This window comes from Acetobacter ascendens, from assembly GCF_001766235.1.
GTDB lineage: Bacteria > Pseudomonadota > Alphaproteobacteria > Acetobacterales > Acetobacteraceae > Acetobacter > Acetobacter ascendens.
Map to the genome: position 1 here is coordinate 171,108 of NZ_CP015164.1, position 57,671 is coordinate 228,778.

Here is a 57,671-nt window from a genome sequence, read left to right on the forward strand (position 1 = left end):
CCATGCTGTTTGCGGCGCGGGGCTGGGGCCTCGTTAAAGGACATATCCATGGGGTGGTCCAGCGGGGAAGGCTTGTGGTGGCTGGGCCGGGGCGTAGGCTTGGCATGCGGTGTGGGGCGCGCAGGCTGCGGCGTTTTGGGCTTATGCTCCGTAACCGGGTGCGATGGCTTGGTTTCTGTCTTGTTTTCTACCGGCTTAGGCAGCCCATCATCAGATGGCGGCAGAATGGGGGCGGAGGGTGCCTCCTCTGTCGGGGGTGTGGGCGTGGGTTCGGCATCTGCCGGGGTTGGTGGCTCACTGCTGGTTTGGGCGGCGTGTTTGGCCTCATTCCCGCCACCTGCATCGGGGGATTGTGCGCCCACCATGCCGCTGGAAGCCTGCGGTTGGGAGAACACCATTTCCACCCCGGCGGATTGCTGGGCAGCATCGGGGGAGCCTTGGGGCTGATGGTGCGTGGCCTTGTACAACAAGGCGGCCAGCAGCAGCACATGGGCTAAAAAGGAGGCGGTAAGTACAGGCCCTAGCGTGGGATCTGCGTATATTTCCTTGCGGATAAGCGGGGTGGAGGTGCCCCGTACGTTAACGCCACGTGTGCGCGGCACAGGCGCCGCAGGAAAAAGGCGTGCGCGCACATCTTCCGTATCGGGCTGGGATGTGCGGGGGCTGGCGGTGTTTTCCGCAGCGTTTGAGCCGCTGTTGGGCAGCAGCCGGGGTTCCTGTCTGGCAGGATGGCGGGAGGAACTGAACCTGTCGATCATGACCCGCCCGTTATTCTCCACCTGTTCCGCAGGGTTTACGCATACCGGCCCCATGCCAGTGTGGTGCGTATTGTGTCATGGCTGCTGCTGTGGTGCCAGAGAGAAGTTTGCAAGAAGTTTGCCACACCGCAGGGCCATGCCGGGGCACGGGCCATACGGTGTGGGGCTGGTGTGGGTGTTACCAGATTTTTACGCGCTGATCTGGCGCAAGGTAAAGCTTATCTGTGGGCTGCACCTTCCATGCATCGTACCATGCATCAATATTGTGCATGGGCATGTTTACACGCGCCTGCGGGGGGGAGTGCGGGTCTGTCACCACCAAGCGGCGGATGGTTTCTTCGCGCAGTTTTTCACGCCACACCTGTGCCCAGCCAAGGAACACGCGCTGGTCTCCCGTTAGGCCATCCAGTTCTGGTGCGGGCTTGCCTTTTAGTGCGGCATGGTACGCATCCAGCGCCAGCGTAAGGCCACCCAGATCGGCAATGTTTTCACCCATTGTCAGCTTGCCATTCACGTGCACGCCGGGCAGCACCTCAAACGCATCAAACTGCGCGCCAAGCCGGTCGGCCAGTTTCTGGAACCGGGCAGCATCTTCCTTTGTCCACCAATCATGCAGGCGGCCGTGTTCATCAAACTGGCGGCCTTCATCATCAAAGGAATGGGTCATTTCATGGCCAATCACGCCGCCAATGGCCCCGTAATTTACGGCCATATCCGCCTTGGGGTTAAAGAACGGCGGTTGCAGAATGGCAGCCGGAAACACAACCTGATCAAACAGCGGGTTGTTGTAGGCGTTCACGGTCTGGGGTGTCATGTCCCATTCATCACGGTCCACGGGCTGGTCCAGCCGTGCCAGCCAGTAGCGCCATTCATATGCCACACCGTTGCGGGCGTTGCCGTACACATCGCCCTTATGCACATCAAGCCTGGCGTAATCGCGCCATTTGTTGGGGTAGCCCACCTGAATTTCAAAGTTTTCAAGCTTGCGCAGCGCGGCCTGCTTGGTGGCGGAGCTCATCCACGTATTGTTGCGCAGGCGCACACGGAAGGCATCTTTTAAGTCCGTGGTCAGCTTTTGCATGGTGGTGCGGTTTTCTGGCGGGAAGTAACGTTGCACATACACCTTGCCCAGCGCCATGCCCATGGCGGAGCTGGTGGCCTGCACGCCGCGCTTCCACCGTGCGGGTAGGGAAGGCTGGCCAGTAAGGGATTTGGTGAGCGCAAAGCGCGCCTGCTCAAACCGGTCTGGCAGGTAGGATGTGGCGTTTTCTACCAGATGCGCGGCCAGCCACGCCCGCAGCGTATCCATATCCGTATCAGCCACCACGCGGGCTTCTTCCGTAATGGCGGAGGGTTCGCCCACAATCAGCACGCGCTTGTCCAGCCCCTGTTCGGGCAGGCCAGCGGCGGAAAGCCAGATAGACCATTCAAACCCCGGCGCGTTTTTGGCCAGATCAGCCACAGTCATCGGGTTGTAGGTTTTTTGCGGGTCTCGCAGCGTTTCACGCGCCCAGTGGGCTTTGGCAAGGCGTGTTTCAAACGTAACAATAGCTGTGGCGGCTTTTGCGGGTTCTGGCCAGTCTGCCAGCGTGAGCGCCTTTTCCACATAGGCCTGGTAGGCCTTTTTCTTGCTGGCGAATTCCGGCTTTAAATAATAATCGCGGTCCGGCAGGCCCAGCCCGGCCTGATCCAGATTAAGCGCATAGCGCGTGGGGTCCTTCGCATCCGGGTTGATACCCAAAGAAAACGGCGAGAACTGGAAGTTACCGGGGCAGGACCCCGTAAGGGCGGCCAGATCAGAAGGCGTTTTAATGGCGCGAATGGCGTCCAGATCTTCCTTAAGCGGGCGGGTGCCAAGGCTTTCTACCGCAGCCTCATCCATGTAGGAGGCGTAAAACGTGCCCAGCTTTTCTTCAATACTGCGCGGGTTTTCTACCGGATGGGCGGAAAGATCGTTCAAAATACCCTGTACCCGTGTGCGGGAAAGTTCGGCCAGCGCGTTGAACGGGCCATAGCTTGTCATATCTGCGGGAATTTGCAGGTGGTCCAGATAGGTGCCGTTGGCGTAGCGGAAAAAGTCATTCCCCGGTTTTACGCTCAGATCCCGGCCTTCCAGATCTACACCCCAGGGGCCAAAGCTGGCGGGGGCTGGCTGCGCTGTGGGGGCAGATGGTGCGGCAGCATGTGCCGGTGCAGTAGCGCCTGCGGTGGCACCAACAAGAGCGGCAGAAAGCAACAATGCGCCACGCAGGGAGGAACGGGAGAGGAGTTTGGACAAATGGAGTCTCCGCTTTCTTTCTTCTGGAGCAGATGTGCGGGGCAGGCCCACCCACCTGAGTGTTCGGAAACAAAAGAATATTCCGCCCCACCTTACCTCTGGCATGGAAGGCTGCCTACCCCGTGTGGTGCGGGCAAGTATGGGTTGGCCGTAAGGGAATGAATTTTTCTGCCAGCCCGCATGTGTGCTTGCATCTTGCAGGCATCCCCCGCATTAGGGGCTGAAACACACATATATGTTATGCGTTGCACGTTATGCGGCGGCCCGCAGGTGCACAAAAGCAAGGGGTATGGCGTTATTTCTGGCCGGGTAAAATACAGGCAGCGTGTTGCCTTAGGGCGGGGGCCACAACAGTGCAGGCGTGTTGCGGCGCATCAGGCGCGCCGTGTTTTGCGCTGCGCCGGGCTTATGGCGCTGGGCCTGTGGCCTATTATGGTGCAGGCCGCCCAACCCGAGGCTACAGAGCCAGCGCATACACCCCCCCATACACATGGGCGGCATTATACAGGTGCGCATATAGGGCACCATGCAGGCCCCCCCGCGGCGGTGGAAGCCCGCAGCAGCACATCTGTGCAGGTGAACGCCCACCGGTATGATTACATGTTTCAACCCGCCCAGCATGAGCCAGATGCCACCACGCATCTTACGGCGGAACTGCTGCGCAACCGCGATATCACTACTCTGCGCGGGCTGGAGCACGTAGCCCCTAACTTAACGATGCAGAGCATCAACGGCACGGCCTCCACCAACTTTTACCTGCGTGGGTCCGGGTTTAATGATTTCACCCAGAACAACATGCCCACCGTGCTGACGTATGTGGATGATGTTGCCTACCCCTATGCCGCCATGACAGACGGCATGATGTTTGATCTGGCCAGCGCCAGCGTTACCCCCGGCCCGGTGGGTACGGAGCACGGCCAGTCCACCACGGGTGGGGAAGTGCATTTGCACACGGCAGACCCAACGGATACGTGGCATTTTGGGGCATCGCAGGATATTGCCTCCTACGCTCGTAGCCGGAGCGAGGCCTATGTGTCTGGCCCGCTGGCTAAGGGGCTGGATTTTCGGCTGGCGGGGCAAACACGCCAAGGCGGCGGTTGGCAGCGAGACCCCGAAAATGGAGATCACTTAGGGGATGCCGATTTGTGGGCCCTGCGCGGCAAGCTGCGCTGGCGGCCGGATGATAAAACCACCATCCAGCTTGGTGGCCATTTTGTACAGGATAACAGTCAGGTGGTTACCCCGCAGGCTGTGCACCGCATTATTGGCTCCACCCCGCTGCCCGATTACGGCATGGGAACAGATGCGCAGTGGTCTTCCAATTCCACATTCGACAAGCTGATCGGCCGGCGTGATGGACTAAAACCCAGCGAGCACAACCAGTACTGGGGCGCGGATGTGCATATCATCCACGATTTTGGGCCGGTGACGTTTACATCCGTGAGCGCGTTTGAAACTGAACGGCGCGGGGAATACACGGATCAGGACGGCACATCCCGGCAGGAGGCCGATACCTACCGCACCATAGATGGCAACGTGTTTACGCAGGAAGCGCGGCTGAACGGCTCTGCCCTTGGCGGGCGGCTGAACTGGGTTGTGGGCGGCTATTACCAGCGCAGCCAGATGAACCAGCGCTTCTTCTTTAACTACACAGATTACGCCGCGCGTGGCTACATGATGTCCACCTCATTCGGGCAGAACCAGCAGAGCGTTTCGGAATTCGGGCATGTCAGTTACCGGCTGCCGCATAACGTCACCATCTGGGCGGGGCTTTTGCACGAACTGGATGACCGCAGCATTACGGGCCTGACATCGCAGATATTTGGCGGAGCCACGCATAACTTCCACGCAGAAAGCACGGCCTCCAACCAGTTTGCGGGGCAGGTGGGTGTTTCCTGGCAGTTCGTGCCCAATGCCATGCTGTATTACAAAATGAGCAAGGGCTTTAAGCCCGGCGGTTTTACGACCAACAACACGCAGGTGCAGGCACAGCTAGACCCCTTTCACCCCGAAACGGTGCTGACATACGAGCTGGGCTTTAAATCAGACCCCATACCCAACCGTCTGCGTATTAACGGCGCGGCGTTTTATAATGATTACCATAACCAGCAGGTTGTGGGCACGGTGCTGATTCCCGATTACGGCCCGTTAAGCGAGATTACAAATGCCCCCAAATCTGAAAGCTGGGGTTTTGAGGCCACGTTGGAGGCCAACCCCATAAGCCGTTTGCACATTATGCAAAATATTGGTTGGCAGCGTGGGGATTTTCAGAACTTCCCCAATGTGGACCGCTCCGCCACCAACGCCAATTACGCCAAACACGGCACATGGAACGCGATAGAGCGTAACTTTGCCGGGGTGGATAACGGTTCCCCCAAACTCACGCTGAACGGTGAGGCCATGTGGCGGCAGCCCTTGGGCAAGGGGTATCGGCTGGATTTTGGGCCGGATTGGCAATACCGGGGTAGCCAAGCCATTGTGGTGGGTGGCACGGGGTATCAGCGCCTGCCATCTTACTTTTTGCTGGGCGCACACGTTACGTTTCGCCCGCCTTCCGGCAAGTGGGAAGCTACGCTGTATGCCCGCAATATTCTGGACAAACGCTATGCCGAAAGTGGCGGTATGGCCACCACCACGTATTTCTATATTCCCGGTGAGCCACGCTTTGTTGGGGGCCGTGTTTCCTGCGGGTTTTAGGTATTAAATAAGTATAACAAACGCGTGATTCACGTTATAGATAGAAATAAATAAGAAATGGTCACTAAAAAACTATTTCTTATTTTCTGGTAACGCTGCTTGTATTGCCTCCGTTCTTGTTTTCTTTAAACGGAGGTCCGGTTGTGGCCGGTAAAAACGGTGCGTGCCTGATTGCTTTGGCGTTGCTTTTGGGGGCATGCAGTTCTCGCATCGCCCTTAACGAGGCCTCCTTCCCCATTCAGGATCTGCCGGGGCAGCATTTGGTGCAAACGCCGGTGGCCTATAGTTTTGCACCGGGTTTTGCCAAGCAGAATGCGCAAATAGCATGCAGCCTTGGTGTAAATTACACCACAGACCTTGGGGCCTCTGCCGAGGAGCGGTTGCAGCAGGCCATTCATTCCAGCTTTGCGCATGCGCAGCAGGAAACGCCAGCCCCGCATGGCTATACGCTGGCACTTTCCCTGCAAACGGCGGATGAGCAGGTAAGCGTTAAGGGCGGCATGTGGGATAATAAATACACGGTGGACACTACCCTTAAAGGCACCGTGCAGGTGTTAAACGCACAAGGCCAGCCTGTGCAGGTGGTGCCCATTACCGGGCAGGGCAGCAATACAGTGGCCGGAAGTTGCGGGGCACTTAAACGCGCCATGGTGCAGGCCAGTGAAAAAGCCGTGGCCCAGATTGGAAATGACTTTGTGGCCAAAGTGGCCAATGGCCAACGGCGTGTCGTCAGTTAAGCAGGATGATGATTGAGGCGAACTGCACGGCTGCGAGGAAGGTCGATTTCAGTTTATCGTAGCGGGTTGCGATAGCGCGAAACTGCTTGAGTTTATTGAAGAACCTCTCAACAAGGTTCCGTTCGCGGTAGAGAGAAAAATCGGTTTTCCGTCGTGTCGTTCTGTTGCGTTTTGGCGGGATGACCGGGGTAATCCCGCGCTGTATCAGCCGATCGATCAACCTGTCCGCGTCATACGCCTTGTCAGCAAGGAAAGCATCCGGTTCGATGTTTTCCAGAAGTGGTTCTGCCTGGGTGATATCGGCATCCTGTCCCGGTGTGATGCCGAGTTCCACTGGATTGCCCAGAGCGTCGCAGATGGCATGGATCTTTGTAGTTAGCCCGCCTCGTGATCGTCCGATGGCCTGATCCGTGCCCCTTTTTTGAGAGCTCCGGCACTATGCTGATGCGCTCGGACAATTGTGCTGTCGATCATCATGTATTCGTTGTCGTAATCAGCGGCCAGATAACGAAATATCCGTTCGACGCGGAAATCTCACAGAAGGGTTGTACATCGGGTTAGATTATGAAAAAGTCTGTTTTGTACAAAATAATTTTTCATAAGCAATAAACGAACCCGATGCAGACAGAGTGTAGCGCAGGCGCGTATGAGTTTCCAGCCTCCTATGGACGGCGTGTTGTGGCCCGTTTTGACGGGGGTCGCATGAGTTCGGATGGGGGCGTCATTCTGGTGAAGCAGGCTGATGACATTCTGGGGCTCAGCCGCCGCTTTGCTGCCTGTTTTCGCGATAAGCGGCATCCTGCCTTTGTGGAATACCGGGTTGAAGACCTTGTCCGTCAGCGGATCATGGGCCTGGCACTGGGCTATGAAGACCTTAATGACCATGACGCTTTACGTCATGATCCTGTCATGGGTCTGGTATCGGGACGTCTGTCAGGAAGCCGGGCCAACTGTGCGGCACTGGCAGGAAAATCCACACTGAACCGGCTGGAGCGCAGTGGCCACAAGGCAGACCGTTACTGCCGCATCATTGCTGATCATGAGGCACTGGCGGAGCTGTTCGTCACGCTCTACATGGACCGGCATGATCGGGCTCCTGCCCGGATCGTTCTGGATGTGGATGCCACCGATGATCGTATCCATGGCCATCAGGAAGGCCGGGCCTTTCATGGATATTACGGCCATAACTGCTATCTTCCCCTGTATGTCTTCTGCGGGGACCATCTCCTCAGCGCTACCCTGCGCACGGCAGACAGGGACCCGGGGAAGGAAGCACTGGCAGACATCCGCCGGATCGTGGAGCAGATCAGGAGCCGCTGGCCCCGGGTGCGTATCCTGGTGCGTGGGGACAGCGGTTTCGCCCGGGACAGTCTGATGACATGGTGCGAAGACAACCACGTTGACTTCCTGTTTGGGCTTGCAGGCAACACCCGCCTGTATGACCGGATTGCCTCTTTGTCCGCTGAGGTTCGTGACGAAGCCGCCACGACAGGCAGAGCGGCGCGCGGTTTCGCCTCCTTTGACTGGATCACAAAGGACAGCTGGACGCGCCGCAGGCGGGTCGTGGCCAAGGCCGAATGGCGCCATGGCAACCGCTATCATCGCTTTATTGTCACCACGCTACCGCAGGGAATGTCCGACCCCCGCCATCTCTACGAACAGATTTACTGCGCACGCGGGGATATGGAAAACCGCATCAAGGAATGCCAGATGGATCTGTTCTCAGACAGGACCTCGTCCCACACCATCCGGGCCAACCAGCTCCGGCTGTGGTTCTCGGCCGCTGCCTATGTCCTGCTGACCGCTCTGCAAAGACTGGCCCTTGGCCAGACCAGCCTGGAGACGGCGACCTGTGGCACCATACGCGCACGACTGCTCAAAATCGCGACACGTGTCACGCTCAGCGTCCGTCGGATTGTCCTGTCCATGCCGGACATGTTCCCCTGTCAGCATGAATTCGCCCTCGCTCATGCACGATTGCGAAGGCTCCGGCAGGCCATCTGAAGAAACAGACAGTGCACAGACCACATAGCTTCCACCAACACTGCCTTCTCAGGCCGTGACACCCTCACTGCGTTCAGAACCCGCCGCCAGAAGCAGAATATCGTCAATATTCCAGATCGGGCTCCTGTGGGATGACTGAACTCTACAAAATGACCTGAAATTGCCTCAAGTGTGAGATGGGGTGGTTGCCGTCCTCCCCGCACGGCATCGCAATGTGCCAGAATGGTCGTTGGAAGAAACGACTGCGCGAAAGGACGGCAGATGAAGGATACAGTGATAGGCGTTGATCTGGCAAAGAACATTTTCCAGGTTCATGGAGCTTCGCGTGCGGGCGAGGTGATGTTTCGCAAAAAGCTGCGTCGTCAGCAGTTTATGCAGTTCATGGCCACGCAGCCGCCTGCTCTGGTCGTTCTTGAAGCGTGCGGGAGCGCGCATTACTGGGCTCGCGAACTGGCAGGAGCTGGTCACGAGGTCAGACTGATCGCTCCGCAGTATGTGAAGCCTTTCGTGAAGCGCCAGAAGAACGATGCTGCTGATGCGGAAGCGATCGTCATTGCGGCCCGTCAGCCGGAAATGCGCTTTGTCGAACCACGCACTGAAGCGCAGCAGGCGCGTGGCGTTCTTTTCCGGGCCCGGCAGCGTCTGGTGCACCAGCGCACGGAACTGGTGAATGCCCTGCGTGCCGTTCTGTATGAATTCGGTCTCGTCGTGCCACAGGGGATTGCGCATATCAGACACATTGAAGCCATGCTGGATGAGGCGGTTCTGCCAGAGGCTGTGAAGCAGGAATGCCTTGATCTGCTGCGACAGATTTCGGAGCAGAGTGTGCGGATTGATGTCAGAACAAAGAAGATCAGGATGCTTGCCCAGGAAAGTGAAAACACCTGCAGATTGCAGAGCATGCCTGGAGTGGGTCCTCTGACCGCTCTTGCGATTGAAGCTTTTGCGCCTGACCTGCAGAGCTTCCGGCGCGGGCGCGACTTTGCTGCGTGGCTGGGGCTGGTGCCCCGTCAGTTCTCATCTGGCGGAAAGGAAAGGCTGGGGAAGATATCAAAAGCCGGGCAGGCTGATATCCGCAGGCTTCTCATCATGGGCGCCATGACCCAGGTGAACTGGGCCAGCCGTAAGGCCCCTGCACCGGGAAGCTGGCTGGCACGGATGCTGGCCCGCAAGCCCCGTATGCTGGTAGCCATTGCGCTGGCCAACAGGATGGCACGAGCCATCTGGGCCATGGCAACAAAACAGGAGGATTATCGGGATCCGGCCCTGTCCGTGGCAGCCTGAGCGATGGCTCGGCTCCCGCGGATGGAACCGGTAGGGGTGTGAGAGGGCGATGACCTGAATGGGCGCATGATCGTCTGATCCGGATCGGAAAAACCAGTGGATTTCTCTGTGCTTTAAAGCACGCCTGTGAGATTTGGATCTGATCCGCTGATCACCATACTGGCCAGTGGCTTCTGAAAGGCCACATCAACAGGCCTTACAGAAGACCGCACACGATCACACGTCAATATGGGTCAGAAAACTCTTGCATAACGGACGGCAACCATATGTGGACGGCTCCCCCGGTAATCCCCCCATAAAAAGAGTGACTTTTGAATGAGAATTTTCTCAGCGTAAGAATTGAGGAGATTCTGATGAAGAGTGATCGCTTTACTGACGCCCAGATCATGGGTGTGATCCGCCAGGCTGAGGGCGGTGTCCCGGTTCCTGACCTGTGCCGGGAGCATGGGATTAGCAACGCCACGTTTTACCGGTGGCGCGCGAAATATGGCGGTATGGATGCTTCGATGATCAGTCAGATGAAGGCTCTGGAAGAGGAGAACCGTCGGCTGAAGCGCATGTATGCGGATTTGAGCATGCAGACGGATATCCTGAAGGAAGCCCTTGGAAAAAAATGAAGCGGCCAGCCCAGCGCCGGGAACTGGCCGCACAGGCTGTGGCGCATCATGGGGTCAGCATTGCGCTGGCCTGTCGGATTTTTGGGATATCCGAGGCCTGCTTTCGCTATCGTCCGCGACTGGCAGCGGAGAACGACAGGATTGCCGCTCTTCTGGTGGGACTGACCCAGGCTCACAGGAGATGGGGATTTGGTCTGTGTTTCCTGTATCTGCGCAATGTGCAGGGACAGCTCTGGAATCATAAGCGGGTTTATCGGATCTATCGGGAACAGGAACTCAACCTGCGGATTAAACCCCGCAAGCGTCTGGTTCGCGAAAAGCCAGAAAAGCTGTCGGTTCCGGCCCTTCCCAACAGGGTCTGGTCCATGGATTTTATGGCGGACAGGCTGATGGATGGACGTGCTTTTCGGCTCCTGAACATTCTGGATGACTTCAATCGTGAAGGACTGGCGATCGAGGTTGATTTTTCCCTGCCAGCCTGTCGGGTTGTCCGCTGTCTGGAACAGGTTATGGAGTGGCGTGGCAGGCCAGAAGCCATCCGAATGGATAATGGCCCTGAATATGTCAGTCATACGTTGGTTTCATGGGCCGAAAAACAGGGGATTACCCTGATCTATACGCAACCGGGTAATCCGCAGCAGAACGCCTATATTGAACGCTACAACAGAACTGTCCGGCAGGAATGGCTGGAGCAGTATTTGTTTGAAAGCATTCAGGACGTGCAGGAGGTCGCAACACAATGGCTCTGGACATATAACCATGACAGACCCAACATGGGGAACAGCGGGCTAACCCCCGCCCAGAAACTAAAAACAGCTGCCTGAATTCTCATTCAATGCCCCACTAAAAATGGGGGGATTACCAAAGCCGCAAACGGGGGAAAACAGCAGGGCGGAAAACACCTTGCGCACCTGAGACCAGTCTACCCCATACAGGGGGCTACCGGCAGGAGACATAAGCTGATTGGCAAACCCAACCCCAAGAATGGACCCCACCAAAGCGTGGGAGGAACTGTTGGGAATACCAAAGGCCCACGTAGCCAAATTCCAGATAATAGCGGAAAGCAGCAGGGCAAAAATCATGGCATGGCCAGCACCACTGCCAACTTGCAGGATAAGCTCTACTGGCAGAAGCGTAACAACACTGTACGCCACTGCCCCGGATGAAACCAGAACGCCCGCAAGGTTCCACATGCCAGACCACACAACCGCCACCAGAGGGGGCAGGCTGTTGGTGTAGATTACGGTGGCCACGGCGTTTGCCGTATCATGAAAGCCGTTTACAAATTCAAAGCCCAGCGCAATTAAAAGCGCCAGAGCCAGCAGTGCAAAGGCCCCAATGGCCATGCCGTTTTCACCAGCAGACCGCAGATCTGCCAGAACACTATACCCTACAAAAACAAGGGCTGCCGTTACCACACCCATAAAGAACATGCGGAAGGCTTGGTTGGTGCCTCCCTTCATGTTGGGGCGTGGTGCGGCAGCCGGACTCAGCAACGTGCCGGACATGGATTTTTCCTGACTGTCAATTTCACTCTATGGGGGAAAAGCAGATCTTTTCCCGTCCTGCTGTCAGGTATCAGACGGCGTGGGCCGGCTTGCCGGCCCCATGGGCCGCTGTAGCAGGGCGTGCACCTGCACACGCTTTGCGGCGTGCGGTATGCGGCAGGGCGGCATACGGGTGCGGGGTGCCGTTACGTTCCCACACATATAGCAAAGTGGTGCGCCAGCGCTCACGCACGGCTTCGCGCCACTTTGGCTTATGTGCATCGGGCTGCATTGCAGTAACTGGTTCAGCACACATTGTCTGCTTCTCCTCCAAACAGGATGAGCAGTCCTTTAGCCCCTTGCTGGCCCATTGTGCGTGACGCTTTCATGACAACCGCTAAGAATGGTTCGCAAGACCGCAGCGCTAACTCTCTGAAAACATGTTATTATATTGAAATAGTAATATCACATATGCGTTAAGAACATATATTACTTCCTATAGGCCGGAACGCCGCCTTTCCTCCCTACGTTGGCACCCGTGTAACGCTGTGCAGATGTATGGAAAGGTCAGGCAGAACATGTCGGTTCAGATTTCAAGAGAAGCCCTGCTGCGTGCGTATCGGAGCATGCGTACCATTCGCGTTTTTGAAGAGCGCCTGCACGGTTATAGACCCACGCACCACATCCCCATTGGATGAGGAAACCATTTTGGAATCCGTATCCGAAACAGGCCGTCTTGTGGTGGTGGATGAAGCCAGCCCACGCTGCAATATGGCGTGCGATATTTCTGCCCTTGTGGCGGAAAAAGCGTTTTTCAGCCTTAAAGCGCCTATCCGCCGTGTGGTGCCACCGCATACGCCGGTGCCGTTTTCCACCCCGCTGGAAAAGCTGTACATGCCGGATGCCAACAAAATTGCCGCCGCAGTGCGCTCCATTACCTCCAGCCAGAAACAGAAGGTTGCATAAGTTATGTCCAACACCATTACAGCACTCACCATGCCCAAGTTCGGTTTGGCCATGACAGAAGGCAAGCTGGCATCATGGACAGTATCTGTTGGCCAGAGCGTGCAGCAGGGTGATGAATTGGCGGATATTGAAACCACCAAAATTACCAGCAGTTATGAAAGCCCCGCCGCAGGTGTGCTGCGCAAACAGGTGGCAGAGGCGGGGGAAACCCTGCCCGTGGGCGCATTGATTGGCGTTCTGGCTGATGCTGAAACGCCAGATGTGGATATTGAAGCCTTTATTAAAAACTTTCATGCAGAAAACCCGCAGGATGCCGCAGCAACGGAGGATACCACTGCCGGAGAACCCAAGCCGATTACGGTGGGCGAACATACGTTGAATGTGCGTGATGTGGGCACGCATACGGGCACGCCCATTGTGCTGGTGCACGGGTTTGGTGGAGATATCAGCAACTGGCTGCTCACGCAGGATGCCTTGGCCGCAGACAGGCGCGTGATTGCGTTTGACCTGCCGGGGCATGGGGCTTCCTCTAAAAACGTGGGCACAGGCACGCTGGCATTTTTGGCCGGTGTGGTAAGTGAACTGCTGCAAACGCTCAAAATAGAAAAAGCCCATGTGGTGGGCCATTCTCTGGGTGGTGGCATTGCGTTGACCCTACTGCGAGACCACCCTGATCAGGTTGCCAGCCTGAACCTTCTGGCCCCTGCCGGGTTGGGCAAGGATGTGAATGCAGATTTCATCAGCGCTTTTGTGGATAGTGAAAGCAGCCGGGATATGAAGGCTGTTTTGCAAATGCTGGTGCATAACAAAGCCCTTGTGGGCCGGAAAATGGTGGATGCCGTGCTGCGTGCTCGCCGGTTGGATGGTGCGCGCGATGCCCTGCACGTTATTGCCAAGGCGTGCTTCCCCAACGGGCATCAGGCGGATGATCTGCGCCCGGTATTAACAGGGGCGGAAACACCCACCCAGATTTTCTGGGGCAAGGAGGATGAAATTCTTTCCGTATCCAATGCCTCTGGCCTGCCAGATATGATCCCCGTGACAGTGTATGAAGAAACAGGACATCTGCCGCAGCTTGAACGTGCAACAGAGGTTAACAAAGCCATTGCCGTGTTTGTAAAAGACCCCGAAGCCGCGTTAAGCATGGCCCGGATGGACGCTACAGCCTAACCCCCCAACTCTCCCCCATACGCCCGATCATGCAGGTGCCTTCTATACGTAAAGTGTAGAGGGCATCTGCATATTGTTTGTTAAAAACGCTGCATTGTTCTTTAGATATAGGAAGCGATGTTATGACATGCACGCATTTCCGGCACGCTGAATCCGGGTGCATGAAATTGATCTATATCAAGGGAGAGGCGATCAGAAAGCGGTGATACTCCTAAGCGTGATCACAAGGGCGCCGCGTGCCGGGCCTTTGTGTCAGAACAAGGAGGATAAAATGACCAGTTACGTGAATACAGGCCGCTCCCCAGTTGTGCGTGTTCCTGTTGGCACTGTACGGGTGGCAGATCCGTTTTCTGTTCTGCAGCGGCAGATGAGCCGTTTGTTTGAAGATTTTAAAACACCAGAAGGGGCTGCAGCCGCTACAAGCCGCTTGGGTGCTACCGATATTACAGAAAACGCCAGTGCCTACGTGGTGGCCACGGAAGTGCCGGGTTGTTCTGAAAATGACATCAAGCTGGGCACAGCCAACGGGCTGCTGACCATTAGTGGCGAAAAGAAAAAGCCCGAACTGGAAGAAGGCACAAAGCACCACGTTGCAGGCCGCCAGTTTGCCGCTTTTGAAGATTCCTTTGCCATTCCCGAAGATGTGGACGTGGATAAAATTTCTGCCACCATCAAAAACGGTGTGCTGACAGTGACCATGCCCAAAAAAGCGCAAGCCAAACCGGCAGAACGCCAGATTGCCATTAAGGCAGGCTGAAAACAGGCGAGGTGTTCAACCTTGCTAGGAAAGATAGATTTATGAGCACGAAAAACAAAACGGTACAGATCGGCAGCACCAAATACGAAATGCTGGGCGTTATCAATGATGGTGACAGCAAGGTGCGGCTGAAGGACAGCGCAGGCAATGTGGAGGAAATGACAAGCGATTCCTTCATTACCCAGCTGAATGAAGGCAAGGCCAAGTATCTGGACTAATCAGGTAGCCGGATAAAAGGTTGTTGCAGGCGGGGTGCATAAAGGCCCGCATTGTGGGGTTTACCCAACACACAAAGCGGGCGCTTTAAAAATACAGGGGGCAGGCAGGATGCGGTGAACCTGTCTGGTCTGGCTCTTATACGGGTGGGCCGCCCCTGTGTGGCAGGTTTGCGTTATCAGGTTCCCGCACTGGCTGATGTTTTAAACAGGCCGGTGCGGGAATGCTTTTTTATAAACCGCGTTAAGTCTGGCTTAGTCCATCCGCACGGGGGGGCGCACAAAGCCATCCAGCCAATCTGTAAAGCAGGCAATCATGCCGCGGAATGGCCCATACAGTTCAAACTGATGTTGCCGATACAGCGCCATATGGCCAAGCCGTGCGCTAAGGCCGTGCATAAAGCCACCGCCAAAGGTTTTGCCATCTGCAAAGGCGCCCCAACCATTGTAATCCCCCAAGGCCACAATGGCCCCACGGTTTCTGAACTTAAAGGTAGACACGGGCTTTTTGTTAAAGATAAAGCCCGGCAGATAACGTGCCAGATGGTGCGCTTGTTGGCGGGCCACCTGTGCGGTGGGGGCAAGCGGGCTATCACTAATAAAGGCGCAATCTCCCACAGCAAAAATGCTGTCATCCAGCGTGGTCTGCAAATTGGGGCGTACCAAAAACTGGCCACCGCGCCCACACTCCAAACCATCCATCTGGCGGGTAACATCCGGGGCTTTTACACCAGCCGCCCAAACGCGAAACTGCGCATCCACACGGGTGCCATCTTTTAGCATAAAGCCGTGCTCATCCGCACCGCTGACCATTGTGCTGGTAAGCACCTTGATTTTAAGCGCTTCAAGCTGCTTTTGCGCGGCGGCAGATACATTTTCGGGGAAGGCAGGCAGAATACGCGGCCCGGCTTCCAGCAACGTTACGCGCATTTCCGGCGTAACAGGCGTGAAGTTGTAAAGCGAGCCAATATCCAGTGCTTTGTGCAGTTCTGCTGCAAGCTGCACGCCTGTGGCGCCACCGCCCACAATGGCAATATCCAGCGGAGAACCCCGGCCATAAGCCTGAATAACCGCATGGCGGAAGCGCTCGTTAAAGTTATTGGCTTCTACAATGTTGTCCAGGAAGATGCAGTTTTCTACCACGCCCGGCGTGCCAAAATCATTGGCGCGGCTGCCAATGGCAAAAATCAGCACATCGTAATCCAGATACCGCTCATCCAGCAGTACCTCGTGGTCTTCTTCTTCCAGCGGGGCCAGCTTCAGGCGCTTGGCGGCGCGGTCTATCCCGGCAATTTCACCATAGCAAAAGCGGAACCCATGCGCCGCAGCGTGGGAGATAAAGGTGATGCGGTCATTCTCGTTTCTGGCTGTGCCCGCAGCAAAGCAGTGTAACATAGGCTTCCATACATGGCTGAAGCCCTTGTCCACCAATGTAATATCTAACTTGCCGGAGCGCCCAAGGCTGTTGCCCAGCCGTGTTGCAATAGCCATGCCTGCAACACCGCCGCCAACAATAACCACCCGAAACCGATCACTCATCCCACAATATCCCCCTTGCTCCGCACCATGCGGTGCGGAGGAGTGCCGTGCAATCCACTACTTGTTGATCTCACGCACCCGTTTATTGTGTTCTACCGTGGTACGCGCCGTTTTGATGACCGAAACCGGCGTAATCAGGCAGCGGCTAAATCCACCACACCAATTACACCTTCCTCGGTGCCAAACCCCAGCGTGCAGCCATCCGGGCTATAGGCCAGCGCCGTAATGGCTCCCGCCTTGCCCAGTGATACGGGCAAAACCCGCTGGGTAGATGGTTCCATCATTACAACGGTACCATCCGCAAAGCCAGCGGCCACAACCTCTTGTTCGGGATGAAAAGCCACGCGAGTGCACAGCGCACCGCCTGCGCCCGGCAGTTCCATGGGCGGTTTGCCCATAGGGCCACCCCCAAAAAACGGCCACATCACAACGATGTCAGCCCCACTGGTAGCCAGCCATTTGCCGTTTTTGGAAAAAGAAAGTGAGCGCACCTTGGTGGGGTAGCCGCTCATGCGCATGTTGTGGCCATCTGCCAGCCGCCATCCGTGCAGGTCATTATCCTGCATGGCGGTCACCACGGCATCACCGGCCGGGTGCATGGCAATATCAAGGTGGCTGCCTTTCCATTCCAACTGGCGGGGCTTGCCATCCTTGGATTGGGTGAACCACACAGAAACACCATTGTAGTGCGAAACCGCAATGCGCTTACCTTTGGGGTCAAACACAATGCCGCCTACGGTGGTAGGGTGTTCCAGCGTGCGGGTTACGGTGCGGCCCGTGGCATCGCGCAGTTCCACATTCTTGCCAGCAGCGGCGGCAATCACGGCAGATTTGGCATCTACATAGGTGGTAATATGTTCCACCCAACGGCGGCCTTTGCCCAGTTCCTCAATCTCGCCTGATGGATCAAGGCGGCACAGGCGGCCATCATCACCGCCCGTTAAAAAGCAATCGGGCAGCGTATCGGCAGAAAGGCAAAGGGCAGGGCCATCATGCACGGCATAGGTGTTCCATGCCTCTGGCGTAAGCTGGTCTTCACGGTGCACCACCACCACATCACCTTCACCCGTGGTAAAGGCAAAGCGGCTGTTATCGCGCGTGGCGGCGCAGGCGGTAATTTCACCTTCCACTTTTAGGTGCGCACCGCGTTTTTCAATAAGGCCGCGCAGGGTCTGTGTCTCGGATGTCATGCGGCAATGCAGCTTTCAAGCCCACGGCGCAGTTGGGGCCGGTTGAGGTTGCGACCAATGAACACAAGGCGGCTTTCACGCGGTTCATCTTTCTTCCACGGGCCGATGTTGTCTCCATCCGCCATCATGTGCACGGCCTGAAAGGCAAAGCGGTCGGGCTGGCCAGCAAAATCCAGAATACCCTTGGTGCGCAGAATATCGCCGCCCTTTTCCTGCAATAATGCGCTCACCCACGCCTGAAAGCGTCCGGCATCCAGCGGCTGCTTGACGGTAAGGGATACGCTGGTGATGTCTCCTTCATGGTGATGCTCTGGCGTGTGTTCCAGAAAATCCGGGGCGTTTTCCAAAATGCGTTCCAGATCAAACCCGCCACGGTCCATCACGTCTGTCAGCTTCACGTTGCCTTTTTTGGCAGGGTAGATGGGGGCCGCGGCATTGATCTTGCGGATGGCATCTTCCACCGCCTTAAGCTCGGCGGCATCTACAAGGTCTGTCTTGTTCAGGATAATCACATCCGCAAAAGCAACTTGTTCGTGCGCTTCGGGGCTTTCCTTCAGCGTGGTCAGGAAGTTGCTGGCATCCACCACCGTTACCACGGCATCCAGCTTGGTTTTTGCACGCACGTCTTCATCGGCAAAAAAGGTCTGGGCCACGGGGGCGGGGTCTGCCAGGCCGGTGGTTTCTACAATAATGCCATCAAACTTGCCGCGCCGCTTCATCAGCCCGTTTAAAATACGGATCAGATCTCCGCGCACGGTGCAGCAGATGCAGCCATTGTTCATTTCGAACACTTCTTCATCTGCATCCACAACCAGATCGTTATCCACGCCCAGTTCGCCAAATTCGTTAATCACCACGGCGTATTTGCGGCCGTGTTCAGCAGTTAGGATGTGGTTGAGCAGCGTGGTTTTGCCCGCGCCCAAAAAGCCGGTCAGCACGGTAACCGGTATGCGGGTATCGGCCGCGGCTGCGTTTTCAGGCGCTGAAGATGCGTCGGACATCGGGAATGAACCTTTCCAGTACAAACAACTGTTGCAACATATAGGGTGCAATAGCGCTATAGGCCAGAACCTACGGCGTGTCGTCAGTTAAGCAGGATGATGATTGAGGCGAACTGCACGGCTGCGAGGAAGGTCGATTTCAGTTTATCGTAGCGGGTTGCGATAGCGCGAAACTGCTTGAGTTTATTGAAGAACCTCTCAACAAGGTTCCGTTCGCGGTAGAGAGAAAAATCGGTTTTCCGTCGTGTCGTTCTGTTGCGTTTTGGCGGGATGACCGGGGTAATCCCGCGCTGTATCAGCCGATCGATCAACCTGTCCGCGTCATACGCCTTGTCAGCAAGGAAAGCATCCGGTTCGATGTTTTCCAGAAGTGGTTCTGCCTGGGTGATATCGGCATCCTGTCCCGGTGTGATGCCGAGTTCCACTGGATTGCCCAGAGCGTCGCAGATGGCATGGATCTTTGTAGTTAGCCCGCCTCGTGATCGTCCGATGGCCTGATCCGTGCCCCTTTTTTGAGAGCTCCGGCACTATGCTGATGCGCTCGGACAATTGTGCTGTCGATCATCATGTATTCGTTGTCGTAATCAGCGGCCAGATAACGAAATATCCGTTCGATGACGCCGCTTTCACACCAGCGGCGCAGACGCCGGTGCACGTTTTTCCAGTCACCGAAACGGGCAGGAAGGTCGCGCCATGGAATACCCGCGCGATAGCGATACAACACCGCCTCCACGAACAGACGGTTGTTCACCGCAGTGCCGCCGACATAGCCTTCTCGACCAGGAAGAAGATCCTTTATCCGCTCCCACTGGTCATCGCGTAAACTATAGCGCCGCATCTGTCTGTCTCCCCAAAAAAACGGGAAAACAGTCAGCACACGCAGACACAAAGTACAACCCTCACGTGCCACTCTCAGGGCTTAACTGACGACACGCCGTAGGCCCAGCGGCGGATCAGCCCTGCTTTGATGAGGAGGAGTGGCGTGCAGTATCTGTGGCCGTTACCACGGATGCGCTGCTCTGCTTGGGGGCAGTGGTACGTACAAAACGCACGGCCAGCGCGCCATACAGGGCATGGCTGCACAAGGTGCGGGAAACACCAAAAGCCAAAAAGGCGCTGGCCAGCAGGGCAAGGGTGATCTGCTGGTTATCGCACATTTCCATCACAATAACCGTGGCGGTGAGGGGAGATTGCGTAACCGCGGCAAAATAGGCCACGGTGCCCAGCAGCACCACAGCCCCCGGTGCGGTATGGGGCAAAAACTGCGCCACCCAGCCACCCATGCCAGCACCTACAGAAAGCGAGGGCGCAAACAACCCGCCGGGAATGCCCGAACAGTAGGACACAATGGTGGCCAGCAGCTTCAGCACAAAAAACGAGGCTGGATATTGGTCTGACCCCATAATAATGTCACGCGCCTGCACATAGCCTGTGCCGTATGTCATGCCGCCAGAAATCAGCCCGATAAAGGCCAGCACCAGCCCGCACAGGGCTGCAAACGCAACCGGATGACGCGTAATGAATGTGCCAAAAGCCCCCGAAATACCGCGAGACATGCGCACTAGCAGGGCAGAAAACCCACCCCCACACAGCCCGCCGATAATACCGCAGGCCAGCACGGCCAGCCAGCTTGTACCCACCGGCACGGAGGAATAGGTGTGCCCGAAATAGGTATAGTTGCCCACAAGGGCGATAGCCGTAACACCGGAAATGACCACACAGGTCAGCATGGTGCCGCTGGTACGTTGCTCGAAGGAATGGGCCAGTTCCTCAATGCCAAACACAATGCCCGCCAGTGGGGTGTTAAAGGCGGCGGCCACACCTGCGGCCCCTCCGGCTTTAATAAGCGCGCGTTGGCGGGTGAGGTCTGTAATGCCCATGTAATGGCCCACCGTGTGCATGATGGAAGCCCCCACCTGCACGGTTGGTCCTTCTCGGCCAATAGAGGCCCCAGAAAGCAGGCCAAGGCATGTAAGCAGGATTTTGGCAAAGGCAATGCGCAGGGACAGCACTTTATCAACAATGGTTATGTTGTTGAAGTGCATACACGCAATGGCCTGCGGAATACCGCTGCCCTGCGCGCCCCTAAACCAGGTGCGCGTTAACCATGTAGAAAGTGCCAGCCCACCGGGGGTAACCAGCAACATCAACAATGGGCTTATTTTTAAAATGTGGTCTCGCACATGGGCGGCGGCATCGGCCAGCGTGGCAAAGCCTACGGCCACCACACCCACCATAATGGCGCCAGACCAGTAAATAAATTTTCTGCGCCAGTTTACGGTGCCCGCTTTGGCATGTTCTCGCAAATGACGAAGGGATTCAGTCGTGGGGAACACGCTGGCAGACATGGGCGGCATCCGTAAAGGCATAAAGGGCGGGAAAAAGGATGCAGCCGATTGTAGCATTTCATGCACAACATGAAAGAGGCGATGTTCTTTATTGCCGAATATTTATGGCAAGCACCACTTTTATTATGCGTTGGCCCCAGTATCGGGCAGGGCATCGGGCGCTGGGCAGGTTTCTGCCGGGCCTTTCCAGAACACAATGCCCTCGCGCTTGGCGTGCGTGTCTGGCTCAACATGAATATGCACCAGCGTGCTGCCCATACTGGCGCGCAGGGCGGCCTCTATGCGGTCACAAATATCATGCGCGGTGTTCACGCTCATGGTGCCGGGCACAACCAGATGGAACTCTAAAAACGTTACCGCTCCCACAATGCGGGTGCGGATATCGTGCGCCTCAATCGCCCCTTTGCCGTTGGCGGCAATAATGCTGCGAATTTCTGCCATTGTTTCAGGCTCGGGGGCTTCATCCATCAGCCCGGAAACAGACTCGCGCATCACTTCCCAGCCTACACGCAGCACGTTTACGGCCAAAAGCCCTGCCAAAATGGCATCCAGCCGCACCCAGCCGGTAAGCGGAATAAGCGTAACACCCACCACAAGGGCAACGCCTGTCCATACATCGGAAAGCACATGCTGCCCGCCTGCCATCAGTGCGGGGGAGCGGCGTTTTTGCCCCACGCGCAGCATAATAAGCCCCCATGCCAGGTTAACCACGGTGGCAAGGGCGTTCAGCCCCAGCCCAAGCCACGGGGCCTTTGGCGGGTTGGGGTGTAGCCAGCCTTCCACTGCTTCATGCCCAATAACAAAAGCGGTAATGACAACCAGCGCGCCCTCTGCCACGGCAGAAAGATATTCCGCCTTGTGGTGGCCGTAGGGGTGGTTGGTATCTGCTGGCAGTTCGGCCACGCTAAGCGCCCACAGCCCTCCGGCGGCGGCCACCACGTTAATAATGGTTTCAAGCGCATCGGCATACAGGGCAATGCTGCCGCTGGTGGCATAGGCGGCGTATTTCAGCCCCAGTGCAACAAAGCTGACACCAAGGCTAACAACAGCAATGCCACGATTGCTGGAGGGAAGGGGAAGTTCTGGCACGTAAACAACAATTCTGGCTGGCGTGGCGGCGTAAAATGCGCGGGATAAGATAAAGGCGTGTCAGACGGTGCGGGGGTCTGTTAAGGCGCAGGAGGGGGCGTAATCTGCGGCTTCTATCTGCACGGTGGGGTGCACAATGCCAAAGCGCTCCCGCAGGGCGGCGGCGGCTTTTTCCAGCAGGGCGGTATCATTTTCCTGCACCGGGGCAGAGGCGCGCACCAAATGCACTGTCAGCGCTGTTTCCGTAGTGCTGATGGGCCAGATGTGCAGATCATGCAAATCCGCCACACCGGGCAGCGTGCGCAAAAAGCCTTCCACAGCCCCAGCATCCACCGTGCGGGGTACGGCATCCAGCGCCATATCCAAGGAATCTCGCAGCAAAGACCATGTGCTGGCCACCACCACAATAGAAATAGCCAAGCTTATAGCCGGGTCTATCCAGTTCAGGCCCGTCAGTAACACCAGCCCACCCGCTATTACCACGGCAAGGGAGGTAACGGCATCTGCCATAAGGTGCATGAAGGCCGCGCGAATGTTGAGGTCTCCCTTCTGCCCGGATGCAAAAAGCAGGGCGGTGGCGCCGTTCACCACAATGCCAAGGGCGGCCACAATCATCATAGTTTTGCCAGCCACAGGGGCGGGGTCAAACAGGCGGGTCATGGCCTCCCACGCAACGCCGCCCGTTACCAGCATAAGCACCAGCGCGTTGGCCAGTGCTGCCAGAATGGAGGACCGGCGCAACCCATACGTAAACCGCAGCGAGGGCGAGCGTTGGGAAAGGTACTGCGCCATCCATGCCGCCGCCAGTGCCAGCACATCAGAAAGATTGTGCCCCGCATCGGCCAGCAGTGCCAGAGAGTGTGAGAAAAAGCCCCACAGCGCCTCTGCCACCAGATAAAGGCTGTTGGCTACAATACCAATGGCAAATGCTTTGCCAAAGGAGGAAGGGGTATGCACATGGGCGTGCCCAAAACCGTGGCTATGCCCGCAGCTTCCGCCTGCTGCATGATCGTGCCCGGTGTGATCATCATGTGCTTCATGCGCGTGGTCATGCTCTTCTGCGCCGCACCCATGCGTATGCGTATCTGCTGCGTGATCATGCTCTGCTGTGCAGGGTTGTGCACGGCTGTGCCCATCTGGCTGGCCCGGCGTGTGGTGCGTATGACCACAGACTGAACCCGCAGGCTGGGAAGGGGGCATATGATCGTGCGGCGAAGGCATGGGAACGAGCATTCCTGAACGAAAAGAGCGATAAGAACAAAGGCCGGTATAGGCCAAGAGTACCAATCTGGTCTGTCTTATCTATGTCTGCTGAGGATGGCATGGAAGGGCAACATCTTTTTTGTGACCCACGACAGAATATTGCGCCACACGGCGGAGCGGCCTAGGGAAAGGGCAGATTTTTTTCACGGCTGCTTGAAAGGTAAGGGCACAGCGCATGCTCCGACTGACCGAATTACGGCTTCCGCTCGACCATTCGCCACAGGCGTTGGCGCATGCCATTTGCGAGCGGCTGAACATCAGCGCGGATGCGCTGGAACATTACAGCGTGTTCAAACGCGGGCATGATGCCCGCAAGCGCGTCGCTATTAAGCTGGTTTATGCCGTGGATTGCACCGTGAAGGATGAGGCCGCCGTTCTGGCCCGTTACCGTGCCGCCCATCCCAAGGATAACCACGTGCAGCTCTCCCCCAACATGGAATGGGTGCCCCCCATTACCAGTGGGGCGGAACTGGCTGCCCAGCCCGGATACAAACGCCCCATTATTATAGGTGCCGGGCCGTGTGGGTTTATGGCGGCTCTTGTGCTGGCGCGCATGGGTTTGCGCCCGCTGCTGCTGGAACGCGGCAAGGTGGTGCGTGAACGCACGGTGGATACGTTTGCCCTATGGCGGCGCTCTGAACTGACACCAGAAAGCAACGTGCAGTTTGGTGAAGGCGGGGCCGGAACCTTTTCTGATGGCAAGCTGTATAGCCAAGTCAAGGATCCGCGCTTTTTAGGCCGTAAGGTGCTGGAGGAGTTTGTAAAGGCTGGCGCGCCGGAAGATATTCTGTATCTGGCCCACCCGCATATTGGCACGTTCCGCCTTGTTTCCATGGTGGAGCATATCCGGCGCGAGGTAGAGAACGCAGGCGGGGAATATCGTTTTCAAACCCGCGTGGATGGGTTGGTGCTTAACCCGCAAACCCGCGCGGTAGAAGGTGTGCGCACCGCCGAGGGTGAAACCATAGAGTCTGATCACGTTATTCTGGCCGTAGGCCATAGTGCGCGTGATACGTTTGCCATGTTACAGGCCCAAGATGTGGCCATGCAGGCCAAACCGTTTTCCATAGGCGTGCGGATAGAGCACCCGCAATCTGTTATAGACGTGGCGCAGTTTGGCCCCAGTGCGGGGAATGAACTGCTGGGTGCGGCGGAATATCGGCTGGTACACCATGCCAGCAATGGGCGGGGTGTATATTCCTTTTGCATGTGCCCCGGCGGCACCGTGGTGGCGGCAACCTCGGAAGAAGGGCAGGTGGTGACCAACGGCATGAGCCAGTATTCCCGCGCCGAGCGTAACGCCAATTCCGGCATTGTGGTGGAACTGCGCCCCGGTGTGGATTACCCCGATGACCCGCTGGCAGGCATGGCCTTTCAACGCCAATGGGAGCGCAAGGCGTTTGAGGCAGGCGGAGGGAATTACCGCGCCCCCGCCCAGCGTGTGGGAGATTTTCTGGCGGGCCGTCCCTCCACCACATTGGGGGATGTTGTGCCATCTTACAAACCGGGCGTAACCCCAACCGATCTTTCAAAATGCCTGCCGGATTTTGTGGTGGAAGCATTGCGTGAGGCCCTGCCAAAGTTTGACCGCAAGCTTAGAGGCTTTGCCATGGAAGATGCGGTAATGACGGGGGTTGAAACCCGCACATCTTCCCCACTGCGTATTCCTCGCAATGAGGCCGGGCAGTCCATCAACACACCGGGCTTGTATCCGGCGGGGGAAGGGGCTGGTTATGCGGGCGGTATTCTTTCCGCCTCTATGGATGGTATTCGCATGGCCGAGGCCGTAGCGCTGGATATGGCAGGCAGGCCCGTAACACTGCCGCCACGCTAATTAAAGTGGCGGCAGGGCGTGCTGTGTGCCTTTAGGCCGGTGTGGCGTTTTCTGTCTGGGTGGCAAATTCTTCCACCAGTTCCATAAACCGGCGCGGGGCATCTGCATGCACCCAATGGCCTGCGCCGTTAATTGTTTCCAGCCGATAATGCGGGAACAGGTGACGCATCTGCGAGTAATTGGTGGGCTGAATATAGGGTGATGTTTCCCCCCTAATAAACAGCGTGGGGCCGCTATATTGCGCGCTGGCGGGCAGTGTGGGCCAACCCATCATGGCGGGCATACCGGCCAGAATATCGTGCATGCCAATGGCCCAGCCGGGGTTATCCCCCATGCGGATGTTCTGGATCATCAACTGCCGCACGGCATCATTGGTAATAAGCGGGCGCAACAGTTCATCCGCGCTGCGCAGGTCCAGATGCGGGGGGAAGGCCAGCTTATCCAGCCCCGGTGGCAGGTCCATGCGTGCAAAGCCGCCTTGGCCGGGCGCAATATCCACTACCAGCAGGCTTTGCACGGCCTGTGAGTGAATGAGTGAGAGCATCATGGCGGTTTTGCCGCCCATGGAATGGCCCAGCACCATGGCTTTTTTCATGCCATAATGGCGCATGGTTTCCAGCACATCTTCCGCCATGGCGGGGTAGCTCATGGGGCCGTGGGGGCTATTGCCGTGGTTGCGTAAATCCATTGCCAGCGTTTGGCGGGTGGCGGCCAGCTTACGTTGCACAAACCCCAGATTGCGTGCGCGGCCAAACAGCCCGTGCAACAGCACAACCGGCGGCAGGGTAGAGGGGACATCGGGGCCGCGTTCAATCACGTTTAGCAACACGGTGGCCGTATCCTTTTCTGCGTAAGGGCTGGTGTAATCCCTTGCGGTTGTGCCGCGCTTTGCCCCGAAATGCGAGAGGGGGCGGCATGTTTTTTCTTCACCTTCCAGAGAGAGGGCAGGCGTGGCACAGTTGGGGGGATGGGCAACCCTTCAGCCGGCAGGCACGTTTTTGGTGCGGATGCTTTCTGGCGCTGGCCCACCATAGGTGTGCGTGGTGACACGCCACAGATAAGAAAGGGAGAGCGCAGGCAATGCAGAGATGTCTTGTTATTCTCAGCCAGCAGGATCAGGCAGAAGTGCTGCTAAATATGGCCGCACAGTTTTTGGCCCGCGTAAATGGCAACCGTATGGATGTTCTGGCCGCGCGGGAGCCCCCCACGCAGGTGCTGGGCAATATGGGCTTAACAGATGAAAGTGCCGCCGTACTGCGTGAAAACCAGCGTGAATGGGCAGATAGCCTACACACAATTTTCCATCGCTGGTTGGCGGAGGAATATGGTTCTGGCGCAGAACGGCTGAGCAAGGTGGAAGTCAACTGGCTGGACCCCGAAATTACGGTGGACAGAATTATTAGCGGTTATGGCAAGGATGCCGACTTGCTGATTATGAACTTTCCCGATAGCCGGGATAGTGACCAGAAAAAACTGGCCACCCGTTCAGCCATTTTTCAAACAGGCCGCCCCGTTCTGTTTGTGCCCCCCTTCTGGGACCGCCCAAGTGGGGATCATATTCTGATGGCATGGAAGGATACAGATGGCTGCCGCAAGGCATTTGCCTCTGCGCGGGTGCTGCTGGCACAGGCCAAACAGGTGGATGTGCTGCAAACGCCAGCTTCCCCCATGCCCATGGATATATTGCCCGGCATTACGCCCCAACGGGTGGAGCTAAAACCAAGTGATGATGCCAGCAAGGCCGCACAATCCATTCTGGATGAGGTAGATGCGCTGCGGGCTGATTTGCTGGTGATAGGTGGGTATCAGCACAACATGCTGTATAATCGGCTTATGGGCAGTGCTACGGATTACATTCTGGCCCACCCGGATGTGCCGGTCTTTTTGCAGCACTAACGTGCATATAAAGGGGCGTATTGTGTAGGAATACCGCGCCCCCTTTGCTAAGGCGGGCATATGCCCGCTTTTTCTTTTTTTGCCCGCCATCGGTTTTGTGCACATTGGCCCGTATGGCACGTGGTTGTGCTGGTGTTGCTGCCTGTGCTGGTGCATCTGCCAGAACTGCTGGGCCCGGCCCTGTGGGGTGGCACAACGTCAGACCCCATTTCCGTGCTTTCGGCAGGCACGCAAACGCGGCGCAACTGGCTGGAAGGTGGCCTGCTGCCCGGCCTGCCGGGTTGGGTGGATGGCTGCGCGGGTGTGATTGTGCAAGCGCTGGGGCACTTGGCCGCAGCAGATTGGCGGCATGGTATTCTACCGTGGTGGAACCCGTATAGCGGTGTGGGTATGCCGCTTGCGGGGGAGTATCAGCCCGGCGCGTTCTTTTTGCCTTTTGTGCTGCTTTTAGGGCTGCCCGGTGGGCTGCTTTTTCTTAAAATTGCGCTGCAAGTTCTGGCAGGTTTTTGCATGTACGCCCTGTTGCGCAGGCTGGGGATGGATGCGCGCGTGGTGCTGGTGGGCGCGGTGCTGTGGGCATTTAACGGTACATTTGCATGGGCATCGGATGGGCCAAGCCAACCACTGGCCTTTTTGCCTCTGGCCCTGCTGGGGGTGGAGGTATTGCGCGGCACAGCACGCGGCTGGGCCGGTGTGCGTAACTGGAGTGTTTTGGCCCTTGGCTTGGGCGGCATGGTGCTTTCCAGCTTTCCCGAAACCGCGTTTTTACAAGGCACATTGGTATTGTGCTGGGCGCTTTTGCGTCTGGCGCAACAGCCTGCGGGGGCACGCGCACCGTTTGTTGCCGCCATTGCGGTTGGGGGCAGCACGGCCCTGCTTTTGGCCGCCCCGCAGCTTGTGGCCTTTGCCACCTATCTGCCCCATGCGTGGGTGGGAGACCACACAGCGGGTATTTCCATCACCCAACCTATTACGTGTTGGGCTATGGCGCTGTTTCCCTACATCAACGGCCCCATCTTTTACGGCCCGGCTTCTCGGTACGAGGCATGGTGGAGCGTTGGTGGATATTGGGGGGCTGTGCTGCCATTTTTGGCCGTTCTGGGCCTATGGGGGCGAAGGGATCGGGCCGCGCGTATCATGCTGGCGGCCTATTTTGTGGCGTGTGTGGGCAAGCAGGCCAATCTGCCCGGCATAGCCCCGTTTATGGATATGATACCCGGCATAGCCCGCACGTTTTTCCATCGGTTTTGCTATCCGATGGAGGAAATGGCGCTCATTCTTCTGGCCGCCTTTGGGCTGGATGATGTGTGCCGTAATACCGCCGTTCGGGCGGGTGCGGAGGGTGCAAAACAACACGCCAAAAACTGGCTGGCAACAGCATGGCCCGCACTGTGCGCCGGTGGTGTTTTGCTGCTGGCCACCTCTGCCGTATGGCACTGGAACGCCCCCGCACGGGCGGATTTATGGGCCTTTACGCAGGGGCCGGTATCTTCCTGCTTTTATGCTTTTGGCTCGGTGTTGGCTGGTGGTGCGTTGGTGGCGTTGTGCCTTGGCGCATTGTTGTTGCCGGTTTTGGCCCGGTGGCGCGGTACCGTTCTGGTAAGTGCCGTGGTGGCAGAAGCACTTTTTCTGTTTTGCGTGCCGCTATTATCCACCCGCAGCGTGTTGCCGGTAGATACTACGCTGATAAACACCATGAAGGCCCAGATCGGGCTGAACAGGTTTGTCTCTCTCGGCGGGTTGGCCCCCAATTATGGTGCGTATTTTGGGCTGGCTTCCATCAACCACAACGGCGTGCCCATGCCCGCAGCGTGGATTGCCCGTTTGCAGCAGGATTTTGGTGCCAACCTCAACCCCGTTACGTTTGATGGCATTACGCCCAACACCCCGAATGGGCACTTCTTTTTGCAGGATGTTCTGGGCCAAAGGCCGGAGGTGCTGGAACACCTGGGCGTAGCACTGGCCGTAGTACCACACGGTATGGAACTGCCGGGCCAGCAGGAGGCACCGGCCGAAAAACGTCTGCAACTGCTTTACAGCAGTGCGGCGAATGATCTGTACCGTCTGCCACACCCCACTCCGTATTTTGAGGCCCCCGAGACCTGCGAGATCCAACCGCTTTCCCGCACAGAACTCCGCACAAATTGCCGCACACCTGCCACGCTTATTCGGCACGAACTCATGCTGCCCGGCTGGCACGTGCGTATAAACGGGCAGGAAGCTGCCGTTGGGTATGAAGAAGACCTGTTCCAGCGCATAGCTTTGCCAAATGGACAGGCGAATATTCGCTTTTTCTTCACCCCACCCGGCATGGCGTGGGGCTGGGCGGGGTTGGTGTTGGGGCTGGCCCTGCTAGGGTTGGGGCGTGGGCGGAATGCAGAAAAACCTTGGGCCGCACAGGCAAAATAGGCTGCGTTTAACGGCCCAGCGCTTCGGCTTGCAGGGTTTTGCGGGCAAACCACCAACATGCGACCCCAAATGCTACAGTGCCTAACACCGGTGGCAGGCTTGTAGGCACATACTGCGCGATGGAAAGGGCATCGTCCTGCCCTAGCGCGCCAGAAAGCACGGCCAGCGCCACGCCTGTCAGGCTTTCACCCACAATAAAGCCAGAGGCCAACATGGTGCCAATGGCGGCGTTGGAAACGGGAGCTTCCTGCGGGTTCTGCGCTCTGCGGGTTTTGATGTGGTGTTTTAACCCCCAGCCCAGAATAGCCCCCAAAGCCAGCGTAATGCTGACAGAAGCAGGCAGATACAGCCCCACGGCCACACCCAAGGGCGGCAATGCCATGTGGCGGCGGCGCAAAAATTGGTCCACCCCTACCAGAACAGCCCCCAGCACCATGCCAATGGAAAGCATGCTCCAATCTAGCGAGTGCGTGAAAATGCCATTGGCGATCATGGCAATCAGCGCGGGCTGTGGGGCAGAAAGCGCATGTGTGGGGTCCATACCCGGGTGGGGCATGGTGCCCGCAAAACCATAGGCCTGATAAAGCAGGTTCAGCACAGGCGGAATAACCGCAGCGCCCACCACGCACCCCACAATCAGCGCCACCTCCTGCTTCCATGGTGAGGCCCCAACAAGCTGCCCGGTTTTAAGGTCTTGCAAGTTATCGTTGGAAATAGCCACCGTGGCGGTAATGGCGGAAAGCACCAAAATGGTAAAAGCCGTGGCCAGTTTTTGCCCTTCTGCCATCATGCTGGTGGGGGTAAGGCCTAGGGCCTCTAGCGCCAAAATCATCAGGGCGGAAAGTACAGCCCCAATAATGATAATGCCCGATATGGGGGAGGAGGAAGACCCCACAATGCCCGCCATATAGCCGCAGGCTGCCGCCATAATAAAACCGAACACAATGCAAAACAGCACGGCAGCGGCCACAACGGGCCAGAACCCCACCGCAACAGGGGCCAGAAAATACGCAAACAGCCCGGCCAGCATGGCGGCAGAAAGCAGCAGCAACAGCCCCATGCTGCGGCCAGACATATCGCGCTCGGCATCGGGCACCAGCGTTTGGCCGCGGCCTGCAAACATGGCGCGCAGCCCGCGCAGCACGGGCGGCATCAGTTCCACCAATGTCCAGAGCGATGCCACGGCAATAGCACCCGCACCAATAAAGCGCACCTTGTGCAGCCACACATCATCCGCAAAGGCGGCGGGGGCCAGATGTTGCGGGTTGGGCAAATGGGCCGTTAGCCACGGCACACCCATGCCCCACGCCAAAATGCAGCCCAGAAGCATGGCCAGCCCCCCGGCCAGCCCCACCAGATATCCCGCGCCAACAAGGGCTAGGGAAAGCCCGCCAGAAAACTGAAACACCGCCGCCCCGGCTGTGGCCGTAAGGGTGAGTGTATCTGCCAAAAGCCGCAGCCCAGCACTGGCGAAAGAGAAAAGCGTGGCAATAATACCGCCGCCAATAAGGGCGCGCAGCCCTTGGCTGTGGCCTTTTTCTGCCCCGGCGCGCAGAATTTCTGCCGCAGCCACCCCCTCTGGGTAAGGCAGACTGCTTTCTGTTACCAGTGCGCGCCGCAGCGGAATGGTAAACAGCACGCCCAATATGCCCCCGGCCAGAGATAGCCCCGCCGTTTGCCAGAACGGAAAGTTCTGCCAATACCCCGCCATCACCAGCCCCGGAAAAGTGGCAAACACGCAGGAAAGCGTGCCCGCCGCCGAGGCCTGGCTTTGCACCATGTTGTTTTCCAAAATGGAGCCACCGCCCATCATTCGCAGCACAGCCATGGAAATAACCGCTGCGGGAATGGAGGATGCAAACGTAAGCCCAATACGCAGGCCCAGATACACGTTGGAGGCCGTAAAAACGATGGTGATAAGCGCGCCCAGTATAAGCCCGCGCAGGGTGAGTTCTCGGCGGGTGGGGGATGGCGTCATGCTGGGGCCTCGGGCTGCTGCTTGGTCTGGCTGTGGCAGGGCGGCCCGATGGGTGCATGTTCAGGACATGCGTGGCGCGTGGGGCTGCCCCGTCTGGTTTGTATATGCTGCAAGCATTACGATGGACGGGGCAGTTTGTCTGTACCGTAGTGCCCTTATGGGGCACAGAAGGCTGGTATTAGAATGTAAGTTCCAAGTTGCTCTGCACGAACGCGCCGGAGGATGCGCCCGCGTTAATCATGGTTTTAGAGGCAAAAATATATTCGCCATCTATGCTTAACGTAATGTGGCGCGTGGCACGCCACGTAAAGCTGGCCTGCGGCATGGTGGCTGTATAGGCCCCATGTGGGTGCAGATTATAAAAGGCCGTGCCACTGGCATAAATGGCATCCTGTTTGCTGTTGCGCCACACCACGGGCACCTTCATCAGCAAAGTGGTGTTGGGGGTGGGGGAAACCGTGGCAATTGGCCCCACATCAATCATGTTGGATTGCCCAATATAGGTGCTGATATCCAGGTAGTAGGCGCTGGGCACGTAGGGTGAAAGAAAGCTGCCCCAGCTACTGGTCTGGCTTTTGTTCATGTTGCCGCCAGAAACATCATCTATCTGAATACCCACAGCCGGATGCCCCGCCCATTTGGCAAAGCGCCATGAAAGTGTGGCGTTGACGGAATATGCAGAAACAGGCCGAGTGGGGCCGCTTTTGGCCGCACGGAATTCTCCGCCCTGCCACATGCCGCCAACAGAAAATTCAATAGGCCCCGCGTTACCCCATACGCGCATACCCGGGGTATCTCGGTGGGTAGAACCCGCAATGCTGCCACCGGCTGCTGTGGGCAGGGCGCTGCTGGCCAGAATGATGCCGTAGTAAAAGCTATCTACAAACACTTGGCTGCTTTTGCCCAAAAACGAAAACTTGGGCAGCGCGTAGGATGTGTAAGCCCCGAACAGGCGAGACCTCCAGCCCACGGTATCATGGAAGGCAATGGGTGGGCTGTTATCTGTAAGGGTCAGGTAAAAGCCATCTATGCGAAAGTTCTTCCAGAAAGCATAGCCGCGCAGGCCGTTCCATGAATACGGCAGGGTGGGGTACACGCTTCCCGCCGTAAAATACGGGGGTGCATCCAAAAAGGTCATGCGCCCAGCCATACCGCCTACGGTGGCGCCCAGCACCTTGCCGCGTACTTCTACAAATGCCTGCTGGGCATCCAGCTTGCTGCGCCAGCGGCCCCCGGCATAGCCATAGTAGTTTACACCTGCGGCCTGCCCGCTCATCAGTTCACCATACAGGCGGACGTGTTCGCCCAGATGCAGGTCTGCGCCCAAATTCCAGCGGAAGTTGTTGCGGTAGGCGGGGTCTTTTTTGGTGGTGCCAAACCCTGCGCGCTGATCATAAAAATTGTGCTGGCGGAAGTTCCCGCTGAAGGACAGGTAAATATCTCCTTCCTGATTGAAAGGAATGTATTTGAGCGCATCCATGGCATCCAGCCGGTTGCGCTTGTCCCGCAGGCTGGACCAATCCTCCGCCCAGCGTGAAACAGCATAATACCCTACTGTGCCAAACCCTGCGGCGGCACCGGTATTGGCATTAAACACCCCCCACGGCCCTTGGTGCAGCAGGGCAGTAGGCAGGGGCGCAAGCTCCAAAGACTGCGGCTGACCATATGCTTCTGGGCGGCTTCTGGGCGGCTGCTGAGCGGGGGGGAGCAGGCGCGCATTGTCCCAAAATCCCGGTTTGGCGGGAGGTGCGGCAGAGGATGTTACTTCTGCCGGTGCTTCCTTGGCGGGCACAACAGTTGCTGGTGCTGTGCGTACAAGGGCAGGCGTGTGCGGATAATGCAGATGCGCCGCGTTGGGGGCTGTTTCTGCGGCTAAGACGTAAGGGGCAAGCCATACCGCAAATCCGGTGGCAGAGGCTGCAAGCAGAACATGCAGGCCAAAGGCAGGCCAATAAACAGATGTGCAGGCAGGCAAAATAGGAGAAGAAAAAGCCGGACAGTAAACGGCGGCAATGGCCTGTCCGGGACGAGAAAATCCGGGGTGTGCGGTCATGGGCCGGGGTTCGCTTCTTGTTATTTTTTTTGGGAGATATTCTAATAATGAATATCTAATATTTGCATGTTACCACTTCACGCGTTCAGGTCATATCTAAATTGCGTGTGATGCATTTCTAGTCTGCGCAGTGTTTTGAGCTGAAAAGGCACGTATAAACCGGCTGAAACTGGCAGTATTTCTTGGTCTTTTGTGCCAGCTTCAGGGTTTCATAAAAACTGATTTAAGAAATAAACAAAAAAGTGTTCAGCCATCCAGCCTGTTCAGGCACCGCTGCGCGCGGTCAGACAGATGAACATTATGCACATGGGCCACGGCCTGGCGGGCCTGTTGGCGCCATGTGTGGCTCATGCCTGCGGGGGAGCATATGGCCTGCAAGTCTGCCTGTATGGGAGCACCTTGCTTGGTGGCGGCCAGCACAATGGCCGCGTGCTTGGGCAGGGCGGCCTGCATGGTTTTGTAAAGCGTGCGCGTTGTGCGCGAATCTGCTGTGGGCAAAAGTGCTGGCACAAGTCGCGCGGCATCGGGCTGGCCAGAGGTTACGGCGTGCTGCACATCTGCCCAACCTTTTTGGCGAGAGAGGGCTTGAGCCGTCTGGGTTGCGCCATCATGTTCTACCATGTTCAGGATATGGGTGATGCGTTCTGGCTGCCGTGCAGGCAGCGGGGCATGTTGTAGGGCAAAAAGGCACATCCCCACCGGCACACAGGCAGAAACCACCGGCACAAGAGCACGCAAGAAACGCAATGGCAGATCCTCCTCTAACCTGTGGGTTACATGCACTGCAGAAAGTGGCGGCGGCAGGGCAATGCTGCGGAAAGGTTGCGGCAGCGTGGGTGGTTGTCCTATAGCGGGGCCACAGATCGGAAAGGCGGCCGCGCCAGTGCCCGGTCGCTCCACCATTTTTGGGCGGGGTGGCCCATGCCTGCGCGGCTTGTCTTATTTTGGCGCAAAGTTATGCCAGCAGGAAAAGAATGACATGAGCGGTTCCATATCTCCTTCAGAAATCTCCCGGCTCCAGACAGCTCTGCGCAGGCTGCTGGGTTCCGAAAAGCTGACCATCAACCCCGCACCCCGTGCAGGTATGTCTATTGAACTGGCAGCAGATGGTGAAGTGATCGGCACCATTCATCGTGATGATGAAGATGGTGATGTGTCCTACGCCGTAAACATTGTGGTGCTGGAAGAAGACCTGCCCGCAGCCAAATAAATCTGGCGCACAGGCTTGCAAGGCCACTTCATGCGTAGGCTGGCAGTATGTTGCCGCCTGCGGGTGGGTGGCCTTTTTTATTATAAGGGCCACCCACATGCGCTAGGGGGCAGGCGGGTTAGAGTTCAGGCGTTGGACGGCGCCGCAGAAGCCTGAAGCACTGGAGCCCGCGCAGTGGGGAATTCCACATTGGTAATTTTCCAGCGCCAACCCTGTATCCGCATTTCAATGCGCAGGGGTGTTTCACGCTCATGCCCCGGCAGGGGCACTTCCGCCACAAACTGATCAAGCCGTGCAAACCTTACGGACGCATGGGCCGCCAGAGAGGCGAAGGAAATATTGGGCTGGCTGACAGGCACAGCCGCCGGAATGGCCTGATCTACCAGCATGCCCAGATTGTTTTGCGTTACCGTGGTATCCACTGCGTTGGAAACAGCCGTGGCGGCAAAGGATTCACCAAACTCGGGCAGATCGTCCGAGGCCGGCACAAGGTGTAGGCCATTCAGCGTTTGGTGCTTGATGGAGGCATCCAACGCCCCCCAGTTGATGACTTGGCCAAGAGCCATCATATCGTGCGAGCGCAGGGCGGAACCTACGCTCCACAGCGTTACAAAAGGGGAAGCCAGATACACACCCAGCGCGGCTGCGGCTGAGGCAACACATATCCCCCGCGCGGTCTGGCGCGGGGTCAGACTGGCTGCTCGGGCAGGCTGCCCGAACTGAGGAAGGGATATCATGTTTGCATTCCTCTTATGTTGATTTTGCAGGTTACTATAACAGAAGCATACCTCTGATGCACACTAACATGTCATGTTTTGGGTGTTATTACAAAAACGTGATTTTTGCCGTAACACGAACCATGTTGGCTGTTTAACGCCATTCTGACCGATCGGTTCACTGCTTTTTTTACTTTTTTCAGGACGCCCCACCATGATTTCGCAGTTTTCTGAAGACGAGATCCAGCGCTATTCCCGCCACATTCTTTTGCCCGAGGTTGGCGGAATCGGGCAGATGGCGCTGAAAGGGGCTTCCGTGCTGATTATTGGCGCGGGGGGCTTGGGGTCCCCCACGGCGCTGTATCTGGCAGCGGCCGGTGTGGGGCGCATCGGGCTGGTGGATGATGATGTGGTGGAGCTTTCCAACCTTCAGCGGCAAATTCTGCACGCCACGGCAGATGTGGGCCATAAAAAGATAGACTCCGCCCGCGCCACGCTAGAGGCGCTCAACCCCGGTATTGTTGTAGAAACATACCCCCAGCGGCTAGATGCTTCATCCGCAGAAGGGCTGATAAGCCAGTACGATCTGGTGTGTGATGGGTGCGATAACTTTGCCACCCGCTATGTGGTGAACGCAGCGTGTGTAAAAACTCGTAAGGTGTTGGTTTCCGCCGCTGTGCAGCGGTTTGAGGGGCAACTTTCCACCTTTCGCCCGTGGCGCGGTGGCCCGTGTTACCATTGCCTCTACCCACAAACCGATGGTGAAGCCTCTGGCCTAAGCTGTGGTGAGGCCGGGGTATTTGGGGCCGTAACGGGTGTAATGGGTACCTTGCAAGCCACAGAGGCCCTGAAAGAGCTTTTGAACATAGGGGAAAGCATGGCCGGGCGTTTGCTGATGTGGGATGCCCTGCGCACACGCTTTACCACCATCATGCTGGAGGCCGACCCAAACTGCCCCGTATGCGGCGGCATGGGGGCAGAACATGCCCACACGTCCCAACAACAGGCCGCTCCTTCTGCCGGGTAAATCACGCACAAGTACATATGCGCCGCGACTCCTGATGTAATGGCATGAGCAGCCCCTTAATGCGTCGGAGAATACGGGCCTTTATCCCCAAGGGCTGCGCAAGCAGGATGTGTTGGGCATAGGCTACGTGCGCGGGGCATGTCTGGCGGGAAGGCAGGGTTTGGCTTAGATTTGCCTCGGCTTTGGCAGGGCAGGGCATGCACCCTTATCTGCCTCCACGCGCGGGATAAGGTGTGATGCCTCTTGCCCCGGCGCGTCTCTCTTGGCAGGGATGCAGGCATGATGTTCACACGCTCTTCCATTTTCCGACTTCACCTGCTTGCCTGTGCGGCAGGCTGTGCCGTGGCTTTTGCCAGTGTTCCCACGGTTTCTGCCAATGCGGCAGAGCAGAAAAAAACCTCGGCGCACAGCCACCATGCGCATCACGCCGGGGTCACGCATGAAGGTGCTTCTGCCAAGGCCGGAAAAAAGGCTTCCGCCAAGTCAGACACGGCAAAGTCAGACAGCGCAGATACCAAGGCCGAGCACGCCAAAAAGAGCAAGCATCATAAAAAGCGCCATGCCGCAGGGCATGAGGCCACGCACACCGCAGCCGCCAAGCACCACCCCGCAGCCACGGCTGCCGCAGGGGCCGCAGCGGGGGCAGGTGCCGTAGCTGCTGGCACTGCCGCAGCAGATGCCGCAAACCCAGCCACACCTCCGGCAGATGCCACGCCAGAACCGCCAAAAGGCACCGTAACGGGCCTGCCACTGCCACGTTATGCAGCATTGCGGGCAGATGAAGTGAACATGCGTGCGGGGCCGGGGCAGCGCTTCCCCATTATCTGGGTGTATCATCGCCGTGGTATGCCCATGCGGATCGAGCGTGAATTTGATGTGTGGCGTCTGGTAGAAGACCCCACGGGCCAGAAGGGCTGGATGCAGCAGGCCACCCTTGCGGGCGGGCGAGATTTTCTGGTGCCGGGTGAACCACCGGGGGATGATGCCCCCATTCCCCCCAAGCTGGACAAGAATGGTGAAAAAATTCCCGCATCCGGCCACATGGATACGCGCGTTGTAGAAACAGTGCCCACGCTGGATGATGCCAAAAGCATTGCGGGTGCCGTTATGCTCCGTGCAAGTGCCAGTGATGATGCCCCCGTTGTAGCGGTGCTGAAACCGGGTGCTGTAGGTTCTGTTAAGGAATGTGCGGCGGGGTCTGCCTGGTGCAAGGTTTCCGTCAAACAGTATAATGGCTGGGTGCCACGCAAGGCGATCTGGGGTGTGGATGCTGATGAGTCCATCAACCCCTCCTGAAAGACCCCAGCGGACTAGAAGGAGAAACAGATATGGCTGAATCCACACAACAGGGTTCTGGCGCAGAACAGGCGCAAACCTGCCGTACTAAAATTGTGGCCACACTCGGCCCGGCTTCTTCAGATTATACAATCATCCGCGATCTGGCTCTGGCCGGAGCGGATGTGTTCCGCTTCAACTTCTCCCACGGCACACATGAAGATCATGCCGCCCGCCACGCCATTGTGCGGCGGGTGGAAGAAGAATTGGGCACCCCCATTGGTATTCTGGCCGATATGCAGGGGCCAAAGCTGCGTGTGGGCCGCTTTGCCGCAGGCCGCGTAACCTTGCAGCCCGGCACGACCTTTCGGTTTGATCTGTCTGACACACCGGGGGATGAGCACCGCGTAAACCTGCCGCACCCGGAAATTATCAGTGCCGTGCGCCCCGGCAGCCGCCTGCTGATGGATGATGGCAAGCTGGCCGTTGTGGTGGAAAAAGTAGGGCCAGACTGGATAGAAACGCGGGTGGAAGTTGGCGGCCCGCTTTCTGACCATAAAGGCGTGAACGTGCCCGATGTGGCGCTGCCCATTCCCGCCCTGACGGAAAAAGACCGCAAGGATCTGGCCTTTGCGCTGGATTTGGGGGTGGATTACGTGGCCCTCTCCTTTGTGCAACGGGCAGAAGATGTGGCACAGGCCCGTGCGCTGGTGGGTGAACGCGCCGCCGTGCTGACCAAGCTGGAAAAACCGCAGGCGGTTGAAAATCTGGACGCCATTCTGGAACAGTCTGATGCAGTGATGGTGGCACGTGGGGATTTGGGTGTGGAATTGCCGCCCGAAACCGTGCCGCTGATACAAAAGCGTATTATCCGCGCGGCCCGCAGGCTGGGCAAACCCGTTGTGGTGGCCACCCAGATGCTGGAAAGCATGATTTCCGCCCCAACCCCCACACGGGCCGAGGCATCGGATGTGGCTACGGCTGTGTTTGATGGGGCAGATGCCGTGATGCTTTCTGCCGAATCCGCAGCAGGCAAATACCCGCGTGAGGCTGTGCGGATCATGAACCGCATTTTATGGCGGGTGGAGGAAGATGCCGGTTGGCAGGCCCACATGGCCGCAGCCCGTCTGGCCCCGGAAGATTACGTGGCCGATGCCATTGCCAGCGCCGTGCAACAAGTGGCGGCTACGCTTAAGGCCCCGGCCATTGTGGCCTATACGCACCGTGGCCCCACGGCGCTGCGCATTGCGCGCGAACGGCCTACATGCCCCATTTTGGGTATTACCCCCACGCATACATCCGCCCGGCGCATGGCGCTTGTATGGGGTGTGCGGGCTTTTGTAAGCGCCCCGCATAAACCCACAACCACGGTGGAAGATGTGGTGGATGCCGCGCTGGATGTTGTGAACCGTGCAGGCATAGGGGCAGAAGGCGATTCCGTGGTGATAGCCGCCGGTGTACCCTTTGGCGTAAGCGGTTCCACCAACCTTTTGCGTGTGGCGCGTATTGGCTGAGACTGGTGTAGGGCAGAGGGTTTGCAATGGCCCTATGCCCTTGCGCAAAGGGGTTGCCACAGCCAAAGGGGTGACAGTGCAGGGCCAAGGCAGTATGCACCCGCTCCATACGGCAGAAGTTGTCCGGTAAACGCAGGAGGCACAATGGCACCCCCACGTAGCAGGCTGGCAAGACGTGCAATGCTGAAAGGCATAACCGCGCTTTCTGCAACCGTGGCGGCCCCGGTGCTGGCCCGTGGGGCAGATGAGGTTCTGCCCGATACCGTGCGCCCGCCCGATGTTACTACCAATCCGCCACGCCAATGGGGGGTAAACGCCCCCCCCTGTTTATACGCCAGACCCAGATGTGCTGGTGATTGATCGTTCCTTCCGGGACTTGCTGTACGGTAACGCCGCCCTACACCGCGTGTGGGATAAAGGTACATGGCTGGAAGGGCCTGCGTGGTCTGCCCAAGGGCGGTATCTGCTGTTTAGCGATGTGGTGGCAAGTCGGCAGTATCGCTATTTGTGGGAAACGGGGGAAGTTACGGTTTTTCGCCCGGAATCTTACCACGCCAACGGCAACACGTTTGATTATCAGGGCCGCCAAATTACGTGTGAGCACTTCCTGCGCCGCGTGATTAGGTGGGAGCATGATGGTTCAGTTCATGCAGTGGCAGACAAGTTTGAGGGCCACTCGCTCAATTCCCCCAATGATGTGATTGCCCACCCAGATGGCAGCATCTGGTTTACCGATCCGGGATATGGAGACAACGTGGCCGAAGGCCATGCGGACATGCCGGGCGGTGAGGCCAACCCGGATGGGCATATCCGCTGGAAAATTGGGGAAGAACTTATTGGCACGCTGGGGGGCTCTCGGCGGCAGGCAGATCATACCTTCCGTGTAGATGCCACAGGCCATCTTGATGTGGTGCTCACGCAGGAGCAACTCCCCAACCCCAATGGGCTATGCTTCTCACCCGATTTCTCGCGGCTTTATGTTATTTCCTCAGGCAAGCAGCCGGGCGGGCATGGGCATGATGGAGATCAGGCCGTGCATGTGTTTGATTTGCACAAGGAAGAACTGCCGCTTTCCAACCCGCGCCTGTTCACCAATATGCGTTTTGAGGGCGTGCAGATGGGGCCAGATGGCATGAAGGCCGATGTGCACGGCAATATCTGGTGCGGTGTAAGCGGGCCAGTGGGGCTGTGCGGGGTGTTTGTGTTTAACCCCGAAGGGCACCTTATTGGCCGCATTCGCTTGCCGCAAAGCGTTTCCAACCTGACATTTGGCGGCCCCAAGCGCGATTGGCTGTTTATGTGCGCGGGGGATTCGCTCTACCGCTTGCAGGTCAACACCCAAGGCGCAGCCCCGGCCTGAGCAAAGCGCAGGGGCTAAGCGCTTTTCTTCAGCAACAAAGGCAACAGGCCAAACAACGCACAGGTGGCGGCGGCAAACCATGCCAGCCCATCAGGAGCCGCAGTCATGGAACTTGCAGCCAGTGCAGGCCCTGCAAAAGCACCTGCACCCCATGCAAGGGAGCTAAGGGTGTAAATGGCTATCAGATCGCCCCCTTTATAGCGGTCTCCCACAACGGACATGGCCACTGTGTAAATACTGGCAAACACGCCATCCCACGCAAACAGCACCACATGGGCCAAGCCGGGATGATGGATAGCCACCGGCCACAATAATGCGCCCGCCGCCGCCAACCCCGCTAATGAGACAAGAAGCCAGCGGCGGCTTGTGCGGTCTCCTATCCAGCCAATGGGAATCTGAAACGCCGTGGCCCCCAGCAGCATGATGCTGAGCAACAGCGTGGCGGCATGTTCTGACCACCCGGAATGCATGGCATACAGCGCCAGAAAAGAGGTGGCTGCCGAATCCAGCATGGCAATCAGCAATGTGGCGGCAATGGCTATGGGTGCCAAAGGCAGATAGCGCAGCAGGCTGGGGCGTTGCGGGGGTGTAAGCTGCGGGTGCGGCAACCACGGTGCAGCCACAAGCCCGGTAGTAACCAATAGGGCAATACTGGCGCAGGCAAAGGGCAGGGCACTGGTGCGGCCTGTAACGGTAAGTAAAGCGGGGCCTGCGGCAATGCCAATGGAAAGCAGCGTGCTGTACAGCCCCATTACGCGGCCTCTGGCGTGGTCTGGCGTTATCTGGTTCAGCCAGCTTTCAGAAAGCACCAGAATAATCTCGCACGCAGCCCCCAGCACCGCGCGCAGGCCAAACCATACCCAGATGGATGGCAACAGCGGAAAAAGGGCCAGCGTGGCAGCGCCTGTTAGCAAAGCCAGTGTGACGGCCCGTTTGGGGCCCAAGGCCATGCTGATGCGCGGGATAAACGGTGCAATGGCCAAGGAGCCTACAGCGTGCATCATGGTGTTGGCGGCAATCATGCCGGTGCCAAACCCCAGATCCACCATTTCCAGCGTAAACAGGGGCGCACCCAGCCCCATAACCAGCCCAAACATTAGCCCTACAACAGTAAGGGAAAGAGTAGGGGCGGCGCTTACAGCAGAACGCGCAGGAGGGTGAAGCAGCATAGGCTGGCTTGTAGCGGGTTGCGTGCGCCGGAGCCAGCCTTCTCACCCTTAGGCGTGCGCGTATTTAGAACAGTTTATTGATAAGTGTGTTGCCAATGCCAAACCCTGCGCCTGATGCCAGAGAGTGGGCAAAACCGGAGTTTATAACGTCATCCAGCACATTTTCTACTTCCGGCTTAACGGAGCTAAGGGCGGAGGGCTGTGGCGGAGCTACATTCTGTTGCACCTGTGTGGCAAGGGCCGTGTGCAGGGCCTGAAGCAGGTTGATGATCTGAGATTGCTCATCACGCAGGGAAAGGGCCAGTTCCTTCAGGTCCAGCAGCCATTCACGCGCCTGCATATCCCCGCCATCGGCAGCAGTTTGCATTTTGCCGCACAGCGTTTGCAGCGCGGTGGCAGATTGTTGGGCCTGTGTCTGAAACTGGTTGTAAGTTTGATCTATGGCCTGAATATCCATGCTAAAAACCCTTTCAATATAATGTGTTCTACGACCGGAAGCACACCACCATAAAGGGGTAAATGCAAGCCGTACGGCCTGCGTGCGGCCACCCCCGGTGGCAGCCATGATACGTGCTGATGAGGATTTTGCGTGCATTCCTGCGCGCGGGCGGCTATTTGTCTGCCCAAGCAAACATTAGCAAAGCCATCCTCCACCCTTTCAGGCAGAAAGCGGTGGCGTGGCCCGCAGGGAATATCAGGCCTTTACATGGATATCCGCAATATCGCCATCATTGCCCACGTTGACCACGGCAAGACGACTCTGGTTGACGAACTGCTCAAGCAGTCGGGTTCGTTCCGCGAAAACCAGCACGTTGCCGAACGCGCAATGGACAGCAACGATCTGGAACGCGAACGTGGCATTACCATTCTTGCCAAGTGCACTTCCGTTGTCTGGAACAATACCCGTATCAACATTATTGATACACCCGGACACGCCGACTTTGGCGGGGAAGTGGAACGTATTCTGAGCATGGTGGATGGCGCCATTGTGCTGGTGGACTCCGCAGAAGGTGCGCTGCCGCAGACTAAGTTTGTGGTTGGCAAGGCACTGGCCCGCGGCCTGAAGCCAATTGTGGTTGTGAACAAGATTGACCGTGGCGATGCCCGCCCCGATGAAGTGCATAACGAAATTTTCGATCTGTTTGCTGCCCTTGGCGCAAATGATGAACAGCTTGATTTCCCGATGCTGTTTGCTTCTGGCCGTCAGGGCTGGGCAGATGAAACGCTGGACGGTGCCCGCAAGGACCTGAGCCCGATGTTCGAGCTGATCCTGCGCCATGTGCCAGCTCCGAATCTGGACAAAGACAAGCCCTTCGCCATGACAGCCACCATTCTGGAAAGTGACAACTTTCTGGGCCGCGTGCTGACAGGCCGTGTGGAACAGGGCCGCGCTAAGGTGAACATGCCTGTTAAGGTGCTGCGGGCCGATGGCTCCGTGGTGGAAACAGGCCGCCTGACCAAGCTGCTTTCCTTCCGTGGTCTGGACCGCGTGGGTGTGGAAGAAGTGGAAGCTGGTGACATTGTGGCCGTGGCTGGTTTGTCTGAAGCTACTATTCCAGACACCATTGCAGCCCCGGAAGTGGAAGCCCCGCTGGAAGCTATTCCGGTTGATCCGCCAACACTGTCCATGACCTTCCGCCTGAACGATGGCCCGCTGGGTGGCCGTGAAGGCAAGAAGGTAACGTCTCGCCAGATTCGTGACCGTCTGTTCAAGGAAATCGAAAGCAACATTGCTATTCGTGTAACAGACAGCCCGGAAAGCGAAGCGTTTGAAGTGGCAGGCCGTGGCGAACTTCAGCTTGGTGTGCTGATTGAAACCATGCGCCGTGAAGGCTTTGAGCTGACAATCGGCCGCCCGCGCGTGCTGTTCCGCACCAATGAAGAAACCGGTGAGCGCGAAGAGCCTTACGAAGAAGTTACCATTGATGTGGACGAACCCTATTCCGGCGTTGTGGTGGAAAAGATGTCCCTCCGCAAAGGCCAGATGCAGGACATGCGCCCCTCCGGCGGTGACAAGGTGCGCCTGACGTTTATCATCCCGTCTCGCGGGTTGATCGGCTACCACGGTGAATTCCTGACCGACACGCGCGGCACGGGTATCATGAACCGTCTGTTCTCCAACTACGGGCCTTATGCTGGCACCGTAGAAGGCCGCCGCAACGGATCTCTGATCTCTGCAGAAAACGGGGCTACCACTCAGTACTCCCTGTTCTCCTTGCAGGATCGTGGCACGCTGTTCGTGGATGCGGGTGAAACGGTTTATCAGGGCATGATCATCGGTGAGCATTCCCGTGAGAATGATCTGGAAGTAAACCCGATCCGTGAAAAGAAGCTGACCAACATGCGCGCCGCCGGTAAGGACGAAGCCCTGCTGCTGACCCCGCCGCGCCGTATGTCTTTGGAACAGGCTATTGCTTACATTGAAGACGATGAGCTGGTGGAAGTGACCCCATCTGCCATCCGCCTGCGTAAGCGGTATCTGGACCCCAACGAACGTAAAAAGCGCGGCAAGAAAGCAGACTGATTCGATTCTGTAACTTGTGGGCTGCCCAGCGTTTGGGCGGCCTGTAAGTGTGGCGCGTTTGTGGTGTGGGCGTATTTTTTTCGGTTACACCATTTTGTCACATGCAGAGCGTTTAAAGCGTTTTTTCCTATAAAAACCGCCTGTTATTGGGCGGTTTTTTAGGTTTTGCCAATGCCAATATGGCTGGTTTACGGCTGTCAAGTGGCGGGGTGATGATATGTGCAAAGATTGCACAAATTTTAGCTCAAGACGCTGTGCTTTTGCCGTGATAATAAGCAAAACATAAACCGGTCTATGTGCTGGATGCAGGGTTGTCCTGCATGAGGCGGATTGGACCACAGGTTTTTGGAGACATTCTATGATTTCTCGTCGTCTGCTTGCGGCTCTGTCCACCGTTGCCCTGCTGGACGCTGCTGCTCCTTCCTTCGCTCAGGAAGCTGCACCTCCTGCTCCTCCCGCTGCTAGTGGCCCAGAAGCTGGTGCTCAGGTCCCAGAAGGCGCTGGCCCGGCTGCTGAAGAAGCTGGCCGCACGGAAGAAAGCAAAGGTGCTGCTGCGCATAAGGGCAAGCACAAAGGTGGCAAGCACCACGGCAAGAAGAAGTCCGCAGCTCCGGCTTCTGACTCTTCTTCCGAATCTGCTCAGTAATAACCCGGCAGAAAGGGGCACTGCGTTACAGGCGCGGTGCTTCCTGCCTGCTGTGGCGTAAAGCTGCAGAATACAAAAAGGCCGCTGGTAGTATCTGCCACCGCGGCCTTTTTTGTGTCTCATGTATGAAAGGCTGTTTTTTATAAACAGGGTGGATCAGCGGCATAGCGGGCGGGCAATTTTATAGCGGCAAGCCTGTGCGTGTGCAGCTTGCCACCATAGTTTTGCGCCACAGCGGGCATAAACACCGCGCCAGCTTAGTTATACCGGCTGATGGAAAGATCCAGCGCCGGAATATCGGGCTTTTTGTCGTGCACAAGGTCTGCAATCAGGCGGCCGGAACCACAGGCCATTGTCCAGCCCAAGGTGCCGTGGCCGGTGTTTAGCCACAGGTTTTTAAAGGCGGGCACAGGGCCAATAACAGGTGTGCCATCTGGCGTGCAGGGGCGTAGGCCCGTCCAGTATGTTGCGGCGGTAAGGTCTCCCCCACCAAACAGTTCTGAAAAAGAAAGTTCCAGTGTTTCACGCCGGTCTGGGCTGAGCTTCTGGCTGTAGCCCGTCAGTTCCGCTGTGCCACCCACCCGGATGCGGTTGCCAAGCCGCGTAATGGCCAGCTTGTAGGATGTATCATTCACAGTGGATGTGGGGGCGTGGGTTTCATCCGTAAGGGGCAGGGTGAGGGAATAGCCTTTTACGGGGTAAACCGGCAGATGCACGCGCAACGGGCGCAGCAGCAGCGGGCTATAGCTGCCCATGGCCACAATATAGGCATCACCCCGGAAGTGCCCGGCACTGGTGCGCACAGACATAATCTCGTCCGCCGCAGCATCCAGCCTCAGAATGGTGGTGTCATATACAAACTTCACACCTTTGGCCTCTGCCATGCGGGCCAGCCTTTGGGTGAAGATGTGTGCATCGCCCGATTCATCACCGGGTAAATACAGCCCACCCGTAAGCAGGTGTTTGGCATGGGCTAGGCCGGGCTCGTGCTCCAGAACCTGATCCACCGCCAAAAGCTGGTGCGGAATGTTGGCTTCTGCCAGTAGGCGCATATCGTGCTGGGCGGTATCTATCTGCTTATTGGTGCGGAAAAGCTGGATCAGCCCGCGCTGCCTGTCATCATACGTAATGCCGGTTTCAGTACGCAGGGCATCCAGACAATCGCGGCTGTATTCGGCAATGCGCAACATGCGGGATTTGTTGATATCATACGCATGGGCATTACAGTTTTTTAAAAGCTGTTCCATCCAGCGCAGCATGGCCAGATCAAACCGTTTGCGAATAACCAGCGGGCTGGTTTTGGGGTGCAGCATCCACTTTGCAGCCTGAAGCGGCAGGCCGGGAGAAGCCCAAGGCGTGGAATATCCGGGGGAAACCTGCCCCGCATTGGCAAATGATGTTTCAAGCGCTGGGGCGGGCTGGCGGTCTATAACCGTGACTTCATGCCCAAGGCTGGCCAGATACCAGGCCGATGTCACCCCGATAACGCCAGCGCCGAGAATGATGACTTGCACGGTTTTATCCTTATTAAAAAGGTAAATGGATCAGGCAGGCACCATAGCTTGCTGCGCCCAACCGCGCCAGAACCCGTAAGGGAACTGCTATGGTGCACGCTGTATGGAGATATGCGCGAGCAGAGCAAAAACTCCATTATAAAAAATGGCGGCATGTTGTGCCTGCTTTGGGCCATGCCGCCATAAGCGTATTGGTTTTAGGCGGGCACACCTTTGCTGGTGGAATATTCAAAGTGCAGCGCCTGATCCGGGTTCACGATGGGGTAAATAGCGTGGGCTGCCATGGCGGCTTCGCTAAACCCTTGCAAAATCAGCTTCAGCTTGCCGGGGTAGGTGGCCACATCGCCCACGGCAAACACGCCCGGCAGGCTGGTTTCACAGCTTGAAGGTGTTACGGGAATGGTGGCGCGCATGGTATCCATACCCCACCGCGCCACAGGCCCCAGATCTGTTGCCAGCCCAAAGAAAGGCAGCAGCACATCGGCTTCCAGCATACGGGTGGCACCATCCAGATCAGCCACTTCTACACCTTCCAGCGCGCCGTTTTGGCCGCGCAGGGCATGGAGCTGATAGGGCACAACTTTTTCAATCTGCCCGGCGGCTACGGCCTCATCCAACTGGCGCAGGCTTTCTGGCGCACCACGGAACCTGTCGCGCCGATGCACGAGGTACAGCTTTTCGGCATTATCTTTAAGGGAAAGCGCCCAATCCAGCGCAGAATCGCCGCCGCCAGCAATGACGATACGGCGGCCTGCAAAATCGGCTTTGCGGCGCACGTAATATTGCACGGCCCCGGTATCTTCAAACGCTTCCAAACCTTCTAGCGGCGGACGGTTGGGGCCAAATGCACCTGCACCAGCGGCAATAATAATGGCCTTGGCTTTCAGCATCGTGCCTTGGTTGGTGCCCAGCGTAAAGTTGCCCCGGTGGCCTTCAAGGCTTTCCGCCCGGTGCTTGAGCAGGCGCGGGATGTTGAAAGGGGCAATCTGTTCTTCCAGCCGGGCAATAAGCTGCGCGCCTTCTACCGCAGGGCAGGCGGGAATATCGTAAATCGGCTTTTCTGGATACAGGGCTGCACATTGGCCGCCCACTTCTGGCAGCACATCAATCAACACACATTTCAGCCGCAGCATGGCGCACTGAAAAGCGGCAAAAAGCCCGGCTGGGCCAGCGCCAATTATGGCTACGTCTGTTTCTGCTGGCGTATCAGTCATGGCGTGGCGTGATGCTCCCTTATCTGGTTAAATTAAAATACAGTTTCTGTTTTGCGCCAGCACGGGCCGGTGCGCAATGGCCTAGAATAAGCAACACCCCGAAGCAGAAATTTGCTTCGGGGTGTGCATATGTGCTCATGGTAAAAAGACGTGCGGCAGAAAAATCAGCCCTTAGCCAAGGCCTGCTTGAGTTTTTCATCCAGCACATCAAGGAAAGGCTGCGTGTCTAGCCACTTGGTGCCGTTGCCAACCAATAGCGCCAGGTCCTTGGTCATCTGCCCACCTTCAACGGTATCTACGCACACTTTTTCCAGCGTGTTGGCAAAGTGCACAATGTCTGGCGTATCATCAAAGCGGCCGCGATAAGCCAGCCCACGTGTCCATGCAAAAATGGAGGCGATAGGGTTGGTGCTGGTGGGCTTGCCTTTCTGATGCTCACGGTAATGGCGGGTTACGGTGCCATGCGCGGCTTCGGCCTCCACCACATCGCCTTTGGGGCTGAGCAGCACGGATGTCATCAACCCAAGGCTGCCAAAGCCCTGCGCGACAATATCACTTTCTACATCGCCATCGTAGTTTTTGCAGGCCCATACGTAGCCACCCGGCCATTTAAGGGCGCAGGCCACCATGTCATCAATCAGGCGGTGTTCGTAAGTGAGGCCCAGCTTTTCAAACTCGGCTTTAAATTCCTTTTCGTACACGTCCTGAAACACATCCTTGAACATGCCATCATAGGCTTTCAGGATAGTGTTCTTGGTGGACAGATACACCGGCAGCTTGCGATCCCGCCCGTAGGAGAGGGAGGCACGGGCAAAGCCTTCGATAGAGGCACGGGTGTTGTGCATACCCAGAGCCACGCCGGGGCCTTTAAAGTCATGCACATCCAGCGTAATGGGCTCGCCACCATCTTCGGGAATATAGTTAAGTGTTACCTTGCCGGGGCCGGGAATTTTGGTTTCCGCCGCGCGGTAGATATCCCCATAAGCATGGCGGCCGATCACGATGGGCTTTGCCCAGTGCGGCACAAGGCGCGGCACGTTGGAGCAGATGATGGGTTCACGAAAAATGGTGCCATCCAGAATGTTGCGGATGGTGCCGTTGGGTGAACGCCACATTTTTTTCAGCCCAAATTCCTCCACCCGTGCTTCATCTGGGGTGATGGTGGCGCATTTTACGGCCACGCCATAGCGCTTGGTGGCTTCTGCGGCTTCTACGGTTACTTTGTCATCCGTGGCATCGCGGTTTTCTATGCCCAGATCGTAATATTTCAGGTCAATATCCAGATAGGGCAGAATCAGGCGCTCACGAATGAAGTGCCAGATGATACGGGTCATTTCATCCCCGTCCATTTCCACCACCGGGTTCTTGACCTTGATTTTAGCCATAATACTGCATCCGATTCGAAGAGTGTCTTGCATTCGTTGCGCGCAGATGCGGAATACGCATAGGCATCATGCAGTGCGCGAATTGAGACCATAAGCGGGGATGCAACACAGCGCTGTTCACGATCAGGACAGAACCGGCCCCATTTGGCGCAATGGCGCTTACGTGCGGGCAAAAATCTTTGTTTTGTGCGGGATAGACCCTGTTATCACAAACATGTCAGGGCTTTGGGGGTGGCGCATCCCTTACCGGTCAAGAGGTGCCCGCGCGGGAGATGTTATGCTAACTATATGCATCATTAAGAAAAATGGCTGGCCGCCTGTATGCACGTGTCAGCCAAAATCATGATTCCGCATATGGAACGGGCAGCCGGGGTAAGCTGAGGCATGTTTTCTTTTATATCACTTCACGGGCACATTCTGGCACATCGTGATTTCTACCTTACGGGAATTCCGGTTGCGCAAGCCGTTTCTCCGCAGTGGAACGTGGTTCAGTTGGCCCCAAAAGGCAATAATCTGCAAGGTTTTGCGGATATTGCCGTAAGCGTTGTTGAAGAGGGTGACAACAAAGGTCTGGTCACTCTGGGGGATGGCACAAATTTTCTGTGTGCCCACCCACAAGGTGAGCTGACATGGATGCAGCATGTTCTTACGTGGGAACTGTTTGCACCGGTGTTGAGCCAGCATGTGCCCCTACTTGTTCGTCTGGCGCAGGGCAAATGGCTGATTGCCGGGCAACAGCAGGCCGAGCAGGTGTTGTTTTTAAACCACGCCCTCCAGCTTGGTGAGCATAAGTGGGATTTGCGCACTCTTTTCCTGCGTGAAAAAGGCGATGCCATTGTTGTTTCTGATGGGCGTGAACAGGAAAGCGTGCTCCAGCCCAGCCCCGTGGCCGTGCAGAAAACTTTTATGGCGGCACTGTCTGCGCAGATGAAGGCAATGGGGGATAGCCCATTTGTGAAGGCCGCACAGGCCGCACGCCAACGTTTGCTTGTAGCCCCCGAAGATTCTGGCTGTTTGCTGGAACTGGCAAAAAACTGCGCCAAGGTTGGGCAGTTTGGCTTGGCGCGCACTGCGGTATTGTGTGCAGCGTTGCAGGATTCCCGGCCTGATCTCTACTTCTTTTCCGCCATTCTGGCACTGCGAGAAGGTGAGACCAAACAGGCCGCAGATTTAGCCAATCTGGCCCTGAAAGGCCGGTTGGGTGAAACGCCTATACCCGAGCAGCTCACACATCTGCTGCAGCGGACAGAGCAGGGAGAGGCCGCGCTGCTTTTGCTGCCTGCGGCCTTGAAAGAACTGCCGGACACAGAAGGGTTTGACCCCGCCTTTAACTTTTTAATGGTACCTTTGCCGCCTGCCATGCTGAGGGCAGAAGATGTGCGGCAAGCTTATTCGTATCAGTTTGAGGAAGTGGCTTCTGCCAGCACGCAGGAAGAACGGCTGCAACTGGTGCAGGCCGATCAGGCCCAGAACAGGGCGCAATATTGGAATCAGGTTGTGGCTGGCCATTATGCATGGCTCAATCAGGATCGCGCCAGCGCAGATCCGCACTACGTAACAGCCCGCAAACTTTCCAGAGATTCAGGTATCAAGGCCATTCACTACAATTGTGGTGTTTACACATGGCTGCCGGAAGCCGCGGCATATAACCTGCATGAACAGCAGGTAACAGACCAGTTGGGCATTGCAGGCTGGAGCTGGCATTCCAGCGTAGCGCCAGATCGGGCCGAGGCTGATGCGCCAGATGCCTGTTTGGTTTTTGGGTGCGATAGTGCGTATTTCCGCTTTGTGCCCAAGCTTGTCATGTCTTTAATGCGGGCGTGTCAGGCGCAACCGGAACACGGCCGCTTCCGCCTTTGTTTGGGGGGGGGATCGGCCCACGGATGAGCAGTTGACTCTGATGCGCGATCTTGTGGCCTTTTTCTCGGAAAAAGACCGTGGGATGGATGTGTCCTTCGCGCACGGCCAACTGAGCTATGCGAACGAGGCCACTTATACCTGTATCCGTTACCTTATGTTGCCACATATTGTAGGCCAGTGGCACTGCCCCGTGCTGACTGCGGATTGTGATGGTTACTTCCCGCAGGATTTCCCAGCCTTGTGGCAGGAACTTAAATCTGGCTCGGATTACGGGTTCCGACTGTATGCGTATAATCATGAAGGCAAACAGATAGGCGGAGAACCGTGGGGCTTTGGTGCGGGCTTGTCCTATTTTGGAGAAACGGAACTTCTGCCGCAGATCGGGCGGTATCTGCACAATTATGTCCAGCGGACATATAGCCCCGAAAACCCAACCAATTGGTGCATTGATCAGTGCGCGCTGGCACAGGCTTACTCTCGCTTTGTTGCGCCGCGCTGGAATGATCTTCGGATACGCTTCATGGATGAAGGTACGCCCCTTATGGTTATGCCACACCATGTGGGCGGCAAGGATGCGCTGCTGGAACACGATGGCGCGGTTTCAGAGCAGGATCTGCGCCAGTTCATGCAGGACAACGCTTAAGGGGTGTTTTGGCAAAGCCGGTCAGTTTGGTCTGACCGGCTTTTTTGTCCCGCTTTTAATAGCAGGGAAAAAGCCACTGATGACATATGCTGCATTTTACAAGGGAGAAGACGAGCAGCGTTTTCAGGATTGGCAAAGGGCGCCTTCCACCGGTTGCAGCAGATGCAAGCCAGCAGGGTAGTTACACAGGTGCAGGCATAAGGTGGCTGCGTGGCACGCAGTATGCGGGGCTGTGCAGAAGGTATTTTGAATTTTAAGGGAATATGCTGGGGCGAACGACGGGACTTGAACCCGCGACCACCGGTACCACAAACCGGCGCTCTACCAGCTGAGCTACGTCCGCCACACAGCAAGCGGACGTTTAGAGAAAACTGCGTCGTTCGTCAATCACTTCTGGCGTTTTTATGTAGAAAAATCAGCTCTGGCGGCTTTTCCATTGTTCCAGACGGGCCACAGCCTCAATCAGCACCTCCTCACGCTTGCAAAAGGCAAAGCGAATCAGGTTGCGTGGGGGCGTGCCGCTTTGCGCATCATAAAAGGCGGATGCGGGAATAGTGGTCACACCGGCCTGCTCCGTCAGCAGGCGGCTAAAGGCCATGTCATCCAGCCCGTTTGCCAGCGGGGTAATATCCGCCATGACAAAGTAACTGCCTTGGCAGGGCAACACGCCAAACCCCACACGCGCCAGACCAGCAGAAAGAATCTGGCGTTTTGTATCCATTTCCTGCGCCAGTTGGGTAAAGTAGGCGGTATCTTTGTTCAGCCCAAAGGCTACGGCGCGTTGCAGGTTGGGGGCTGTGGCAAATACAAGGTTCTGGTGCGCTTTGGCCACCACCGCAGCCAGCGGGGCAGGGGCGGTAACGTAACCCACTTTCCAGCCGGTAAAGGAAAAGCTTTTGCCTGCGCTGCCAATACGGATGCAGCGTTCACGCATATCCGGCAATGCCATGAGCGAGAGATGCGGCGCGCCAAATACAAGGTGTTCATACACCTCATCGCAAATGGCGTAGCTATCGTGCTGGCGCATGAGGTCAGCAATAAATGCCAGTTCCTCTGCATTAAACACCTTGCCGGTAGGGTTCATGGGGGTGTTTAGCACAATGGCCTTGGTGCGGGGGCCAAAGGCGTTCTTCAGTGCTTCGCGCGGGAGCGCCCAATCGGGTGCTTCCAACCGCACAAGGCGCGGAATGCCCCCAAGCTGGCGCACAACCGGCAGGTAGGTATCGTAGAGAGGTTCTATCAGCACTACCTCATCGCCCGGTTCTATCAGCGCCATAAAGGAGGCTGCCAGGGCCTCGGTTGCGCCGGAGGTAACAACCACTTCCGATTCGGCATCAACGGGAATGTTCTGGAATCGGGCAGAAGCATCTGCAACGGCAGCGCGCAGTTCTGGCAGGCCTGTAAGAGGTGCATACTGGTTGCGCCCATCCAGCAAGGCATTTGCGGCCAGTTGCACCATGTCCTGTGGGCCTTCTGTATCAGGAAAACCCTGCCCAAGATTGATGGCGTTATGCTTGCGCGCCAGCTCGGACATAAGCGTAAAAATAGTGACAGGCTGGTTGGCAATCTGCCTGTTAAGCAATTTTGTCATTACAAAGTTCCTTGCCCCGCTGGCGGAAAGAGGCGAATAAGACGCGATACCGAAACATTTGGCGTAAACAGTTGATTTGGTGCTTTATCGATACAAATTTGCATCTGCCTGATTGCCCGCACGGGCAAGCCGTGCAAGTGTAACGGTATGAGGTGCATTCTGCCTATAGGGGCAGGGTGGTATCATGAATGGACAGGCCCAAAAATACGGGCACAACAATGGTGTGTTGACGACGCGCGATGAAGAAGATCGAGGCCATAATCAAGCCCTTCAAGCTGGATGAGGTAAAAGAAGCCCTCCATGAGCTTGGGTTGCAGGGTATTACCGTGATCGAAGCCAAGGGTTTCGGGCGGCAGAAGGGGCATACGGAGCTTTATCGCGGCGCGGAATACATTGTTGATTTCCTGCCCAAGATGAAGATTGAAGTTGTCTGCCCTGCTTCCATGGTGGAGCGGGCGGTAGAAGCCATTTCCGCTGCGGCCCGCACAGGCCGGATTGGCGATGGCAAGATTTTCGTGAGTCCGGTGGATGACGTGGTGCGAATCCGTACCGGAGAACGAGGGGAAGACGCAATCTAACACGCGCCATGCGTAAGTATGGGGCGCGAACGTGCGCGTACATTATTCCCGCAGACCGCGTGCCCGCAAAGTGCGGCATGCTGACAAAGCTTAGGTGAAGAGAGCATGGTAAAGAAAACAGCTCCGGCGGGTGACAGCAAGGCTGCTGCAATTGCCAAGGTTTTTGATCTGATTCAGGAACACTCTGTGGAACTGGTAGATTTGCGTTTTACAGACCCAAAGGGCAAGTGGCATCATACATGCCAGTATGTTAGCACCATCGAGGAAGATAGCTTTACCGATGGCTTCATGTTTGATGGATCTTCCATCGGCGGGTGGAAAGCCATTAACGAAAGCGACATGGTTCTGCTGCCGGATCCGACATCCGCAGTGATGGACCCTTTCTCTGCTCGTCCGCAGCTGATCCTGTTCTGCGATATTATCGAACCTTCCACCGGGCAGCCTTACAACCGCGACCCGCGCTCCACCGCCAAGCTGGCTGAGCAGTACCTCAAGTCCTCCGGTCTGGGTGATACGGCATTTTTTGGCCCGGAAGCTGAATTCTTTATTTTCGACAACGTGCTGTTTGGCACTGGCCCGAACTACGGCAAGTTCCAGCTCGACAGCATTGAAGGCCCCGATGCATCCCTGAAGGAATATCCTGAAGGCAACATGGGCCACCGTCCGGGTGTGAAGGGTGGTTACTTCCCCGTACCGCCAGTGGATAGCGAAAGCGATCTGCGCGCAGAAATGCTGGCAGCCATGGGCGAAATGGGCCTGGCGATTGAAAAGCACCACCATGAAGTGGCGCAGTCTCAGCACGAACTTGGCACCAAGTTTGAAACGCTGGTACGCGCAGCAGACTTCATGCAGATCTATAAGTACTGTGTGCACAATGTTGCCAATTCCTACGGCAAGACAGCAACATTTATGCCTAAGCCCATCTATGGCGATAACGGCTCCGGCATGCACGTTCACCAGTCCATCTGGAAAGATGGCAAGCCCACATTTGCTGGCAATGGGTATGCAGACCTGTCCGATACGGCCCTGTATTACATTGGCGGCATTATCAAGCACGCCAAGGCACTTAACGCCTTCACCAACCCGTCCACCAACTCCTACAAGCGCCTGATTCCGGGCTTTGAAGCACCTGTGCTGCTGGCATATTCCGCCCGCAACCGTTCTGCTTCTTGCCGTATTCCGTACGCAACAAGCCCCAAAGCCAAGCGTGTTGAAGTGCGCTTCCCGGATCCCACAGCTAACCCATATCTGGCATTCGCTGCCATGCTGATGGCTGGTATGGACGGCATTAAGAACAAGATCCACCCGGGCGATGCCATGGACAAGGATCTGTATGACCTGCCGCCGGAAGAACTGAAGCAGATCCCGACAGTTGCGGGCTCCCTGCGTGAAGCTCTGGAAGCTCTGGCTGCGGATCATGAGTTCCTGCTGGCTGGTGGCGTGTTCACCAAAGACCAGATCGAAAGCTACATCACCCTGAAATGGGATGATGTGTACCGTTTCGAACACACACCGCACCCGGTTGAATTCGAAATGTACTACTCCGTCTGATTTTCTTTCCTTTAGGGAAGATATCGGAAATAAAAGGCGCGGCTCCTTCGGGGGCCGCGCTTTTTTTGTATTGGATTGGCTGAATGGTATTGAAAACACGCATTTTTTCTGCGCTTGGGCTGTTGTGTCTGGCGGGGTGTGCAACCTCTGGTTCTGTACCGGGTGGGCATGTTGCCACTGTGCCGCAAGCTATTGCGCAGCCGCAGGCATCTGCAACAGCTTCTAGCGCGGGAAATCCTGTGCTTTCGGCTGATAAGCCTTCGTTGATGAATGTCACCTCCCTGTCCCCTTCATGGGGGGAGGTTTACTGTGCGCAGGATATTAGCAAGTTGGCTATGCAACTGCCGCTTCAGCAGGATGATAAGGATTATATTGCCAAAAGCCTGAAAAACGCCAAGCCGTTACAGGCGTGCTTTATTTACTCTCGCCCAACCTCGGCATCCACCCAGCCGCTGTTTACGGCTGATAGGCAAAGCAATGGCCTTATGGTGATGAGCATGTATGTTCTTACAGGGGCGGATTTGGCAGATACCACTGCTTTGTCCTTGAATTCCCTACGGCGTGTCGTCAGTTAAGCAGGATGATGATTGAGGCGAACTGCACGGCTGCGAGGAAGGTCGATTTCAGTTTATCGTAGCGGGTTGCGATAGCGCGAAACTGCTTGAGTTTATTGAAGAACCTCTCAACAAGGTTCCGTTCGCGGTAGAGAGAAAAATCGGTTTTCCGTCGTGTCGTTCTGTTGCGTTTTGGCGGGATGACCGGGGTAATCCCGCGCTGTATCAGCCGATCGATCAACCTGTCCGCGTCATACGCCTTGTCAGCAAGGAAAGCATCCGGTTCGATGTTTTCCAGAAGTGGTTCTGCCTGGGTGATATCGGCATCCTGTCCCGGTGTGATGCCGAGTTCCACTGGATTGCCCAGAGCGTCGCAGATGGCATGGATCTTTGTAGTTAGCCCGCCTCGTGATCGTCCGATGGCCTGATCCGTGCCCCTTTTTTGAGAGCTCCGGCACTATGCTGATGCGCTCGGACAATTGTGCTGTCGATCATCATGTATTCGTTGTCGTAATCAGCGGCCAGATAACGAAATATCCGTTCGATGACGCCGCTTTCACACCAGCGGCGCAGACGCCGGTGCACGTTTTTCCAGTCACCGAAACGGGCAGGAAGGTCGCGCCATGGAATACCCGCGCGATAGCGATACAACACCGCCTCCACGAACAGACGGTTGTTCACCGCAGTGCCGCCGACATAGCCTTCTCGACCAGGAAGAAGATCCTTTATCCGCTCCCACTGGTCATCGCGTAAATTATAGCGCCGCATCTGTCTGTCTCCCCAAAAAAACGGGAAAACAGTCAGCACACGCAGACACAAAGTACAACCCTCACGTGCCACTCTCAGGGCTTAACTGACGACACGCCGTAACATACAGTCAGTTTTTAATAGGCTTACAGTGGCCAAAAACCCAGTCAACGGCGGGTGTTTCTGTGCAGTTACAGGCAGATACGCCAGATAGGCACCACTATAATTTCCCCTTGGTGTTTGCCAAAGATACACCGCAAAAATTGTTCGGCATCTTTTTGCCAATTGCCACATTGCAGGATCTCGCCAAGGCACCCCAGCTGAGCGTGAAAGTCAAAGTGCCGGGGCAGGCTGCCTATACGCTTCATTACGGCACAGAGGGTTTATCCAAAAGTTTGGCAACCCTGTATAACTGGCGCCACACAACGGAAGATAAGGACGAATACGCCGTTATCAAGGTCATGTCTGCCGTAGATAAAACCGTGCGGCTTAATCGTATCAACAATGCAGCCCCCGTTTACCTGGCCGCGGAAGAAAACAAAAATCTGGAAGGCCGCGTGCTGGCGCGGTGCGATATTACTGCGGCAGGTGCCCCTACCAACTGCGTGGTGCTTAAAACCATGGGCGGCGCAAATTTTACAAAAAGTGCGCTAACATATTTGCAGCAGGTGCGTTTTGCCCTTTCGGGTAACAATGTTGCAGATGGTGTTAAAGGCCATGTGTTTACCGTACGCTTCAAGTTGGACTGATACGGCCAAGTATCAAGCCCCAAGGTATTGAAGTGAAAACTTCTTTAACCGCCTGTGTTTTATAAAAATGCAGGCGGTTTTTTGTGCTTTTTACAGTATTTTCTTGGGCTACAATGCCCCGCTGTTGTATTGATTGTTCTGAAACGGTTTTTCTTGTGCAGAAAAATTGGGATGTGAAGGTGTGCGGGGCAGAAAACAGGCAACATGATACAAACGAATAGTCACAGGCCCGATATTGTATTGCGGATTACCGCAGCAGTTTTTGCAATATTGG

General features: G+C 56.8%; 46 protein-coding genes, 1 tRNA gene and 5 pseudogenes (2 of these 52 cut by a window edge). 27 read left to right on the forward strand and 25 right to left on the reverse strand.

Features of this window, described 5'->3' with window-relative positions:
- On the reverse strand, positions 1-812 hold the 5' portion of the coding sequence (locus A4S02_RS00900) for an energy transducer TonB (RefSeq protein ID WP_070322680.1). The gene continues 394 nt to the left of window position 1, outside the view; 812 of the gene's 1,206 nt are visible here — the first part of the coding sequence; it begins with the start codon at positions 810-812; the stop codon falls past the left edge of the window.
- A gap of 124 nt (positions 813-936) precedes the next feature.
- On the reverse strand, positions 937-3,141 hold the full coding sequence (locus A4S02_RS00905) for a M13 family metallopeptidase (protein WP_070322681.1): 2,205 nt from the start codon (positions 3,139-3,141) through the stop codon (positions 937-939).
- 135 nt (positions 3,142-3,276) lie between these two features.
- Here A4S02_RS00905 and A4S02_RS00910 point away from each other — a divergent pair, with 135 nt between their 5' ends.
- On the forward strand, positions 3,277-5,733 hold the full coding sequence (locus A4S02_RS00910) for a TonB-dependent receptor (RefSeq protein ID WP_070324121.1): 2,457 nt from the start codon (positions 3,277-3,279) through the stop codon (positions 5,731-5,733).
- A gap of 143 nt (positions 5,734-5,876) precedes the next feature.
- Positions 5,877-6,470, forward strand: coding sequence for a hypothetical protein (locus A4S02_RS00915; protein ID WP_070324122.1), 594 nt, complete (start codon positions 5,877-5,879; stop codon positions 6,468-6,470).
- Here A4S02_RS00915 and A4S02_RS14685 read toward each other — a convergent pair.
- Positions 6,463-6,992: pseudogene (locus tag A4S02_RS14685) on the reverse strand (IS5 family transposase); the annotation flags it as partial. The gene A4S02_RS00915 and the pseudogene A4S02_RS14685 sit on opposite strands and share 8 nt — an antisense overlap.
- A gap of 96 nt (positions 6,993-7,088) precedes the next feature.
- Here A4S02_RS14685 and A4S02_RS00925 point away from each other — a divergent pair.
- The 3 genes from A4S02_RS00925 (at position 7,089) to A4S02_RS00940 (ending at position 11,199) form a co-directional block, all read left to right on the forward strand.
- On the forward strand, positions 7,089-8,474 hold the full coding sequence (locus A4S02_RS00925) for an IS1380 family transposase (RefSeq protein ID WP_070322682.1): 1,386 nt from the start codon (positions 7,089-7,091) through the stop codon (positions 8,472-8,474).
- A 261-nt stretch (positions 8,475-8,735) separates the two neighbouring features.
- Entirely contained in the window at positions 8,736-9,758 is a 1,023-nt protein-coding gene (locus tag A4S02_RS00930) for an IS110 family RNA-guided transposase (protein WP_041247965.1), read from the forward strand.
- A gap of 353 nt (positions 9,759-10,111) precedes the next feature.
- A protein-coding gene (locus A4S02_RS00940) for an IS3 family transposase (RefSeq protein WP_099046872.1) occupies positions 10,112-11,199 on the forward strand; the annotation gives its coding sequence in 2 pieces (ribosomal slippage) (positions 10,112-10,373 and positions 10,373-11,199; 1,089 coding nt in all).
- A gap of 39 nt (positions 11,200-11,238) precedes the next feature.
- On the opposite strand, the pseudogene A4S02_RS00945 reads toward A4S02_RS00940, so the two are convergent.
- Together A4S02_RS00945 and A4S02_RS00950 are read right to left on the reverse strand one after the other, a co-directional pair.
- Positions 11,239-11,883: pseudogene (locus tag A4S02_RS00945) on the reverse strand (inorganic phosphate transporter); the annotation flags it as partial.
- 70 nt (positions 11,884-11,953) lie between these two features.
- Positions 11,954-12,178, reverse strand: coding sequence for a hypothetical protein (locus A4S02_RS00950; protein WP_019089858.1), 225 nt, complete (start codon positions 12,176-12,178; stop codon positions 11,954-11,956).
- A gap of 341 nt (positions 12,179-12,519) precedes the next feature.
- On the opposite strand from A4S02_RS00950, the pseudogene A4S02_RS00955 reads away from it, so the two are divergent.
- The 4 genes and pseudogenes from A4S02_RS00955 to A4S02_RS00970 all read left to right on the forward strand — a co-directional run.
- Positions 12,520-12,828 (forward strand): annotated as a pseudogene (locus A4S02_RS00955) (transketolase C-terminal domain-containing protein); the annotation flags it as partial.
- Positions 12,829-12,831: 3 nt separating this feature from the next.
- Positions 12,832-13,998: an acetoin dehydrogenase dihydrolipoyllysine-residue acetyltransferase subunit gene (locus tag A4S02_RS00960; protein WP_019089855.1), complete on the forward strand. Its 1,167-nt coding sequence runs from the start codon at positions 12,832-12,834 to the stop codon at positions 13,996-13,998.
- Positions 13,999-14,200: 202 nt separating this feature from the next.
- A complete protein-coding gene (locus tag A4S02_RS00965) occupies positions 14,201-14,755 on the forward strand; it encodes an Hsp20/alpha crystallin family protein (protein ID WP_026019457.1) in 555 nt (184 codons plus the stop codon).
- A 41-nt stretch (positions 14,756-14,796) separates the two neighbouring features.
- Positions 14,797-14,973: a hypothetical protein gene (locus A4S02_RS00970; protein WP_185303260.1), complete on the forward strand. Its 177-nt coding sequence runs from the start codon at positions 14,797-14,799 to the stop codon at positions 14,971-14,973.
- Between the two features lie 252 nt (positions 14,974-15,225).
- On the opposite strand, the gene A4S02_RS00975 is transcribed toward A4S02_RS00970, so the two are convergent.
- From A4S02_RS00975 to A4S02_RS01010, 7 genes are all read right to left on the reverse strand, one after another.
- The gene (locus tag A4S02_RS00975; protein ID WP_070322685.1) at positions 15,226-16,509 is read right to left on the reverse strand and encodes an NAD(P)/FAD-dependent oxidoreductase; all 1,284 of its coding nucleotides are present in this window, start codon (positions 16,507-16,509) and stop codon (positions 15,226-15,228) included.
- A gap of 134 nt (positions 16,510-16,643) precedes the next feature.
- Positions 16,644-17,699 (reverse strand): WD40 repeat domain-containing protein, encoded by a 1,056-nt coding sequence (locus A4S02_RS00980; RefSeq protein WP_019089850.1) that lies wholly within the window; start codon positions 17,697-17,699, stop codon positions 16,644-16,646.
- Positions 17,696-18,700: a CobW family GTP-binding protein gene (locus A4S02_RS00985; RefSeq protein ID WP_070322686.1), complete on the reverse strand. Its 1,005-nt coding sequence runs from the start codon at positions 18,698-18,700 to the stop codon at positions 17,696-17,698. Before A4S02_RS00985 ends, A4S02_RS00980 begins: the two co-directional genes overlap by 4 nt.
- 83 nt (positions 18,701-18,783) lie before the next feature.
- Positions 18,784-19,538, reverse strand: a protein-coding gene (locus tag A4S02_RS14695; protein WP_087651418.1) for an IS5 family transposase whose coding sequence is annotated in 2 segments (ribosomal slippage) — positions 18,784-19,199 and positions 19,199-19,538 — 756 coding nt in all. Because the reading frame shifts where the segments join, the coding sequence is not laid out codon by codon here.
- Positions 19,539-19,653: 115 nt separating this feature from the next.
- A complete protein-coding gene (locus tag A4S02_RS01000; protein WP_228142421.1) occupies positions 19,654-21,048 on the reverse strand; it encodes a chloride channel protein in 1,395 nt (464 codons plus the stop codon).
- Positions 21,049-21,171: 123 nt separating this feature from the next.
- Entirely contained in the window at positions 21,172-22,137 is a 966-nt protein-coding gene (locus A4S02_RS01005; protein WP_070322687.1) for a cation diffusion facilitator family transporter, read from the reverse strand.
- A gap of 60 nt (positions 22,138-22,197) precedes the next feature.
- The gene (locus A4S02_RS01010) at positions 22,198-23,370 is read right to left on the reverse strand and encodes a cation diffusion facilitator family transporter (protein ID WP_070322688.1); all 1,173 of its coding nucleotides are present in this window, start codon (positions 23,368-23,370) and stop codon (positions 22,198-22,200) included.
- A gap of 205 nt (positions 23,371-23,575) precedes the next feature.
- Here A4S02_RS01010 and A4S02_RS01015 point away from each other — a divergent pair, with 205 nt between their 5' ends.
- Entirely contained in the window at positions 23,576-25,234 is a 1,659-nt protein-coding gene (locus tag A4S02_RS01015; protein ID WP_070322689.1) for an NAD(P)/FAD-dependent oxidoreductase, read from the forward strand.
- 31 nt (positions 25,235-25,265) lie between these two features.
- Here A4S02_RS01015 and A4S02_RS01020 read toward each other — a convergent pair whose 3' ends face one another.
- Positions 25,266-26,063, reverse strand: coding sequence for an alpha/beta fold hydrolase (locus A4S02_RS01020; protein WP_070322690.1), 798 nt, complete (start codon positions 26,061-26,063; stop codon positions 25,266-25,268).
- A 251-nt stretch (positions 26,064-26,314) separates the two neighbouring features.
- Here A4S02_RS01020 and A4S02_RS01025 point away from each other — a divergent pair, with 251 nt between their 5' ends.
- Both A4S02_RS01025 and A4S02_RS01030 read left to right on the forward strand, forming a co-directional pair.
- The gene (locus tag A4S02_RS01025; RefSeq protein ID WP_019089843.1) at positions 26,315-27,130 is read left to right on the forward strand and encodes a universal stress protein; all 816 of its coding nucleotides are present in this window, start codon (positions 26,315-26,317) and stop codon (positions 27,128-27,130) included.
- Between the two features lie 60 nt (positions 27,131-27,190).
- Entirely contained in the window at positions 27,191-29,539 is a 2,349-nt protein-coding gene (locus A4S02_RS01030; protein WP_070322691.1) for a hypothetical protein, read from the forward strand.
- Positions 29,540-29,546: 7 nt separating this feature from the next.
- On the opposite strand, the gene A4S02_RS01035 is transcribed toward A4S02_RS01030, so the two are convergent.
- The 3 genes from A4S02_RS01035 to A4S02_RS01050 all read right to left on the reverse strand — a co-directional run bounded on the left by A4S02_RS01035 (position 29,547) and on the right by A4S02_RS01050 (position 34,473).
- On the reverse strand, positions 29,547-31,517 hold the full coding sequence (locus A4S02_RS01035) for an OPT family oligopeptide transporter (protein ID WP_070322692.1): 1,971 nt from the start codon (positions 31,515-31,517) through the stop codon (positions 29,547-29,549).
- A 178-nt stretch (positions 31,518-31,695) separates the two neighbouring features.
- Positions 31,696-33,570, reverse strand: coding sequence for an alginate export family protein (locus tag A4S02_RS01045; RefSeq protein WP_070322693.1), 1,875 nt, complete (start codon positions 33,568-33,570; stop codon positions 31,696-31,698).
- A gap of 246 nt (positions 33,571-33,816) precedes the next feature.
- Positions 33,817-34,473 (reverse strand): hypothetical protein, encoded by a 657-nt coding sequence (locus A4S02_RS01050; protein ID WP_208858898.1) that lies wholly within the window; start codon positions 34,471-34,473, stop codon positions 33,817-33,819.
- Positions 34,474-34,549: 76 nt separating this feature from the next.
- Between A4S02_RS01050 and A4S02_RS01055 the strand changes: the two genes are divergently transcribed.
- A complete protein-coding gene (locus tag A4S02_RS01055) occupies positions 34,550-34,780 on the forward strand; it encodes a DUF3126 family protein (RefSeq protein WP_070322694.1) in 231 nt (76 codons plus the stop codon).
- A 125-nt stretch (positions 34,781-34,905) separates the two neighbouring features.
- Here the strand turns inward: A4S02_RS01055 and A4S02_RS01060 are convergent, their stop codons facing one another.
- Positions 34,906-35,517 carry a DUF2939 domain-containing protein gene (locus tag A4S02_RS01060; protein ID WP_019089837.1) on the reverse strand — a complete coding sequence of 204 codons (612 nt, stop codon included), beginning with the start codon at positions 35,515-35,517 and terminating at the stop codon, positions 34,906-34,908.
- A gap of 193 nt (positions 35,518-35,710) precedes the next feature.
- Between A4S02_RS01060 and A4S02_RS01065 the strand changes: the two genes are divergently transcribed.
- The 4 genes and pseudogenes from A4S02_RS01065 to A4S02_RS01080 all read left to right on the forward strand — a co-directional run bounded on the left by A4S02_RS01065 (position 35,711) and on the right by A4S02_RS01080 (position 40,672).
- The gene (locus A4S02_RS01065) at positions 35,711-36,523 is read left to right on the forward strand and encodes a HesA/MoeB/ThiF family protein (RefSeq protein ID WP_070322695.1); all 813 of its coding nucleotides are present in this window, start codon (positions 35,711-35,713) and stop codon (positions 36,521-36,523) included.
- A 279-nt stretch (positions 36,524-36,802) separates the two neighbouring features.
- Positions 36,803-37,819 carry an SH3 domain-containing protein gene (locus A4S02_RS01070; RefSeq protein ID WP_070322696.1) on the forward strand — a complete coding sequence of 339 codons (1,017 nt, stop codon included), beginning with the start codon at positions 36,803-36,805 and terminating at the stop codon, positions 37,817-37,819.
- 32 nt (positions 37,820-37,851) lie between these two features.
- On the forward strand, positions 37,852-39,312 hold the full coding sequence (gene pyk, locus A4S02_RS01075; protein ID WP_070322697.1) for a pyruvate kinase: 1,461 nt from the start codon (positions 37,852-37,854) through the stop codon (positions 39,310-39,312).
- A 144-nt stretch (positions 39,313-39,456) separates the two neighbouring features.
- Positions 39,457-40,672 (forward strand): annotated as a pseudogene (locus A4S02_RS01080) (SMP-30/gluconolactonase/LRE family protein).
- Positions 40,673-40,686: 14 nt separating this feature from the next.
- Here the strand turns inward: A4S02_RS01080 and A4S02_RS01085 are convergent.
- Both A4S02_RS01085 and A4S02_RS01090 read right to left on the reverse strand, forming a co-directional pair.
- Positions 40,687-41,841 (reverse strand): MFS transporter, encoded by a 1,155-nt coding sequence (locus A4S02_RS01085; RefSeq protein WP_070322698.1) that lies wholly within the window; start codon positions 41,839-41,841, stop codon positions 40,687-40,689.
- Between the two features lie 64 nt (positions 41,842-41,905).
- A complete protein-coding gene (locus tag A4S02_RS01090) occupies positions 41,906-42,406 on the reverse strand; it encodes a hypothetical protein (RefSeq protein ID WP_019089829.1) in 501 nt (166 codons plus the stop codon).
- A gap of 141 nt (positions 42,407-42,547) precedes the next feature.
- On the opposite strand from A4S02_RS01090, the gene typA reads away from it, so the two are divergent.
- Both typA and A4S02_RS01100 read left to right on the forward strand, forming a co-directional pair.
- Complete coding sequence (gene typA / locus A4S02_RS01095) at positions 42,548-44,365, forward strand: translational GTPase TypA (RefSeq protein WP_019089828.1); 1,818 nt, start codon at positions 42,548-42,550, stop codon at positions 44,363-44,365.
- A gap of 358 nt (positions 44,366-44,723) precedes the next feature.
- Complete coding sequence (locus A4S02_RS01100) at positions 44,724-45,011, forward strand: hypothetical protein (protein ID WP_070322699.1); 288 nt, start codon at positions 44,724-44,726, stop codon at positions 45,009-45,011.
- A gap of 257 nt (positions 45,012-45,268) precedes the next feature.
- Here the strand turns inward: A4S02_RS01100 and A4S02_RS01105 are convergent, their stop codons facing one another.
- Positions 45,269-46,525, reverse strand: coding sequence for a D-amino acid dehydrogenase (locus tag A4S02_RS01105; protein WP_070322700.1), 1,257 nt, complete (start codon positions 46,523-46,525; stop codon positions 45,269-45,271).
- 48 nt (positions 46,526-46,573) lie between these two features.
- On the opposite strand from A4S02_RS01105, the gene A4S02_RS01110 reads away from it, so the two are divergent.
- On the forward strand, positions 46,574-46,711 hold the full coding sequence (locus tag A4S02_RS01110) for a hypothetical protein (protein WP_019089824.1): 138 nt from the start codon (positions 46,574-46,576) through the stop codon (positions 46,709-46,711).
- Between the two features lie 11 nt (positions 46,712-46,722).
- Here A4S02_RS01110 and A4S02_RS01115 read toward each other — a convergent pair whose 3' ends face one another.
- Together A4S02_RS01115 and A4S02_RS01120 are read right to left on the reverse strand one after the other, a co-directional pair.
- Positions 46,723-47,739: an NAD(P)/FAD-dependent oxidoreductase gene (locus tag A4S02_RS01115; protein ID WP_070322702.1), complete on the reverse strand. Its 1,017-nt coding sequence runs from the start codon at positions 47,737-47,739 to the stop codon at positions 46,723-46,725.
- Between the two features lie 164 nt (positions 47,740-47,903).
- Entirely contained in the window at positions 47,904-49,124 is a 1,221-nt protein-coding gene (locus A4S02_RS01120; RefSeq protein ID WP_070322703.1) for an NADP-dependent isocitrate dehydrogenase, read from the reverse strand.
- A 384-nt stretch (positions 49,125-49,508) separates the two neighbouring features.
- Here A4S02_RS01120 and A4S02_RS01125 point away from each other — a divergent pair, with 384 nt between their 5' ends.
- Together A4S02_RS01125 and A4S02_RS15995 are read left to right on the forward strand one after the other, a co-directional pair.
- The gene (locus tag A4S02_RS01125; protein WP_228142422.1) at positions 49,509-51,011 is read left to right on the forward strand and encodes a hypothetical protein; all 1,503 of its coding nucleotides are present in this window, start codon (positions 49,509-49,511) and stop codon (positions 51,009-51,011) included.
- 13 nt (positions 51,012-51,024) lie between these two features.
- On the forward strand, positions 51,025-51,627 hold the full coding sequence (locus tag A4S02_RS15995; protein ID WP_228142423.1) for a hypothetical protein: 603 nt from the start codon (positions 51,025-51,027) through the stop codon (positions 51,625-51,627).
- A 267-nt stretch (positions 51,628-51,894) separates the two neighbouring features.
- On the opposite strand, the gene A4S02_RS01130 is transcribed toward A4S02_RS15995, so the two are convergent.
- Positions 51,895-51,970 (reverse strand) — tRNA-His (locus tag A4S02_RS01130).
- 72 nt (positions 51,971-52,042) lie between these two features.
- Positions 52,043-53,218: an aminotransferase gene (locus A4S02_RS01135; protein WP_070322704.1), complete on the reverse strand. Its 1,176-nt coding sequence runs from the start codon at positions 53,216-53,218 to the stop codon at positions 52,043-52,045.
- 239 nt (positions 53,219-53,457) lie between these two features.
- Between A4S02_RS01135 and A4S02_RS01140 the strand changes: the two genes are divergently transcribed.
- From A4S02_RS01140 to A4S02_RS01150, 3 genes are all read left to right on the forward strand, one after another.
- Positions 53,458-53,796 (forward strand): P-II family nitrogen regulator, encoded by a 339-nt coding sequence (locus tag A4S02_RS01140; protein WP_003622497.1) that lies wholly within the window; start codon positions 53,458-53,460, stop codon positions 53,794-53,796.
- Between the two features lie 105 nt (positions 53,797-53,901).
- Positions 53,902-55,347 carry a type I glutamate--ammonia ligase gene (gene glnA / locus A4S02_RS01145; RefSeq protein WP_070322705.1) on the forward strand — a complete coding sequence of 482 codons (1,446 nt, stop codon included), beginning with the start codon at positions 53,902-53,904 and terminating at the stop codon, positions 55,345-55,347.
- A gap of 89 nt (positions 55,348-55,436) precedes the next feature.
- The gene (locus tag A4S02_RS01150; protein ID WP_228142424.1) at positions 55,437-55,922 is read left to right on the forward strand and encodes a hypothetical protein; all 486 of its coding nucleotides are present in this window, start codon (positions 55,437-55,439) and stop codon (positions 55,920-55,922) included.
- On the opposite strand, the gene A4S02_RS14705 is transcribed toward A4S02_RS01150, so the two are convergent.
- Positions 55,915-56,669 (reverse strand): IS5 family transposase gene (locus A4S02_RS14705; protein WP_099046873.1). Its coding sequence is split into 2 segments (ribosomal slippage): positions 55,915-56,330 and positions 56,330-56,669, totalling 756 coding nucleotides; the frame shifts between segments, so codons are not numbered across the junction. The two genes, A4S02_RS01150 and A4S02_RS14705, sit on opposite strands and share 8 nt — an antisense overlap.
- A gap of 164 nt (positions 56,670-56,833) precedes the next feature.
- On the opposite strand from A4S02_RS14705, the gene A4S02_RS01165 reads away from it, so the two are divergent.
- Positions 56,834-57,397 (forward strand): energy transducer TonB, encoded by a 564-nt coding sequence (locus tag A4S02_RS01165; protein WP_228142425.1) that lies wholly within the window; start codon positions 56,834-56,836, stop codon positions 57,395-57,397.
- Positions 57,398-57,601: 204 nt separating this feature from the next.
- Positions 57,602-57,671: pseudogene (locus A4S02_RS01170) on the forward strand (membrane-bound PQQ-dependent dehydrogenase, glucose/quinate/shikimate family) (its annotated part continues 920 nt past the right edge of the window); the annotation flags it as partial.

Excerpts from the sequence above, each read along its gene's own strand:
- A4S02_RS00905 (WP_070322681.1), bottom strand. The coding sequence starts at position 3,141 with ATGCCAGAGGTAAGGTGGGGCGGAATATTCTTTTGTTTCCGAACACTC.
- A4S02_RS00910 (WP_070324121.1), top strand. The coding sequence starts at position 3,277 with ATGCGTTGCACGTTATGCGGCGGCCCGCAGGTGCACAAAAGCAAGGGG.
- A4S02_RS00925 (WP_070322682.1), top strand. The coding sequence starts at position 7,089 with ATGCAGACAGAGTGTAGCGCAGGCGCGTATGAGTTTCCAGCCTCCTAT.
- A4S02_RS00930 (WP_041247965.1), top strand. The coding sequence starts at position 8,736 with ATGAAGGATACAGTGATAGGCGTTGATCTGGCAAAGAACATTTTCCAG.
- A4S02_RS00950 (WP_019089858.1), bottom strand. The coding sequence starts at position 12,178 with ATGTGTGCTGAACCAGTTACTGCAATGCAGCCCGATGCACATAAGCCA.
- A4S02_RS00960 (WP_019089855.1), top strand. The coding sequence starts at position 12,832 with ATGTCCAACACCATTACAGCACTCACCATGCCCAAGTTCGGTTTGGCC.
- A4S02_RS00970 (WP_185303260.1), top strand. The coding sequence starts at position 14,797 with ATGAGCACGAAAAACAAAACGGTACAGATCGGCAGCACCAAATACGAA.
- A4S02_RS00975 (WP_070322685.1), bottom strand. The coding sequence starts at position 16,509 with ATGAGTGATCGGTTTCGGGTGGTTATTGTTGGCGGCGGTGTTGCAGGC.
- A4S02_RS00980 (WP_019089850.1), bottom strand. The coding sequence starts at position 17,699 with ATGACATCCGAGACACAGACCCTGCGCGGCCTTATTGAAAAACGCGGT.
- A4S02_RS00985 (WP_070322686.1), bottom strand. The coding sequence starts at position 18,700 with ATGTCCGACGCATCTTCAGCGCCTGAAAACGCAGCCGCGGCCGATACC.
- A4S02_RS01000 (WP_228142421.1), bottom strand. The coding sequence starts at position 21,048 with ATGTCTGCCAGCGTGTTCCCCACGACTGAATCCCTTCGTCATTTGCGA.
- A4S02_RS01010 (WP_070322688.1), bottom strand. The coding sequence starts at position 23,370 with ATGCTCGTTCCCATGCCTTCGCCGCACGATCATATGCCCCCTTCCCAG.
- A4S02_RS01015 (WP_070322689.1), top strand. The coding sequence starts at position 23,576 with ATGCTCCGACTGACCGAATTACGGCTTCCGCTCGACCATTCGCCACAG.
- A4S02_RS01025 (WP_019089843.1), top strand. The coding sequence starts at position 26,315 with ATGCAGAGATGTCTTGTTATTCTCAGCCAGCAGGATCAGGCAGAAGTG.
- A4S02_RS01030 (WP_070322691.1), top strand. The coding sequence starts at position 27,191 with ATGCCCGCTTTTTCTTTTTTTGCCCGCCATCGGTTTTGTGCACATTGG.
- A4S02_RS01035 (WP_070322692.1), bottom strand. The coding sequence starts at position 31,517 with ATGACGCCATCCCCCACCCGCCGAGAACTCACCCTGCGCGGGCTTATA.
- A4S02_RS01045 (WP_070322693.1), bottom strand. The coding sequence starts at position 33,570 with ATGACCGCACACCCCGGATTTTCTCGTCCCGGACAGGCCATTGCCGCC.
- A4S02_RS01050 (WP_208858898.1), bottom strand. The coding sequence starts at position 34,473 with ATGGTGGAGCGACCGGGCACTGGCGCGGCCGCCTTTCCGATCTGTGGC.
- A4S02_RS01055 (WP_070322694.1), top strand. The coding sequence starts at position 34,550 with ATGAGCGGTTCCATATCTCCTTCAGAAATCTCCCGGCTCCAGACAGCT.
- A4S02_RS01060 (WP_019089837.1), bottom strand. The coding sequence starts at position 35,517 with ATGATATCCCTTCCTCAGTTCGGGCAGCCTGCCCGAGCAGCCAGTCTG.
- A4S02_RS01065 (WP_070322695.1), top strand. The coding sequence starts at position 35,711 with ATGATTTCGCAGTTTTCTGAAGACGAGATCCAGCGCTATTCCCGCCAC.
- A4S02_RS01070 (WP_070322696.1), top strand. The coding sequence starts at position 36,803 with ATGATGTTCACACGCTCTTCCATTTTCCGACTTCACCTGCTTGCCTGT.
- pyk (WP_070322697.1), top strand. The coding sequence starts at position 37,852 with ATGGCTGAATCCACACAACAGGGTTCTGGCGCAGAACAGGCGCAAACC.
- A4S02_RS01085 (WP_070322698.1), bottom strand. The coding sequence starts at position 41,841 with ATGCTGCTTCACCCTCCTGCGCGTTCTGCTGTAAGCGCCGCCCCTACT.
- A4S02_RS01090 (WP_019089829.1), bottom strand. The coding sequence starts at position 42,406 with ATGGCTGCCACCGGGGGTGGCCGCACGCAGGCCGTACGGCTTGCATTT.
- typA (WP_019089828.1), top strand. The coding sequence starts at position 42,548 with ATGGATATCCGCAATATCGCCATCATTGCCCACGTTGACCACGGCAAG.
- A4S02_RS01100 (WP_070322699.1), top strand. The coding sequence starts at position 44,724 with ATGATTTCTCGTCGTCTGCTTGCGGCTCTGTCCACCGTTGCCCTGCTG.
- A4S02_RS01115 (WP_070322702.1), bottom strand. The coding sequence starts at position 47,739 with ATGACTGATACGCCAGCAGAAACAGACGTAGCCATAATTGGCGCTGGC.
- A4S02_RS01120 (WP_070322703.1), bottom strand. The coding sequence starts at position 49,124 with ATGGCTAAAATCAAGGTCAAGAACCCGGTGGTGGAAATGGACGGGGAT.
- A4S02_RS01125 (WP_228142422.1), top strand. The coding sequence starts at position 49,509 with ATGTTTTCTTTTATATCACTTCACGGGCACATTCTGGCACATCGTGAT.
- A4S02_RS15995 (WP_228142423.1), top strand. The coding sequence starts at position 51,025 with ATGCGCGATCTTGTGGCCTTTTTCTCGGAAAAAGACCGTGGGATGGAT.
- A4S02_RS01135 (WP_070322704.1), bottom strand. The coding sequence starts at position 53,218 with ATGACAAAATTGCTTAACAGGCAGATTGCCAACCAGCCTGTCACTATT.
- A4S02_RS01140 (WP_003622497.1), top strand. The coding sequence starts at position 53,458 with ATGAAGAAGATCGAGGCCATAATCAAGCCCTTCAAGCTGGATGAGGTA.
- glnA (WP_070322705.1), top strand. The coding sequence starts at position 53,902 with ATGGTAAAGAAAACAGCTCCGGCGGGTGACAGCAAGGCTGCTGCAATT.